Source organism: Nioella sp. MMSF_3534, assembly GCF_030732985.1.
Taxonomy (GTDB): Bacteria; Pseudomonadota; Alphaproteobacteria; order Rhodobacterales; family Rhodobacteraceae; genus Nioella.
The window spans coordinates 1-52,348 of record NZ_JASHJX010000030.1; the positions used below are offsets into that span (position 1 = coordinate 1).

Genomic DNA, 52,348 nt, shown 5'->3' on the forward strand with positions numbered 1-52,348 from the left:
GCTGTCCGCCTCCGTCGCAACAACACACCAGATGCTGAAATCACTGGGGCTGCGGGCCGAAGTCAAGAATTGCGGCCAATTGCTGTCAGGGGCTTACGCCTGACCGGACCGCCTGGATCTCCAACAGGGAGGAGAAGGACCATGACGAGACTTAAGACCTTTCAGGAACTCTTCAAAAGGGACCGCAGACCCGGCGATCTGGTTTTCGCGGTTCTTTTCCTCGGGTTCTGCCTTTTTCTGCTGGCCAACCTGCGCAGTCAGGCGCAGTGGCTGGACAACACGGCAACCGTCGCACAACCCGCTTTCTGGCCCACCGTGGCCGTGATCGGGATGAGCTTTTTCGCAGGTCTGCACCTGATCGGATCCATGGTGTCGCCGCGCATTCCCGGGCGTCTCAAGGAGGGCATCTTCTGGCTGCGCTCGGCCGAATACGCGGTCTATTTCCTGATCTATGTCTGGAGCGTTCCGATTGTCGGCTACCTGCTGTCGACCATCCTCTTCTCGCTCTTCCTGACGATCCGGCTTGGCTATCGAAGCCACACGGCGATCATCATGTCGGTGCTGTTTGGTCTTTCGGTCGTGCTGGTCTTCCGCACCGGGTTGCAGGTGAGAATCCCGCCCGGGCAGATCTATCAGTACCTGCCCGACAGCATCCGCACTTTTGCAATGGTTTATCTGTGAGGGCCTGAACAATGGAAGCACTACTTGGTGGAATTCAAATCCTGATGTCCTGGCAGGTGCTGGTGGCCCTGCTGATCGGATCGGTGGGGGGCGTGATCATCGGCGCGATCCCCGGGGTTGGGGCCGCGGTGGCCATTGCCATCCTTCTTCCCGCAACCTTTGCCTTTGAACCGATTGTCGGGCTGACCGTCCTTCTGGGGATTTACGGCAGCGCGATGTATGGCGGATCGATCCCGGCGATCCTTCTCAATACGCCCGGTACGCCCGTCAACGCGCTGACTACGTATGACGGCTACCCCATGACCAAGCGGGGGCAGGCGCATCGGGCACTGTCCCTTGCCTATTCGGCCAGTTTCTTTGGCGGCGTGTTCGCAATCATCTGTCTGATCCTGTTCGCTCCGGTGCTGGCCTGGGTTGCGCCCAACTTCGGCAGCCGCGAGATCTTCCTGGCGGCGCTTCTGGGCATCATCCTGGTGATCCTCGCGCATCGCGGTCAGATCATGGCGGCGGGTATGATGGCGTTTCTGGGGATATTCCTGAGCACGATCGGGCTGGAACCGGCCCGCTACACGCATCGTTTCACCTTCGGGCAAGGCTGGCTGACCAGCGGCATCAACCTGATCGTGATCGTGCTTGGCCTGTTTGCGATTTCCCAGGCACTGTTGTTGCTGCTGGACAAGGAACGCAAACCGGAATCCGCCCGTGTCGAGGGCAGCCTGTGGGGGGGCTTTGTCGAGCTTCTGGGGCTGAAGCGCGTTGCGGGTGTTGCCTCCAGCCTTGGGGTGATGATGGGGACCATTCCCGGCGTGGGTGAATTTACCGCGCAGTTCCTGAGCTACACCTACGCCCAGAAAACCTCGAAAACCCCCGAAGCCTTCGGTGACGGGTCGCCCGAGGGGCTCGTCGCTTCGGAATGCGCCAATAACGCGGTTCCCGCCGCTGCCATGATCCCGCTTTTGGCGCTTGGTGTCCCAGGGGAGGCCCTGACGGCGATGATGCTGTCGGTGTTCTACGTGCACAACGTCATTCCGGGGCCGCAGCTCTTTCAGAACGAGATGGACTTCGTCATGGCGCTCTACATGGCGATGCTGCTGCTGAACGTGATCGTGATTGTCTTCCTGCTGTCATCGACCAACCTGCTGCTGAAGATCACGCAGATCCCGACGCGGTTCCTTGGGATGATGATCCTCGTTCTCAGCTTCGTGGGGGTCTATTCCCTGCGCAACTCTGCCGTGGATTGTGCCTTGGCCGCCGGGTTCGGTGTCTTCGGGTTGATCCTGAAACGGCTGAACCTGCCGATTGTTCCGATCGTCTTGGGTGTCGTTCTGGGCGCGATCATGGAAGTGAAACTGCGCAGCGCGATTGCCCGGATCAACGAGCCGCTGGACTGGTTCAACCGGCCGATCTCGGTCGTGCTGATCCTGCTGATTCTGTTCGTGGTGGGCAACCATTACCGGGCCGTCCTGCTGGAACACCGGCAGCGGGTTCAGCGCGCGGCAGACGGCGACCTGAAGGACCGGGAAGGGGAGGCGCCGGTCGCTCCCGAAGGGTTCTGAGTGCATAGATGAGTATGTATGCAAATGAAACGGTTAACATATAAAATAAAATATGCTACGCCTGTCCTACGAACAGAAAGTGGATGGCAAAACTCGCAAAACCTGCACGCCACACCACCGGCAGAGAGGAAACCATGATGAAAAAACTACTGACAGCACTTGCGCTCGGAACGAGCATGCTGGGAACCGTAGCAATCGCGGATTACCCCGAACGGCCCGTCGAGTTTGTCGTTCCGTTCCCGCCCGGCGATCTGGAAGACCTGCTGACGCGGATCATCGCCGACGAGTTCCAGGCGACCTACGGCGTTCCCGCGGCGGTCATCAACCGCCCCGGCGGCGGCGGCGGGCCCTTCCCCGGCGCGATCTCGGTGGCCAACGCCCCGGCGGACGGCTACACGATCGGGTCTTTCGTGATCGGCGTGCCCGTTGTCGGACCGACCATCGGCATCCCCGATCTCACCCCCGATCCGTTTGAGCCGATCGGGATCTTCCTGACTTATCCGTTCGTCGTCGCGGCCAGTGCCAACGCGCCCTATTCCACCATGGAAGAACTGGCCGAGTACGCACAGGATAACGACGTTCTCTTCGGGCATTTCGGAGAGCGCAGCATTCCGCGTCGCCATATGATTGCGATGTCACGGCACCTTGGGTTCGAATTCTCCTCCGAAGCCGGCTTCGATGCGCTGGACTGCAATACGCTTGCATCTGGCGACGCGGATGTCATCTCAACCACGGCACAGCTGATCTTCCCATGCATCGACGATTTGAACATTCTTGCCACGGCAACGAATGACCGGATCTCGATCATGCCGGACGTGCCGACCATGGGCGAACTGGCCCCGGAACTCGACCTGTCGACCTGGAACGGGTTGTTCGTTCACCGCGACACCCCGGCCGAGATCCGCGACATGATCGAAGCGGTCGCCATCAGCGCGATGAGCTCTGATGCGGCACTGGAACTGGCGGAAAACACCGGGGCGCTCATCTACTGGATGCCGGCGGAAGAGGCTGCGGCCCAGATCCAAAGCGACATCCAGACGCTTGCCGTTATCGACGCGCTGGTCGAGGGCAACTAAGATCCTTGCCACCGGGTGCTCTGCCCGGTGGCATTTTTCCCGTCATGAGCCGGACCAATGACGACACAGCGAAACATTCTCTGGATCATGTGCGACCAGCTGAGGTTTGATTACCTCAGCTGTTATGGTCATGACCGGCTGCACACACCCAGTATCGACCGTCTCGCCGCACGCGGCGTGCGGTTCAACAATGCCTATGTGCAGGCGACCGTCTGCGGACCGTCCCGCATGTCGGCCTATACCGGGCGTTACATGCGGTCACATGGGTCAACTCAAAACGCCGTTCCGCTCAGGGTAGGGGAGCCGACGCTTGGCGATCACCTGGCTGAGACCGGAACCCGCTGCGTCCTGATCGGCAAAACCCATATGCGGCCCGATCTGGAGGGGATGAAGCGGCTCGGGATTGACCCGGCATCCGAGATCGGGGCGCGGGTGGCCGAAGGCGGGTTTGAGGCGTTCGACCGCGATGACGGGGTTCACCCAACGGGCTATCGCAAGAAGGAACCCGCCTATAACGCCTATCTGCGCCATGCCGGGTTCCAGGCGGAAAACCCGTGGGAATTCTGGGCGAACTCGGCTGAAGGGGCGGACGGCACCAACCAGAGCGGCTGGCTGCTGACCCATGCGGATAAACCTGCGCGTGTTCCTGAAGAGCATTCGGAAACCGCCTATATGACCAACCGCGCCATGGCCTTCATGGAGGCAGCAGAAGCGGACGGGCGACCGTGGTGCGCGCACCTGTCCTATATCAAGCCTCACTGGCCCTATATCGTTCCGGCGCCCTACCATGACATGTACGGCCCCGAGGATGTGAAGCCTGCCGTGCGAAGCGAGGCAGAGCTGGAAAACGCCCATCCCCTGTTCAAGGCCATCACCGAAGAGGTCTATTCGCGCAATTTCTCCCGCGACGAGGTGCGTGAAAAGGTGATCCCGGCCTATATGGGGCTGATCAAACAGATCGACGATCAGCTTGGCCAGCTTTTTGCCTTCATGGACGAACGCGGGCTGACGGACAACACCATGATCGTGTTCACCTCGGATCACGGGGACTATCTGGGCGATCACTGGATGGGCGAAAAATACATGTTCTACCAGCAGGCGGCGAAGGTGCCCCTGATCGTCGTGGATCCTTCAAGTGAGGCGGATGCGACGCGCGGAACGGTGTCGGATGCATTGGTCGAGATGATCGACCTGGCGCCAACCTTCGTGGAGTATACCGGTGGAACCCCTGCCATGCATATCCTTGAAGGACGGTCCCTGATGCCGCTGCTGCGCGACAGCACTGCGGACTGGACGCGAACCCATGTCTTTTCAGAGCTCGACTACTCCAACCTGCCAGCCCGGCTAAAACTGGGGCGCGACGTGCAGGAGTGCTGCGCGACCATGGTGTTTGACGGTCGGTTCAAGATGATCGAGGTGCAGGGAATGCGGCCAATCCTGTTCGATCTGGGGACCGATCCCGATGAGCTGACCGATCTGGGCGACGATCCTGCGCAGGAAGACGTGCGTATGCGGCTGCAATCCGCGCTGGACCAGTGGCACCGTGACACCCGTCAGCGCATCACCAAAAGCGACGCGGCCTACAGGGCCATGGATCCGGTTCTGCGGGAAAGCGACCCCGATCTCTTGGCGGGGGTCATCATCGGCTATTGGGACGAGGAAGAGGTTGAGGCCGAGCGGCGGAAGATCGCGCGGATTCTGTCGCAAGGCAATGACTGACGCACGCCCTTCGGCCGCCACGGTCCATGTTTCCTGCCGACGGTTCAACTTCCATCTTGCTGACCCGGTCTGAAAGCCTCCCTTCCTGATTACCTGGCTGGGAGGAGGGGGGTGGGTCTCTTTTCTGGTCCGACTGGAACATCCTGCATCAATTGGGTTTTCCCGACTTGATTGACTTCATACATTTTATATATAAAATTATGCAAACGCATGGGATTTGATTCTACAGGGATGCCAATGTCGATTGTTCACGCCGAAGTTGCCGCTGTTTCGTCCGAGACACCTGCCATCAAACGGATTCTGCTGACACCGCAGGGGGATGGTTTTGGTGACTGGCAGGCCGGGGCGCATCTGCGGGTGCAGCTGACCGGTGGCGGCAGCCGCGCCTATTCGCTGCTGCGCCTGCCCGATCTGGCCCCTGATCAAGTGGCACTGGGCGTGCTTCTGGAACAGAAAAGCACCGGTGGGTCGAAGTTCATGCATGCGCTGAAACCCGGCGACATGATCAAGGTCTCGCCGCCCGCCAACCAGTTCGCGCTTGGTGATCACGCCGGACATGCGGTGCTGATCGCGGGCGGCATCGGGATCACCCCGATCCTGTCCATGGCCGCGGATCTGGCTGCGGCGGGACGGCCCTTCGAAGTGCATTTCGCCGGCAGGACAGAGGGCGCGCTGGCTTTCGTCCCCGAGATGACTGCCATCTGCAAGGATGCCCTGCATCTGCATTATGACGACCAACCCAGTGCCATGGATATCAGGGCCATTCTGGAAGGCGCGCCTGACGGGTCTCACGTCTATTTCTGCGGGCCCGCTGGCATGACAGAGGCCGTGAAAACCCGCGCCTCAGCCCTGGGATGGGATGACGCTCGCATTCACTACGAGCTGTTCACCACCGATGCGGACGCAAGCGAGAACACCGCCTTCGACGTCGAGATCAGCGACACCGGCCAGATCATCCACGTGCCCGCCGACAAAAGCATTATCGAGGCGCTGGAAGAGGCCGGGCTCGACCCGCTCTACGACTGCCAGCGCGGGGATTGCGGGATTTGCCAGTGCGATGTGATCGACGGCATTCCCGACCACCGCGATGTCATCCTGACCGATGCCGAGAAGGCCTCGAATACCGTCATGCAGATCTGCGTGTCGCGGTCCAAGACCCCCAAACTCGTCCTCGACCTTTAACCAACAGCCAAAGGATACCAGCATGGAACGATACCGTGGAAACCCGAGAGCCGTTGAAAACCTGGTCAAAGGGCACGCCGTGCACCGTGATGTCTATGTCGACCGCGAGATCTTCGATCTGGAGATGGAGCAGCTGTTTCCAAACTCCTGGGTCTATGTCGGGCATGAAAGCCAACTGAAAGACCCTGGCGACTACATCACCAGCAAGATCGGCCATCAGCCCATTCTGGTGTCGCGGCATAAGAACGGCACGATCCACGTGCTGCACAACCGCTGCCCCCACAAGGGCGTCAAGATCGCGTCCGAGCCCTGCGGCAACACCGGCAAGTTCTTCCGCTGCCCCTATCACGCCTGGAGTTTCAAGACCGACGGATCACTTTTGGCCATCCCGCTGAAGAAGGGATACGAAGGCACCGGGTTCGACACTGACAAGGCGTCGAAGGGGCTGCCCCGGGTCGAAAACGTGCAGATCTACCGGGGCTTCATCTTTGCCCGCCTGTCGGACACCGGGCTGAGCTTCGAGGAGTATTTCGGAGACTCCCTCTCGACAATCGACAACATGGTGGATCGGTCGCCCATGGGCGAGGTCGAGATCATCGCCGCGCCGATCCGCTACATGCATAGCTGCAACTGGAAGATGCTGGTCGACAACCAGACCGACACCTGCCACCCAATGGTGGCCCATGAAAGCAGCGCGGGCACCGCCGTCAGCGTATGGGAACGCGAAAAGCACCGCTTCACCGAAACGCCAATGGCAGTGCAGCTTTATGCGCCCTTCATGAGCCCCTACGAGTTCTACGAAGGTGCGGGCATCCGCGTCTGGCCGAACGGGCACGGGCATTCCGGTGTGTCCGGGTCGATCCATCAGGATTATGACGATGTCGAAGGCTATCTAGAGATGATGGTCGAGGCTTACGGCGAAACCCGCGCCCGTGAGATCCTGGGCGATATTCGCCACAACACGCTCTACTTCCCGAACGTGATGGTGAAGGGACCAGTGGGTATCCTGCGCAACTTCATCCCCATAGCGGTCGACAAGACCCTGGTGGAAAGCTGGGCCTTCCGGCTGGTGGGGGCGCCCGACAAAATCTACGAACGCGCGCTGATGTATAACCGCTTCATCAACGCGCCCACTTCCATCGTCGGGCATGACGATCTGGAAATGTACGAACGCGCGCAGGAGGGCCTGCTGTCGGACGCCAATGAGTGGATCAACCTGCGCAGGCTCTACGAGGAGGGGGAGCCTGAGGATGTGACCGAGGTCGTCAACGGCACGTCCGAACGGCAGATGCGCAACACCTTCTATGCGTGGCGGAAATTCATGGTCCAGGGCATGGATCAGAAAGCGGAGGTCGGCGCATGACCCCCGAGAGGTTGATTGATTTCGTCTATGACGAGGCCGCCACGCTGGACGAGATGCGGTGGGAGGACTGGCTGGCGCTGTTCCATGAGGACGGGCGCTACTGGATGCCACTGGAATGGCAGCAGCAGGACCCGGTTTTGCAACCATCGCTCATGTATGAAGACCAGCTTTTGCTGACGGTCCGGGTGGAACGGCTGTCGGGCGAACGCACCTTCAGCCAGAAACCGAAAAGCCGCTGTCATCACCTGATGCAGCGCCCGCGTGTGCTGTCGCTTGGGCAGGAGGATGGCATCTATAGGCTGCGCACCTCATTCATCTACACCGAGACCCGTGGCGACCATCTGGAGCGCTACTCGGGTTGGGTCAGTCATGAACTGGTAGAAGTCGAGGGAACGCTCAAGATCATGCTCAAGCGTGTTGACCTGATCAATTTCGACGCGCCCTTCGGCAATCTTCAGCTGTTCATTTGAGGGGCCTGTCAGAATGAGCACCGTATGTGGCCGCTTCGCTGAAACCGCGAACCGGCGCGGGGACGCGCCTTTCCTGCATGTGCTGGAAGAAACCGCAGCGATCTATGGTATTCCGGCGGGCGACATTTCCTATGCAGAGATGGCCCGGCGTGTTGCCGACTGGGAAGACCGCCTTTCCGCTGCCGGGGTCGGGCATGGGCACCGGGTGGGGCTGCTTTTGCAGAACCGGCCCGTGTTCATCGAAATCTGGCTCGCCCTGAACAGCCTTGGTGCATCGGTTGTTCCGATCAATCCCGATCTGCGGCTGGCGGAACTGGAATACCTGGCAGAACATTCCGAAATGGTGCTGGCCATCGTCCTGCCGGACCGGGTGGCGGAAATGTCGGATGCGGTGACCAATGCGGGGTCGCCTGCGCGGGTGATCACACCCGATGACGCCATTCCCAAGGCCCCCGCCCCGGCAGCGGATACCGAAGAGCTGGGGTCCGGGACCGAATGCGCCCTGCTTTACACATCGGGCACGACGGGACGGCCAAAGGGCTGCATCCTGACCAATGAATACTTCCTGCATTCGGGTGACTGGTACGCCGAGACCGGCGGCCATATCAGCCTGCGCCGCGATACGGAGCGTATGCTGACCCCTCTGCCGCTTTTCCACATGAACGCCATGGCGGTCTCTGTCATGGCGATGATCACCACAGGCGGCTGCCTGACGCTGCTGGACCGGTTTCACCCGCGCAGCTGGTGGGACTCGGTGCGCAAGTCGCGGGCGACGGTCGTGCATTACCTCGGGGTCATGCCGCCGATGCTGATGGGGGCGGCGCCATCGCAAGCCGATCGGGACCACACTGTCCGGTTCGGCTTTGGCGCCGGGGTCGATCCCAAGCTTCATGCCGAGTTCGAAGCCCGCTACGGTTTTCCGCTGATCGAGGCATGGGCCTGCACCGAGACCGGCAGCGGCGGCGTCATCAGCGCTCATGAGGAACCGCGCAAGGTGGGCACGTCCTGTTTCGGGCGACCCTGTGCCGATGTCGAGGTTCGGGTCGTGGACGATGCCGGGCAGGATGCCGTCACCGGAATGCCCGGAGAGCTGCTGGTTCGTCGGGCGGGGGACAACCCTCGGTATGGGTTTTGCGCTGGCTACCTGAAGAACCCGGAAGCCACCGCTGAGCTGTGGAAAGGCGGCTGGCTGAACACCGGTGATGTTGTCTTTCAGGACCAAGACGGTTCGCTGCATTTCGTGGATCGCAAGAAGAACGTCATCCGCCGGTCAGGTGAAAACATCGCCGCCGTGGAGGTTGAAAGCATCCTCAACCGGCATGAAGATATCCGCATTTCCGCAGCGGCCGCCCATCCCGATGAGCTGCGCGGAGACGAGGTTGCGGTCTTCCTGATCCTCGAAAGCGGCGGCGGCAGCCCTCAGAAAGCGCATGAGATTGCCACCTGGGCGCTGGACCAGATGGCCTATTACAAGGTGCCGGGCTGGATCGCCTTCGTGGAAGACCTGCCCCTGACGGCCACCCAGAAAATCCTGCGTGGAAAGCTGAAAGGTCTCTTGGAAGAGACCATCGCACAGGGCGGTTTCATCGACACCCGCCACCTGAAGAAGCGGCAGCGCTGATGGGGCTGCAATCCCCATATGAGGGCGTTGCGATCTGTGCGCCGACGACCGTGCCATATGTCAGGTTCTCGCCCGAATCCGCCCATTGGTGGGCGGGCGCAGCCCTGCAATCCTTGGCACAAACGACGGGCCTTGGACCTGCCGACATCGACGGTTTCTGCTTCGCCAGCTTCTCCGCCGCGCCCGATACGGTCGTGGGCATGGTCCAGCATCTGGGCCTCAGCCCGCGCTGGATGGACCACATCCCGACGGGCGGCGCCAGCGGGGTTATGGCGCTCAGGCGCGCGGCGCGGGCCGTGCAATGCGGCGACGCCGAGGTGGTGGCCTGCGTGGCGGCCGACACCAACCAGATCGACAGCTATCGTCAGACGCTGGCCGGGTTTTCACGGTTCTCTCAGGACGCAACCTATCCCTACGGGTTCGGCGGCCCGAACGCGACCTTTGCGCTGATCACCGGCAATTTCATGCGCCAGTTCGGCGTGACCCGCGAAACCTTCGGCAAGCTCTGCGTGGCGCAGCGGCAGAATGCCCTGTCCAACCCGCTGGCGCTGATGAAAACGCCCCTGACGCTGGACCAATACATGAGCGCCCGGCCCATTTCAGACCCGGTGCATCTGTTCGATTGCGTGATGCCCTGCGCAGGGGCTGAGGCGTTTCTGGTCACGACCCCCGAGAAGGCCGAAGAGCTGGGGCTGTCATCGGCGCGGGTCCTCGCCACCATCGAACGCCACAATGCGTTTACCGAGGACAGTGTGCAATTTCGCGGCGGGTGGGAACGTGATCGCGAGGCACTTTGGCAGCGCGCGGGCTGCGTGCCTGAGGATATGCATTGTGTTCAGGTCTATGACGATTACCCGGTGATCGTCGCCATGCAGCTTGCCGATCTCGGGTTCTGTGAGAAACCGGACTTGACGGATTTCATCGCCGCCAATGACTTCACCATACCGGGCTCCCTGCCGCTCAACACCAATGGCGGGCAGCTTTCTGCCGGGCAGGCCGGGGCCGCTGGCGGGTTTCAGAACCTGACCGAGGGGCTGCGGCAGATCCTGCGATGCCCGCTTGGCGACCAGGTGCCCGAGGCTGCCCGCGCCCTGGTGTCCGGTTTCGGGCTGGTGAATTACGACCGCGGCGTCTGCACCGGGGCTGCGGTGCTGGAAAGGCAGGCCCTGAGATGACCGAGCCGCTTCCCATCCCCAAACGCAAGGACCCGCTGAAGCGCAGCAGGTTCGGCCTTGTGCCGCCCGGTCTGCGCAGCCGTGCAGCGAGCGAGATGGCGACATTTGCCGCGCAGGGGCGTTTCGTTCTGCAAAGCTGTGACCGGTGCCGGTCCATCACCTACCCGCCGCGCGACCGCTGCCCTTCATGCTGGGGAACGCTGACCTGGGCTGATCAGGATAGAGGCGCGCGCATTGAGGCCGTCACCACGATCCGCCACTCCACCGACAATTTCTTTCGCAACCACATGCCCTGGCGGATCGGAACCGCTCGCCTGGACGCGGGACCGGTCGCCATCGTGCATCTTCATGGCGAGGTGCAACAGGGCGACCGGGTTCGCATGACGCTCCGGCTTGATCGGGGCGGCAACCCCGCCCTGTTCGCCGTGCCGCAAAAGGAGACACCGAACATGCAGGACGATCCCCAGCTACGCTGTTTCACGGCTGATCCGAAGCACCGTCGGGTTCTGGTCACGGACGGGCGAACCGCCATCGGGCAGGCGATTGCGCGTGCGCTTCTCAAGGCCGGGGCGCAGACTGTGTTTCTGGGCGATGCCGACCCTCTGATGCGCTATCCCGGCAAGGCGGAGATCGAGGCACAGGAGGGCATCGAGCCGGTCTCCCTGAACCTGACCGACAGCGGCAGCGTTCAGGAGCTTGCCGCACAACTTGGCGGACGCGTGGATATCGTGGTCAACACCGCCGGGTTCGTGCGCCCGGGCGGCGTGGCCTTCGGGGCCAAGCTTTCGGATCTGCAGGCCACGTTTGATCTCGGTGCCGTCGGGCTTGCCCGACTTGCGCAGGGTTTCGCCCCGGCCATGAGCGCGCGTTCCGATGACGGGGTGAATTCAGCCGCCGCCTTCCTGGATATCGTGCCGGTGTCAGGCCTCAGCGGGCAATCCGGCTATGCCGGGGCCGCCGCCAGCGCTGCCGCACGGCTTTCGCTGATGTCCGGATTGCGAGGCGAGATGCAGCAGTCCGGCATTCGTGTGCTGTCGGTCCTGACCGGCCCCGTCGATGACGACTGGCACCAGGACCTGCCGCAACCGAAAGTCGCGCCGGGGCAACTGGCACGGGCGGTGGTTCACGCCCTGACCGAGGGACAGGGCATCACCTGCGCCGGGGATGTTGCGAAAGATCTCTTTGCCCGCTGGCAGGCCAACCCGCTTCTGACCATGAGGGAGGAAAACCGATGACCCGCTCACCCCTGACCTTGCTGGCCGAGGCGCTGGCTGACCGCACCGTCGAATGCATCGACCTGACCAACACGCTCAGCCCCGATTTTCCGGTCATTGTGCTGCCCGCCGAGTTCGGCCAATGCGCCCCGTTCCGGATGGAGAAGGTGTCTCGCTACGACGACAATGGCCCCGCCTGGTACTGGAACAATATCTCGATGAACGAACATACCGGCACCCATTTCGACGCCCCGGCGCATTGGGTGACGGGGAAAGACCTGCCCTCTAACACCGTCGATGCGGTTCCCGCGCAGGATTTCGTGGCCCCTGCCGTGGTGATCGACATCTCGAACGAGGCCGCAGCGGATGCGGATTTCGTGCTGACCCGCGCTTTCCTTGAAGACTGGGAGGCGCAGCACGGAGAAATCCCGAAGCGCCATTGGATCGCGCTGCGCACCGACTGGTACAAGCGCGTCGGCACGCCAGACTATTTGAACCTGAAAGAGGATGGCGCTCATTCGCCCGGCCCTGACGGCAGAGCGATGGAGTTTCTGGTGCATGAGCGGGACTGCGTCGGTCTGGCGGTGGAAACCGTGGGCACCGATGCGGGTCAAGCCTTTCACTTCAACCCGCCGCTTCCGGCGCATTCGATCCTGCATGGCAACGGGCGCTACGGGCTGCAATGCCTGACGAACCTGGACAAACTGCCGACCTTCGGCGCGATGATCATCGCCTGTCCGCTGAAGATCGAGGGCGGGTCGGGCAGCCCGCTAAGGGTCATTGCACTGGTAGAAAGGACACCGGCATGAGCAAGCGCACGACATTGATCACCGGCGGCAATTCCGGCATCGGCGCAGCTATCGGACGGGCGTTGCTGGCCAAGGGAGAGGCTGTCGTATCGCTTGGGCTGGAGATGCCCGACGACAGGCATGATGACCTGTTCGGCTACACCGCCGACCTGACCGACGCGGCGGAAACAGCGGAGGTGGCGGCCCGGATCTGCGCGGCCCACCAGATCGACGCCATTGTGCATAACGCCGGCCTGATCCTGCCCAATCTGCTGGAAGATGCCGACCCGGCCGACGTGCTCAAGCTGGCGCAACTGCATCTGGCCGCCCCCATGGCCCTGACTCAGGCGGCGCTGCCGGGAATGGTCGAACGCGGTAGCGGGCGGGTTGTCTTCGTCAGTTCGCGGTCCTTGCAGGGCATGCCCACCCGGTCCGCCTATTCCGCGACCAAGGCGGGGATAAACGGGCTGGCCCGCACCTGGGCGCTGGAGCTTGCGCCCAAGGGCATCACCGTCAACGTCATCGCCCCCGGCCCTGTGCTGACCGAGAATTTCTGGGCCATCGTGCCCAAGGATGGAGAGCAGCAGAAGAAAATCGCGAACGGCATCCCCGTGCGCCGGATCGGCACCGCAGAGGATATTGCGAACGCGGCCCTGTTCTTTCTGGATGACCGGTCAGGCTTCGTCACCGGGCAGGTGCTCTTCGTCTGTGGAGGAACCAGCCTCGCAGGCCAGATCAGCTAGGGTCAGGTCTTGTCGCCAGTGAATGACGGTTGCTGCGAGCGCGATGGCCGAGTGGAAGACCGTCGCAAGGGGATCGTATCTGGACGCCAAACGCCGCCCGTCATTGAACCTGCCAAACATGATCTCGATCATTGCCCGGCAGGGCATTGTACAATGATCTGCTCTGCTCTGCTCTGAGCCTGCGGCCATGGGTTGGCCCTGTTGCAGCTTTTCCGGGGGTGGTCCCCTTGTCTTCAAGGGCTTCAAGCCGCCAGTCTGCATCCTACACATGGTCCGCCCGAGGTGTTCGGCGGGAGGCAGGCCGTCCGGCAATTCCGACGCGCCGAAACAGTCACGCCGCTGGCCAGCCGTCACATACAGACGCGTGGCCGCTTCCGAGGCGCGTCAATCCGGTCCACAGGCACGGCAGAGCAAAGCGGTTGCGACCTCATGCAATCCGCTGGCCGCCGACCCAGGTTCCGCGAATGGCGCCGCTGGTGCCAAAACGGTGAACCCGAACCACGTCGGCACGTGCGCCGAGTTCCAATCGTCCCCGATCGGCCAGTCCCGTGGCTTCAGCGGGCGTCCGGGTAACCGTCGCGATCCCCCGCGCGAGGTCACCCCAGATTTCACCAAGGATCAGGGCACCGCTCAGCAGCGACGAGGGAACATAATCCGAGGACAGGATTGTCAGCAGGTTGTCATTGGCAAGGTCACGTGCGGCGACGTTGCCGGAATGAGACCCGCCCCGGATCAGGTTCGGTGCCCCCATCATGACGGCGATCCCGTGCTTGGCACAGGTGCGCGCGGCCACGGTCGTGGTCGGGAATTCGGCAATCGTGGCGCCATGGGCGGCAGACTCTGCGACGTGATCCGCCGTTGTGTCATCATGGCTGGCCAATGTGGCGCCCAGATGCTGTGCGGCGGCGACAGCGGCCTGTTCATGAGCGCCGCGCACCCGGTTGCCCAAAGCCGTCTGGATGTCGACATGGGCCAGGAATTCTTCCTCGGTCAGCCCGTATTTGCCGCGCATGTAACGCCGCAGCTGCGCAAGATCGGCAAACTGGCGCTGTCCGGGTGTGTGATCCATCAGGCTTACGATTCCGACGCTGTCTTCCGGCCCGAATTTTTCCAGCTCGGCCGTCAGGGTTTCCGAACAGACCTCGGCCCGCAAGTGGATCAGATGGTTCACACGCAGAACGCCCGCCTTGCGCGCCGCAAGGATCTCGTCGGCCATCTGGCGCGCATATTCCCGCGCGCCCCGATCGCGCGAAACCAGGGACCCGACGCGGAGCGCATCGAAAACCGTCGTGATGCCGACGCTTGCAAGCTCGGCGTCATGGGCGATGATGGCAGGGGTATGGGGCCAGTCGACTCCGGGACGCGGCTGGATATGCCGTTCCAGATTGTCGGTGTGCAGTTCGATCAGGCCGGGGATGACCAGATCGCCCTCGCAATCAATGGCTCCGGCTGGAATCGCGGCGCTGTCGTCTATCCTGCTGATCACACCGTTCTCGAAATGGATCGCACCGTGTTGGGTGCGCTCGGGCAACACGAGCGTTGCATTGGCTAGGATCGTCGTCATGGTCATGCTGCGTCCTGTGGGGTAAGTAATGGCCTGTCGGCCCGCAAATACCGTGGGGATGTCACGAAACCGTGACGCAAACCGCGCGGTGTCGCGCGGTGGAACGCCAGTCTCTTCCTGTCGCCCCGTGGCCCGGTCCGCAGGCCGTGGCGACACGGAAAACGATCCGGTTGAGCGCCATCCGGTTCAACCGGGTCGCGGTCTATGGGCACTCCGGGCGCGGCATGTTCCATCGGCTCGCTCATGGCCCATCGGGCCGAAGCGCCGCGCGCAGCCGTGCGACCCCGTCGTCGATCGTCGTGTCGTTGACAATCTCGATCACCGGCAGCCGCGCCGGAATGGCCTCGACATCCCGCGCCATCCGCGCTTCGATCTGCCCGAGGGTTTCGCGGCCACGCCCTTTCAGCCGCTCGGCCAGGATCTGTGCGGGGGCGGAAATATGTATCACCGCGAGATCCGGAAACACGCTGGCCGCATGGGAAAGCGCGGCACGGGATCCATTGAACAGAACATCCCGCCCCGTATCCAGAAACGCCAGTTCACGGCGCGGGATGCCATAGGCCAGGCCATGGGCATGCCACGTCAGGGCAAAGTCGCCCCGTGCCTCTCGTCGCGCGAATTCCGCATCGGTGATGCCCTCGAAGGGCTCGCCCCCCGCGCTTTCGGGGCGGGTGATCGCGCGCCGGACCCAGTAGGGCCCCGCCGCACCGCAAACCCCGGCAAGCAGCGTATCCTTGCCTGCGCCCGATGGGCCGACCACGGCAAACAAACGTCCGGTCATAGGCCCTCCGAAAAGCCGGTGACATCGACAAGCCGGTCGCACACCTGGTTGCGCGCGTCCTCGTCATGGAAAATTCCCAGGATCGCCGACCCCCGAGACTTGGCCTCGCGGATCAGGTCCAGCACGACGGCCCGGTTTCCGGCGTCGAGACTGGCGGTCGGTTCATCAAGCAGCATCGCCGGCCAGTCGTGAATGAACCCGCGCGCGATGTTCACCCGCTGCTGCTCGCCCCCCGAAAACGTCGTCGGCGACAGGGTCCACAGCCGTTCCGGGATGTTGAGACGGGTCAGAACCGTCTCGGCCCGCGCGCGCGCCGCATCCGGCGCCACCCCGAGCCGCATGAGCGGTTCGGCAACCACCTCGATGGTCGGCACCCGCGGCACCACGCGCAGGAACTGGCTGACATAGCCCAGGGTCCCGCGCCTGAGCGCGATGATCTCGCGCGGTTCTGCCCCTGCGACTTCGGTTTCGCCGACCCTGATCGACCCGCCATCGGTGCGGTAATTGCCCCAGATCATCCGCATGAGCGTCGACTTGCCCGACCCCGAAGCTCCGATCAGCCCCACGCATTCGCCCGCAGCGACGCGCAAAGCCGCGCCTGCCATCACCGGCAACACGGCGCTGCCCTGATTGTGGAGCGTAAAGCTCTTTGACACATTCGCGACCGCAATCATCCTGGATCCTTCATCCTGCTCTCAAGCCTCATGCCCCGCGGGCCATCGGCACCAATGTCAAACCTGTAGAACCGAACTGACCAGCAACTGGGTATAGGCATGTTGCGGGTCGTCCAGCACCTGATCGGTCAGGCCCTGTTCCACAACGCGCCCGTCCTTCATCACCATCAGCCGGTCTGCCAGCAGCCGCACGACCGCAAGGTCATGGGTGACGATCACGGCGCTCAACCCCATCTGCCGCACCAACCCGCGCAACAGGTCCAGAAGCCGAGCCTGTACGCTGACATCGAGACCGCCGGTCGGTTCATCCATGAACACCAGGCGCGGGCCGGTCACGAGGTTCCGGGCGATCTGAAGGCGTTGCTGCATGCCCCCGGAAAACTGACGCGGCCGGTCGTCGATCCGGTCGGACGAGATCTCGACCCTGCCAAGCCAGTCGACTGCCTGTTCGCGGATCGACCCATAGTGTCGCGCCCCGACCGCCATCAGCCGCTCTCCGACATTGCCACCGGCACTGACGCCCATGCGCAATCCGTCACGGGGGTTCTGGTGCACGAAGGCCCAGTCCGTGCGCGCCAGCATGCGGCGCTCGGGTTCGTTCATCGCCAACACGTCGCGGGGGCCGTCAGAACGGGTGTCGAAGATGACGCGGCCGCTGTCCGGGGCCAGATGCCCCGCCATGCAGCTCAGAAGCGTCGATTTGCCCGAGCCGGATTCTCCGACGATGCCCATCACCTCGCCGGGCCAGAGGTCGAAGGACACATCGGCACATCCGATCCGCCCGCCATAGGTCTTGGTGATGTCGGAAACCTGCAAAAGCGGATGTTCGGTCATGCCGCGTCCCCTTGTGTCGACAGCCGTCCGCCATGGCCCTCGGCCTGGCGGCTGGCGCAATGGTCGGTGTCCGAACAGACGAACATGCGCCCGCCCCGATCGTCGGTGATCACCTCGTCGAGATAGCTGCCCTCATCTCCGCACAGATCGCATGGGTGCGGGGCCTTCGTCGCTTCGAACGGGTAGTCCTCGAAATCGAGGCTGACGACCTTTGTAAAGGGCGGGATCGCGTAGATCCGTTGTTCGCGTCCGGCCCCGAAAAGCTGAAGCGCGGGGGTTCCGGACAGTTTCGGATTGTCGAATTTCGGGATCGGCGAGGGATCCATGACATAGCGCCCCTCGACCTTGACCGGATAGGCGTAGCTGGTGGCGATGGCGCCGTTGCGGGCGATGTCTTCGTAGAGTTTTACATGCATCAGGCCATAATCCTCGAGCGCATGCATCCGCCGGGTTTCCGTCTCGCGCGGCTCCAGAAAGCGCAGCGGTTCGGGGATGGGAACCTGATAGACCAGGATCTGGCCCGCGATCAGCGGACGTTCGGGAATCCGGTGGCGGGTCTGGATCAGCGTTGCGGCGCCCGTATGCTCGGTTACCGCAACAGCGGCAGTGCGCTGGAAGAACTTGCGGATGCTGACGGCGTTGGTGGTGTCATCGGCCCCCTGGTCGATGACCTTGAGCCTGTCATCGGGCGTCAGACAGGCAGCCGTGACCTGCACGCCGCCTGTGCCCCAACCGTAGGGCATCGGCATTTCGCGACTGGCGAAAGGCACCTGGTAGCCGGGCACCGCGACCCCCTTGAGGATCGCGCGGCGGATCATCCGCTTGGTCTGCTCGTCGAGATAGGCGAAATTGTAGTCGCTCATGCCGCGTCTCCGGGTTGCTGATCGGCCCGTGCAGGCCCCTTCGCGATGACGGACCGCAGGGATGTGAAGACAGGTCCGGTCATTCCGCCGCCTCCGTCATGCCCGCCCGCAGACGCCGCACCAGTTCCAGCTCGGACTGGAAATCGACGTAGTGGGGCAGCTTGATATGCTCGAGGAATCCGGTCGCCTGAATATTGTCCGCATGCATCAGGACAAATTCCTGGTCCTGAACCGGTGCGCCGGTGTCATCTTCACCCAGTTCCTTCCAGCGCAGCGCCCGATCCACCAAGGACATCGAGATCGCCTTGCGTTCGGTTTGCCCGAACACAAGCCCATAACCGCGGGTGAATTGCGGCGGCTGGGTTTTGGAACCGGTGAACTGGTTCACGGTCTCGCATTCCGTGACGGTGATCTCGCCGATCTCGATGGCGACCCCCAGTTCGGAGATGTCCATCTCGACCGCGACCTCGCCAATGCGCAATTCCCCGACGAAGGGATGGGTGCGCCCAAAGCCACGCTGGCTGGAATAGGCCAGCGACAGGATGAACCCCTCGTCCCCTCGTGTCAGGGCCTGAAGGCGCAAGGCCCGGTCGGCGGGCAGTTCCATCGGTTCGCGTGTCAGGTCACCCGGCGTGGCGTCCGAGGCGGGTTCCTCCTCGATCAGCCCCTCGCGGTCCAGAAAGCCGGTGACGCGCGGCACGTCGCCCAGAGGGGAGGCTTGCGGCGCGGGCGGTGCATCCCCTTCGGCCGCCAGAGCAAAGTCGATCAGACGGTGGGTGTAGTCAAAGGTCGGCCCCAGGATCTGCCCGCCCGGCAAGTCCTTGTAGGTCGCCGAAATCCGCCGCGTCGTGGCCATCTTGCCGGTGTCGACGGGGGTGGAATACCCAAGACGGGGCAGGGTGGTGCGATAGGCACGGATCAGAAAGATCGCCTCGATCAGGTCACCGCGCGCTTGCTTGATCGCCAGCGCCGCAAGATCAGGATCATAGAGCGAGCCCTCGGTCATGACCCGGTTCACGGCCAGCGCCATTTGCTCGCGGATCTGTGCAACTGACAGGTCCGGGACCGCCGGATCGCCGCGACGTTCCTCGGCCAGGAAGGCATGTGCGTTGTCGATGGCCCGTTCGCCACCCTTGACGGCGACATACATTACACATCCTCCACGATGGTGCTGCGCGGCAGGCCTGCCAGCCGATCGCCGCACGCCAGCAGCGTATCGAACCCAAGGGGAAACAACGCGCGATTGACCTTGAAGGCCTGAAGCTCGGGCAGGGACAGGCGCGCAGTCGTTTCGATCCCGGGACCGCGCAGCACCGCTCCGTCGCTGTCCAGCCGGTCCATCTCGACGATCAGGGTCGCGGCGCGGTCGGGATATTCCGGGGTGCCGATGGCGAAGCGCGCCACCGGCAACAACGCATCCCAGCTCCCAAAGGCAAACATCGCATGCTCTGCCTCAACAAGGGGTGCGCCGGTGTGGAAGGTGATCCAGTCGCGCACGGACTGACACGCATGAGGCCCCGCAAGATGGACGGGTGTGGTGCCATCGAGCAGCACCAGCGCCGCCGTACCAGCGGCGGCAGACAGCGGCGCGGGGGGCCGCACGCCTGCAACCGCAACGATTTCGCCGGGCTGCGACAGCGCGCGAAGGATGGCGCGGAATCCGCAGGCGGATTGCACCGGGGCATCGGCGAAACCGCCGGTCATGGCGTCAGGCGTCATCAATCCTCTCCACGAACCATGGTGAAAAACTCGACCTTCGTGGCCGCCGCCTTCGACGCGCGCGCTGTGCGTTGCGCGCTTTCAGCCTCGGCCAGCGGGGCCAGCACCCGGGCGGTCACCTCGCCGATCGCCTCGGTTTGCAGCAGGGCATCCAGCACCGCCGCCCGGCGCGCATGATCCTTGTTGCGTCCCTGAACATAGGCATGCCCGTCCTTGCCGCAGGGAAGGCGCACCGAGCAGCGCGTCAGGGTCATTTCTCCCAGATTGAACGGTGCGCCGGTGCCGCCTTGCCGCCCGCGCACCATGACCGCACCGGTTTCGGGGCCGCGCAGCACGGCATGTTCCGAGATATGGGGATACAGTGCCGCAAGCCGGTCGGCAGGGGCCCGGGCGAGCAACCCCATGGACTGCGCTCGGTCGAAGGTCTGTGGATTGGACATCTTGCTTATTTGTCTACATTACTATACAACTCGACATATCTTAGCAGGCCATATCCAATCCTTCACGTGAAGTTTCTATGACACGCACGGAACACGCCCTTTGGCGTCAGATCGCCGAAACGATCACCCGGGACATCGAAGAGCGTCTTGGTCCGGGCGACAAGCTGCCGACGGAAGCCGAGCTTGCAGCGCGTTTCGGGGTGAACCGGCACACGGTCCGCCGCGCTCTGGCCAGTTTGACCCAGTCGGGACTGATCCATACCCGCCGCGGCGCGGGCGCCTTCGTCACCGCGCGTCCGACCGAATATCCGCTGTCCCGAAGGATGCGGTTTCATCGGGCGGTGTCCGCAACCGGACGGGTTCCCGGCCGGCGCATCCTGGGCACCCTGTCGGCACCAGCCAGCGATACCGAGGCAAAAGCGCTGCAAATCGGCGTCGGGGCCGGCGTGTTGCGGGTCGAAGGATTGACCCTGTCGGATGGCGTGACGATCGGGCATTTCCGGTCCTCCTTTCCCGGCGACCGCCTTGCGGGCATGTCCGACGCCCTGGCCAGGGGGCTGGGGATCACCGATGCCCTGGCGGCCAGCGGGATCGACGACTATCTGCGCGCCTGGACCCGCCTGTCCGCCCGCTCTGCGGATTCGATCCTGGCCGGGCACCTGTCGCTGCGGCCCGGCGATCCGGTGATGCGGGCCGAGGCGCTCAACACCACTCCCGAAGGAACGCCGGTCGAATACGCGGAGGGGCATTTTGCCGGGGAAAGAGTCACTTTGACCGTAACACCCGACTGATCGTCACCAAACTGTCATGGGAACGCGGGATAGAGGGGCAGTTTCTCGGAGCCCATCATGCCCCTGCTTCCCCCTCTCCGCCTGACAGGTGCGCGCATTCTGCGCGATGGCGGTCTTTGCGACGATGCTCTGACGCTGGCCGATGGCATCATCCAGGATTGTCCCGCGCGCGAGCTTGACCTGTCGGGATACCTCGTCCTGCCCGGCATCGTCGATTTGCATGGGGACGGGTTTGAACGGCATCTTTCCCCGCGTCCCGCCGCGCCCTTTGACAAGACCCGTGCCTTGCGTTCGGTCGCGGCGGAACTGGCGGCGAATGGTGTCACCACCGCCTGGTTGGCGCAAAGCTGGAGCTGGGAAGGCGGATTTCGCAGTGCAGACGCGACCGAGGCCCTGCTTGCCGCGCTGGACCATGCCCGACCCGGATTGTTGCCGGATATCCGCGTGCAGATCCGGCTGGAAACCCATGTCCCGGACGAGCACGCGCGCCTGTTGCGGGCGATTGCGCGCCATGGGGTCGACTACGTGGTGTTCAACAACCACCTGCCCGAGGCGCAGCAGATGGCGCAGCACCACCCGCAGCGATTCGCGCAATGGGCTGCACAGCAGGGGCGCAGCCCACGGGAACTGCTGACCATTATCGAGAGGGCCGGGCAGATGGATGACCGGGTGCCGCAGGCCCTGTCTTCCCTGGCCATGACAATGGCCGCGCAGGGCGTTGCAATGGGGTCGCATGACGATGGTGATGCCATGACACGCGGGCGGTTCCGATCCATCGGGGCCCCGATCTGCGAGTTTCCGACCACCGCCGAGGCGGCGCGCGACGCCATCGCGGCGGGTGAGCCGGTGCTGATGGGAGCCCCCAACGTGGTGCGCGGCGGCAGCCAGTCCGGCAATATTGCGGCTGAGGGGCTGATCGCAGACGGGCTCTGCACGGCGCTTGTGTCGGACTACTATTATCCGGCCTTGCCACAGGCGGCGTTCGCACTGGCCGATCGGGGCACGCTGCCCCTGGTGCAGGCCTGGGACCTGCTGTCGGGGGCTCCGGCCCGGGCGATGGGATTGTCTGACCGGGGCGGGCTGGAACCGGGGCAGCGTGCCGATCTCATCGTCGTCGCTCCCGACACATATGCCATCGAGGCCACGATCACCGGTGGACGGCTGGCCCATGCCCATGGCGCGGCAGCGCGCCGGTTGATGGGCGGTGCTGCGATGGCGGCGCAGTAACCGCGATCACCCTCCGGCGCGGTGCTGAAGGGCACGCGCTTGCGCGGGGCTTTTCTACCCGCCGTAGATCTCCAGGAACGCCTCTGCGGGCAGGGCGCGAAAATCATCGAGCGCCGCGCGCAGGCGGTCGTGAGACCAGTCCCACCAGGCCAGTGCCAGCAACCGCTCGATCACCGCTTCGGCGAACCGTGCCCGGACCGGCCGCGCCGGAACCCCGGCGACGATCATGAAGGGCGGCACGTCGCGGGTGACCACCGCACCCGCTGCGGCAATGGCCCCGATGCCCAGTGTCACCTCGGGCATGATGATCGCGCCATGGCCGATCCAGCAGTCATGTCCCAGACTGCAACGGCGCGAGGCGCGATGGTCGAAAAAGGCCGCGTCATTCGTCGCGTCGTCCCAGTAGTCCGCCGACCGATACAGGAAATGATGCTGCGCGGCATTGGCCATCGGGTGATCCGTGGGGCCGATCCGCGTAAGGGCGGCAATATTGGCGAACTTGCCGACGGTGCAATTGGCGATATCCGCATAGCGGTCGCAATAGGCGTAGTCGCCGAATTCCGAGTTCAGGATACGGCTGCCGCGCCCGACCTCGCAAAAGGCTCCGAAGCTGCTGTTGGAAATCTCGCAATCCGGGTGGATATGCGGATCGTTGGCGGTAAGCTTGGTCATTGTCAGAACGCGCGCTGCTGGCCATCGTAGCGAAAGAAATTCCCGGTGTCCTGAAGGGTCAGTCGCTCGGCGAGCGTCAGGATTCCCGCGGCCACGGTCTCTGGGTCCAGATCGGCCTCGGGGCCACCCATGTCGGTCCGCACCCAGCCCGGATCGACCAGCGCCACGGCAATGCCTTCGGGGGAAAGATCGGTCGCAAGCCCCTGCATCACCTTGTTCAGCGCCGCCTTCGACGCGCGGTAGGCGATGCGGTCCGATTTGGCATAGCCCATCCAGGCCATCAGGCTGGACACCGACAGGATGCGCGCTGCCGGTGCTGCGCGCAGATTGGGCAGAAGGGCTTGGGCAACCGCGAGCGGGGCCAGCGTGTTGACCGCCAGTGTCTGCGCAAAGCCCGCGAAATCCATGTCCAGCGTCGATTGCCGCGCGGGACCGATGATGCCGGCATTGTTGATCAGGATATCCACCGGGCCGATTGCGGCGGCAAAATCCGCCAGGGCCGCATGATCGGTCACGTCGATCACCGCCTGTGCCGCGCCCTCGGGCGCGTTGCCGTCGCGGGTTGTCACGGTAACGCGCCAGCCGCGTTCAAGCGCCATTTCAGCCATCTGACGACCGATGCCGCGGCTGCCGCCGGTGATGACGACATGAGTCGCCGGGGAGAGGTTGTTTTCGATCACGCGTCACCCTTGATCAGTTTGCGCCGCAGCCAGCCCGAGAGCTGATCCATGGCGATGACCATAAGCACGATAAGGATGATGTAATAGGTCACCTTTTCCCAATCCGCCGTGGTCTGGATCGCCTGTGTCAGCAACAGCCCGATCCCGCCGCCGACAATGGCCCCGATGATCGTAGCCGAGCGGGTGTTGGATTCGAAGAGATACAGCACCTGGCTCAGCAACACGGGCATCACCTGCGGGATGACACCAAACCGGTAGCCCTGCACCGCGTTCGCACCGGTTGAACGCACACCCTCGATCTGCTTGTCATCGACGTTTTCCAGCGCTTCCGAGAACATCTTGCCGAAACTGCCAGTGTCCGTGGTCAGGATCGCCAGCGCGCCAGTCATCGGGCCGGGGCCGAAGGCGCGGCTCAGGATGATGGTGAAGATCAGCGCATCGACGCCGCGCACGAAGTCGAAGATCCGGCGCACGACGAAGCGCACGGCCCTCGACGGCGCAAAATTCCCCGCCGCCAGGAAGGCCAGCGGTAAAGCCACGATCGCCGCGCCGAAGGTGCCCAGGAACGCCATGAGGATCGTTTCTCCGAGCGCCCAAATCACGTCCCCATGCCGCCATATGCCGTTATACCAGACGTCGTGCACCATCAGCGACAGGTTGCTGCGCGCCGGGTCGATCCGTTCGCCCTGCAGAACCGTCGAAACGACGTCGCCCACGCCCAGGCCCCAGAACGGGCTGGACAGGTCGAAGAAGAACAACTCCCACCCCGGAACATAGCGCAGGGTCTCGGTCCTCGAACGGGTCATCGACAGGCGCCCGGCCTCGGTTGTGATCGACACGCGGGTGTTCGAGGCGTTGATCCAATCGGGCAGGTTGTCGGTCGGCAGCTCCAGCTGGATGCCATCGTCGGACCAGATGCGGATCTGCCCATAGTCCGGGTGATCGTAGGTCACGTTCGGTCCGTCATAGGTCACTGAATGACCCAGAGGCAGCTCGATCCGCGCCGCATCGCCGTCGATCGTGATCCAGTCGGGGCGCTGGTCCTCGCTGAAGACCATGCGGCGCGAGCCTTCGATGGACGCCTCGATGTCGCCGCGCCGGTTGTCACGCGTGACATGGACCCGGTGCGAGACGGCATCGCTAAGCAGGATTGCGGCGTTGTCCAGCCGGGCGCGCGAGGCGATACCGGAAATGTCGAAGGCGAAGAAGATGTAGACGAAATAGGCAAGGATCACGCCCGGAATGACAAATGCCTGAATGCGCTTGCCACGGAAATGCGCGAGAACCTCGTCCCGCATTGCTGCGCTTGCGGCCATGATATCAGCCTCCGTAGGTCAGTCGGTTGCGGATCAGGCTGGACATCTGATCGAAAAAGACGATCGTCGCGAAAAGCACGATGAAGATGCCAGCCGCCTCGTCCAGCTTGCCCTGGCCGAACGTCATGGCGTTCTTGAGCTCATAGCCGATACCACCGGCCCCGACGAAGCCGAGGATTGCCGAGGCGCGGATATTGATCTCGAAGCGCAGCAGCGCATAGCTGAAATAGTTGGGCGCGACCTGCGGGATCACACCCAGCCACATGCGCTGGCCCCAGGTCGCGCCGACCGAGGCGAGGCCTTCGAGCGGTTTCCGGTCGACATTCTCGTTGACCTCGGAAAACAGCTTGCCCATTGCGCCTGCCGTGTGCAGCGCGATGGCGATGGCGGCAGGGACGGGACCGCCCCCCAGGACAAAGATCAGCACCAGTGCCACGACGATCTCGGGCACAGCGCGCAAGATGTCGGACAGCCGCCGAAACACACCGGTCAGGCGCGGCCACGGGGCCAGCCCGCGCGTCGCCAGCAGGGCCAGCATCATCCCGGCCAGCGTGCCGGTCAGGGTGGACACCGCGGCGATATTGACGGTCTCTAGCAGGGCAGGCAGCACATCGACGATATGGCCGGGCAGGTTCGCCGCCTTCTCGATGGCTTCGGACAGGACGGAGGCTGGAAAATCCGGCAGTTGCGGCAGCCCGTCGATGAACCCGCCCGCATTGCGGTCCTGCGCGATCTGGAAGCCCGAAATGAAGAGGACCACGAAGATCAGCAGCATGATCCCGGAATACATCCGCTTGCGGCGGGTCATCGCGAGATAGGACTCGCGGATTGAATCTGTGCCGCGGGGGGCGGAATCGCTGAGGGTCATGGGAAAGCCGGAGATAAGGGGGCCGGGCCCCGCATGGGTGGCGGGGCCCGGCGAGGGATCAGTTCATCTGTGCCTGACGGACGGCAATGATGGTCTCATAGGCTTCGTGGGTGATCGGCTCGAACCCTGCGGTTTCGCCAGCGGCGACGCCATAGGCGCAGTCGGGGTCGACGTCGATCAGGTTGGCCAGCAGCTCGGTCACGGTGTCACGAACGTCCTGCGGCAGCGAGGCGCGCAGCACGATCGGCCCCTCGGGGATCGGGCGCGACCGCCAGATTTCAACCAGATCGTTCATGTCCACCAGACCGGCGTCCACCGCGCGGCGCAGAGCGCCCGAATTGTAGCCGTCTTCCCAGGCGCCCAGGCCGTCGGCCCAGGTCACGCCGCCATCGACGCTGCCATTGTTGACCGCGATGATGGTCTGTTCGTGGCCGCCGGTGAACACGACCTCACCGAAGTAGTCGCCCGAGTCCATCGTGGCACCGGTGATCTGCGGGATCTCCACCGACGGGATCAGGAAGCCAGAGGTGGAGTTCGGATCGCCGAAGCCGAAGATGCGGCCCTGAAGGTCTTCCAGCGAGGTGATGCCGCTGTCGGCGCGGGCAAAGCCGATCGAGTGGTACGAGAACGACCCATCGAGGTTGGTCTTGACCAGAACCGGAATGACCGCTTCCGGATCGGCAAGGTAAGTCGCGGCATAGGACGAAGCGCCGAGCCAAGCGAAGTCCAGCGTGCCGCCAACGAGTCCCTGGATCACGCCATTGTAGTCGGCGGGGGTGAACAGGCGGGTCGGGACGCCGAGGGCTTCTTCGACATAGGCGCGGAAGCACTCGTTATTGGCCAGACGGTCCTGGGCGTTTTCGCCGCCCAGAAGGCCAATGTTGAATTCTGTTATTTCCTGGGCCTGGACCATGCCAGTCAGGATGGTGGTCAGGGCCAGAGCGGCGGCAAGCTTCTTCATCGGGTCTCTCCGTTGCGATGAGCGGCCCCGGACGGGGACCGGGGGTGGTAAACCGGGTTACTGGGCGGCCATGGCCAATTCGCGAACACGGGTCGCGGTCTGGCCGGGAATCGCGGTCGAGGTCGCTTCTTCGTTGAAACTCTCGTCCGCGCCGTAGATTTCACGCGCGGCATCGGTGGTCAGGTCGCTTGGCGGACCGTCGAAAACCAGAATACCGTCGCGCAGGCCGATCACCCGGTCGCAATAGCGGCGCGCGGTGTCCAGCGTGTGCAGGTTGGCGATGACCATCCGGCCATCCTCGGTGTTGATCTTCTTGAGCGTGTCCATCACCACCTGCGCGTTCATCGGGTCAAGGCTGGCAATGGGTTCATCCGCGAGGATGATCTTGGGGTCCTGCATCAGCGCACGGGCGATGGCGACGCGCTGTTGCTGGCCACCCGACAGCGCTTCGGCCCGCTTGGGGGCCTGCTCTGCGATGCCAAGCCGGTCGAGGATATCGAGCGCCTTCAGGATGTCTTCGCGGGACCACAGGTTGAACATCGTCGCCAGTGTCGAGCGGCGATTGAGCTGGCCATGCATAACGTTCGACGCCACGTCCAGCCGCGGAACAAGGTTGAATTGCTGGAAGATCATCGCGCACTGACTTTGCCAGGCGCGCGCCTCGGCCCCCCTGAGCGAGAGGATATCGCGGCCCTCGACAAGGATCTCGCCCGATGAGGCCTGTAGAAGACGATTCATCATGCGCAGGAAGGTCGATTTCCCAGCTCCCGAGCGCCCGATGATGCCTACGAATTGCGGCCGGTCGATGGAGAAACTGACGGCATCCACCGCCTTGCGATTGCCAAACACGCGTGTGACATTGCGGACTTCGAGCACCTGAACCCCCTGTGCGTTTTCGGGGTCCTTCTGTCTGCATGCCGTGACAGTCTCGCGTCATCACATTTACAGTTTTGTAAAATGTGCCCTCTTTCGCCGCATGTGTTCACCGGATTGGGTGCGCGCCAGCAAAGCACGGCACAGGATCGTGGGCGTTAGCGGATGACCTCGTTCCAGATATCCCGCCCCGTCGTGCCGCTGCGCCCTGAGGCGAGACAAATCCACGCGAAGAACGGACCCCGGTTGGATGGGGCGGATCGCTACCCGCTGCCGGCACCGCGCATGATATCCGGCAGTTCGCGGCGCAGGAAGGCGGCGAAGGCGTCGACCTGAGGCGGGTTGCCTCGTCTTTCGTGCATCAGAAGGCTGATTTCCGGCACCCCCGCGGTCCAGTCCGGCAGCAGGCGGCTCAGTCGCCCTGCCGCGACATCCTCGGCGCAGGCATAGGCGGGCAGGGCCACCACGCCGAGTCCTTCTGCGGCCGCTCGTTTGAGGGTGGCCATGTCATCGCTGCGCAGACGCGCGGCATATGGCACCGATGCGGTCCGTCCGTCAGGCCCCTGCAAGGACCAGGAGTTGCCTCCGGGGCGCCAGCCAAGCGCGAGTCCGGGCAGGCCTTCGAGGTCCGAGGGTGTGACCGCAGCCGCAACCTGTTGCGCAAGGCCCGGTGACCCGAACAGGTGCCAAGGGGTTTCCGTGATGCGCCGCTGGATCAGCCCGGAATCGGGCAACAGCCTGGCATGGCCCCGAATGGCGAGGTCGATGCCATCGCCGATCATGTCGGCATAATCGTTCGAGGCCTGTAGCCGCAGGACGACGCGCGGGTTTTCGGCCAGAAAGCGCGGCAGGATCCGGCCAAGCGCGAACTGCGCGACCCCGACCGAACAGGACAGGGTGACGGTGCCCTCCAACGCGTCCCTGTCTTTTCGCACCGCCGCTTCGGCGGCCATCATGCAATCCAGTGCCATCTTCGCATGACGGTAGTAGGCTTCGCCCGCTTCCGTCAGCGACATATGTCTCGAATCCCGGTTGAGCAGGCGCGTTCCAAGGGTTTCCTCAAGGGTTTTCACCTGTCGGCTGATCCGCGACTTTGGGATTCCCAATGCCCGAGCCGCCGCCGAGAAGCCCTGTTTTTCAACGACATGCACGAGGTAGTAGGCTTGGTTGAGGTCCATGGTCCGGCCTTCTCGATTGCGAGGTTCGTTCCAAATACAGAACGAAGGGTTCCAGAATCAACGGATTTTCGACACATCGTTCGGGGAATAGGTTCGTTCTCAGCAAAAGGAGGCGAACATGACTGTTCAACACAACGCTCGGACGACCATGCCCCCGGCCGCGATCACCGCGGTCCAGCACGGGGAGAAGATGAGCCGGGGCAAGGGTTTCAAGGCGCTCAGCTTCATCCATCGTCAGCTGGACGGGCTGATGGACCCGCTGATCATGGTCGACCATTTCACCATGACCGCGCCGACCTTCGCACCCCACGCGCATGCGGGGCTTTCGGCGGTGAGTGTGCTGTTCGAGGACAGCACCGGCAGCTTTCGCAACCGTGACTCGCTTGGCAACGACATCGAGCTGTCGCCCGGCGATCTCTACTGGCTGAAAGCCGCCCGCGGTGCGGTGCATGACGAGGCGCCTACGCCCGGTTCGCACACCCATGCCTTGCAAATCTTCGTCAACCTGCCCGCCGCACAGAAGCTTGACGCACCCGCTTCGCGTCACGTCGCCGCCGCGCAGATGCCGGTGATCGAAGGTCCGGGCCATCGGGTGCGGGTGATGACCGGCCAAAGCAACGGCGTCATTGGCGCGACCCCGCCCGCCTTGCCCCTCACGATCCTCGATATCTCCCTTCAGGCGGGCGGAAACTTCACCCATCGTGCCGATCGCCAAGACGCGGCCTGGCTGCACCTCATCCGCGGCGAGGTCGAGGTCGTGATCGACGGAACCCGCCACCGGCTGAGCGGCGACATGGCGCTGGCCACACATGGCGCCGGGGAGATCCGCCTGCAGAGCGGCGATGGCGGCCAAGCGGTCCTGCTTGGCGGCACCCCCTTGCGCGAACCCTTCGTGCAGAAAGGCCCCTTCGCGATGCGTGACGCGGATCAATTGGAGGCCGTCATCGCCGCCCACGCCGCCGGCGAGCTCGGCACCATCGACTGAGCGCCCCTACCTCCCGAACCGAAACCCCAACCAACCCTTCAAGACAAAAAGGAAAGCCTAATGAATTTCATCAATCCCGAACCGATGACGGCAGACACCACCGCGCTTGTTCTGGTCGACCACCAGGTCGGCCTGATGACCGGCGTGCGCGATTACCCGGTCGCCGAACTCAAGCACAATGTTGTCGGGCTGGCCAAGGCCGCCAAGGCCCTCGGGCTGCCGATTGTCACCACCACCACCTCTGCCAAGACGCTCTGGGGCCCCGCCTTTCCCGAGCTGGCCGCCGCACTGCCCGGACACGACTTCATCGACCGGACCTCGGTCAACGCCTGGGATGACCCGCGCGTCGCCGCGGCGATCGAGGCGACCGGGCGCAAGAACCTGATCTTCGCCGGTGTGTCGCTCGAAGTCTGCGCCGCCTTCCCGGCGATGACCGCGCAACGCAAGGGCTACAACGCCTATGTGGCGATGGATGCCTCGGGCACGTTCAACCAGACCAAGCGAGACACCGGTCTGCTGCGCCTGTCGCAGGCGGGCGTGGTCGTTGCCGACGGGGCCAGTCTGATGGTCGAGATCCTCGCCGACAATGCCCGCCCGGTCGCCCGTGAGGTCTACGGTGCCCTCCACATGGACTGGGCGGTGCTGGTCGGTCAGGTCCGCGACGGCGTGGAACCCGCCGACAGGGCGGCCTGATCTCGGCCAGGGCCACACCCGCTGGCAAGCCCCGGCAGAAAGCACGAGGCGGCGCTTCCCGTCCGTCGGAACCGCAAGGCGGATGCCGCCTCGTGATCGCCCATTTCAATTCAATCCTCCGATCCAGATAGGAGAATACCCATGAAAATCCTGGCTTTCGGTGCAAGTAACCGCAAGACCTCCATCAACAAGGCCTTGGCGCGGTTCACTGCCCAGTTGGTCCCCGATGCCGAGATAGAGGTCCTGGATCTAAGTGACTACGACCTGCCGATCTTCAGCGAGGATCTCGAAAGAGAGATCGGCAAACCCCAACCGGCAAAAGCGTTCTTCAACAAGATCGGGGCCGCTGACGCGGTGATCGTCTCCTTCGCGGAACATAACGGCTCCTATTCCGCCGCCTACAAGAACCTCTTTGATTGGGCGAGCCGGATTGATCAGAAAGTATTTCAGGACAAGCCCGCAGTCTTCCTGTCGACCTCACCGGGGCCCGGTGGCGCGGGCAGCGTGCTGGCGTCCGCGAAAGGCTCTGCCCGGTTCTTCGGGGTGGATCTCAGGGCGGCGGTTTCCGTGGCCAATTTCCACGATGTCTTCGATGCCGAATCCGGGCGCATCACGGAGCCAAACGCATTGGCCGACCTGACCGCCGCGGCCGAGGCCCTGGCCCTGCGGGAGGCCGCTTGACATGATGGATCGTCGGTACCTTCACAGGCTTTCGGGCTCTCTGGTCATGTCGTCTTTCATGTCCATGGCTTTGTCGGGTGTGTTCAGCCTTCTTGAACTCGGGGTCTCATGGTCGTGGCTGCTGGCTTGGGGGCAAAGCATCCTGATCGCCCTGCCGATCGCGTTCTCGCTGGACATGATGTTCGGAGACAAGCTCCGTCTTCTGTCGGGCAAGCTGGCCGACATGGCAGCAAGAGCCTGGCCATGATCGTTCTGGCCCGAGCAGGTGGCACAGGCTTTCCGAGCTTGGTGCAGTCCACAAGGCGTCCCCCGGTCCAGCCAATGGATCGCACCGTCAGAACACGCGTCGAACGGCCAGCGGTCGGGGTCTACCAGCGGGGGTCGTCGATCCCACCTGAGAAACGGCGCGGCATCAGCCCCGCCTGAAACCAGCTGACGAAACTGTAGATCGACCAGACCGGCAGGCCGGTGGCGGCGCGGATATCGGCGGCATAGGGCACCATATTGGTGCATTCCAGCACGATGCCGCCGACGTCCGGGTGTTTGTCTGTCAGCTCGGTCGCGGCGTCGAGCAGGTCGAGCCGGCAGGCCTCGAAATCGATCTCTGGCGCATCGCCGAGGATATCGCGGGTGAAAGCACGCCCGTTTTCGGTGCCCATCACCGGCGTATCCAGCGCCACGCCCGCCGCTTTCAGGTGTTCGGGGCTGAGCGTGCCTGCCGAGACTGTCAATATGCCGACCCTCTTGCCCGGCGGCAGCAGCCGTTCCACCAGCGGCACCTGCATCAGCGACGAGGTCGCCACCGGCACGCCAAGCGCCGCCGCCATGTCACCTTGCAACAGCGACAGGAACCCGCAATTCGTCGTGATCCCGTCGCATCCCATAGCCACCAGATCCTGCGCGGCGGCGATGAAATCCTGCACCCGGTCCAGCGGCGCACCGCGCACGATATTGTCGGGCGTGGCCCCGCGCACCACCCGGAAATGCACCGGGAAGGGCCAGGTCAGCGCGTTGCCGATATCGCCGGGGATGCGGGGGAACTGCGTTTCCAGCATCAATATGCCGACGCTTGCCCCGTAAACCGTCTTGCCGCCGCGTGTGGTCATGTCAGCCTGCCTGAACGTAGATGTGAGAGAATGCCTCGCGCACGGCGCGGGTCGCGTCTTCCTTGCGCAGCTCGATATGGGCGCGCAGGGTGGCCAGCGCACGGCGCTCGTCACGGTCGGCCAGCGCGTCGAGAATGGCGCGGTGTGCCGACATGCGGATGGCCGCGCCGCGTTCCATGTTCAGCCCGATCATCCGCACATAGCGGATGCGTCCGTTGATATTGTCGAGCATATTGGTCAGTTCGGCGTTCCGCGACAGACGGGCGAGGGACATGTGAAAGGCTTCGTCCATGTCGAGCAGCGCGATACGGTCGGTGGCCGAGTTATATAGCGGCTCAGAGCGGTCGAGGTCGTCCCTGAGCGCGCGGATATCGGTGTCCGAGGCGCGGGTCAGGGCCAGCCGCATCGCCTCGCATTCCACCGCCGCGCGGGCCTCGTAGAGGTCTAGGATACGCTCCGGCGTCAGAGATCGGCAGAAGAAGCCCTGACCGCCGGTGAAGGTCAGAAAGCCCTCTGACACCAGCCGGTTCAGCGCCTCGCGTAGCGGAGTACGGCTGACCGAGAGGCGTTTTGCCATCTCGCCTTCGCGAATGCGTTCATCGGGCTTGATCTCGAACTCCGCCGCCATGCGCCGAAGCTGCGCGGTGATGCGGTCGACATTGCTTTCGGGTTTGGGGGCGGGGTCGGTCATTTCAGCGGCTCTTTCCGGCGTTCTGTCGGCACAGTGATATTTCGGGTTGAGTTTTGCAAGATATTTTGAGCTGTATACAGCGTGAAATACGAATCCGGGAGGGTGTGACAGATGACCAACCAGATGAACGGGGCCGAGGCGCTGGTGAAGATGCTGGAGGCGCAGGGGGTGCGGCATGTGTTCGGGCTGTGCGGTGATACGAGCCTGCCTTTCTATGACGCGATGCGCGGCATGGATCACGGTATCACCCATGTGCTGACCCGCGATGAACGCTCCGCGACCTACATGGCCGATGCCTATGCCCGCGTGACGGGGCACCCCGGTGTCTGCGAGGGGCCGTCGGGGGGCGGTGCGACCTATATTCTGCCGGGGCTGATCGAGGCCTCGGAAAGCAGCTATTCGGTTCTGGCGATCACCTCGGATATCTCGGTCGGGACCTACGGGAAATACCCGCTGACCGAGGTCGATCAGGACGCGCTGATGCGGCCCTTGACCAAATGGAACACGGTCATCAAGCAGGCGGTGCATATTCCCCGCATGGTGCGCGGCGCGTTCCGGGCGATGACCACGGGCCGCCCCGGCGCGGCGCATCTGGGGCTGCCCTATGACATCCAGTATGACCCGGTTGATCCCTCCGATATCTGGGCCGATCCTGCCACCCATACCTTCCCCGCCTACCGGCAGGGGCCAGAACCCGGCGCGGCGGAGGCGGCGGTCGACGCGATCCTGTCGGCGAAACAGCCATTGATCGTCTGCGGCGGAGGCGTTGTCATCTCCGGCGCGTGGGAAGAACTGGCGCGGTTGGCGGAACGGCTGGATATTCCGGTGGCGACGTCGATTTCCGGGCAGGGGAGCCTTGCGGACAGCCACCCCAACATGCTCGGTGTCGTCGGGTCGAACGGCGGCACGGATGAGACATGGGAGGCGATGGAAGCTGCCGATCTGGTGGTGTTCATGGGCATCCGGGCCGGGTCCACCACCACGGCCCGGTGGGAAGCGCCGAAACCCGGCACACGCATCGTGCATTTCGACAGCGATCCGATGGTGATCGGGGCGAACTATCCGACCGAGGTGGGCGTCGTGGGCGACCTGCGCCTGTCGCTGGCCGAGGTGAATTCGGTTCTCGACGGGCGTGAAGTGATGGGGTTTGGCGGGGCCTTGGTGGTGGCCGAGCGCAAGGCGCGCAAATTCGCGCGGTTCCGGGCTTTGGCCGAAAGCGATGAGGCCCCAATCCGGCCCGAGCGGGTGATTGCCACCCTGAACCGGCTTTTGCCGCCCGATGCCACCATCGTCTCGGACCCCGGCACCAGCTGCCCCTATATGTCGGCCTATTACCAGCAGGACCTGCCGGGGCGTTTCTTCATCACCAACCGGGCACACGGGGCGCTTGGCTATTCCTTGTCCGCGTCTTTGGGGGCCTGGTACGGGCGGCCCGCGTCCAAGACCGTGGCGCTGATGGGGGACGGGTCTTTCGGCTTCACGGCGGGCGAGCTGGAAACCGTGACGCGCCATCGCGCGCCGATCACCTTCGTGGTCTTCTCCAACGCCAATTTCGGATGGATCAAGGCCAGCCAGATGGCCGACAAGGGCGCGCGCTATTACAACGTGGATTTCGACCGGGTGGATCATGCGGCGGTGGCGGCGGCCTATGGGGTGAAATCCTGGCGGGTGGAAGACCCTGCTGAGCTCGACAAGGTGATGACCGAGGCGATTGCCCATGACGGGCCGACATTGGTCGATGTGGTGGTGCAACCGCTGGAGGAAGCCGCCGCGCCTGTCAGAAGGTGGATGGGCTGAGCCGGGCGGGGGGAAGCGGCTTGCAAGCCGCTTGAAAGGGCCTTGCAAGGCCCTTCCCCCGCGCCCAGATCAGCCGTTTGTGCCGGGGCTGCAATCGTAGGGCTTCAGCTCCTCCAATAGCAGCGCCAGGAACTCCTGCCCGACCGCCGACATGGGCCGGGTGCGCGAGGTGATCACCGCCATGTCCATCAGGATGCGCGGGCGAAAGGGGCGGGTGATGAAGCCGCCCTCGAAGTCGAAATGCAGCGCGAAAGGGTCCAGAACGGCAACCCCCATGCCTTCCTTCACGAAGCTGAGCAGGTTCTTGAACAGGTGTGAGTGGACGCGCGTCCGCAGGGGGATGCCCGCGTTGTGAAACGCTTCCCTCGTGCGCCTGTGGGTCATGTGTTCCGGCCCCATGACGATGAAGGGCGTACCATCCAGAAGTTCCGGCGTCAGCACCTCATGCTCGGCAAGCGGGCTGTCCTCGGGCAGGGCCAGCAGGGTTTCGATCTGCAGGGGATGCACATTCAGTGCGTCATGCAGCAGCGGCAATTCGCAAATCCCGATCTCGAAGAGGCCCGATTGCACCCATTCCTGGATCTTCACCGAATATTGCGACTGGAAGGAAATCGACATGTCGGGCCGGTCCCTGGCGAAACGGGCAATCAGCCGGGGCATGAAGCCGAAGGACATGGAATGCTGCGAGGCGACCTGAAGTTGGCCCGCTTGTTTGTTCTGCAGGTCGACAACCGCCTGGCTGACATGGTCGAGCCCGCGCACCACGGTGTCGACCTCCTGGTAGAGCACTTCCGCTTCGGGCGTCGGCACCAGACGGCCGCGCACCCGTTCGAACAGTTTGAACCGGGTCTGGCGTTCCAGTTGCGACAGGAGGTTCGAAATGCCGGGCTGCGAAATGCCAAGCTGATCGGCGGCGGCGGTGACCGTGCCGGTCTCGACAATGGCGTGAAAGGCCTGAAGCTGGCGGAAGCGGAGGGACATGCCCCACCTCATCATTTTTTCTGATGAAGGATAGATAAATGAATATTGGAAATGATGGAATAGGGGCGGCAGGGTGGACCAAGGGAAATATGGGGACAGCATGTCGACCTGGGACCAGACGATCACGGGAATGGACCTGTGGCATCTCGCGCTGCCGGTGAATGCGCGGCGCGACCATGGCATCGGCTCGGTGGAGCATGTCGTGGATATTGTGGTGCTGCGTCTGGTGACCGAGGGCGGGCTGCAGGGCTGGGGCGAGGCAAGCCCCTGGGTGGTGTTCACCGGCTCTGCCGAGGCGACCTATGCGGCGCTGGACCGCTATTTCCGGCCCCTCGTCGTGGGGCGTAAACTGTCGGACCGGGCGCGGATCATGGCGGACGCTCAGTACGCGGTGGCCCATTGCACCGAGGCCAAGGCGGCGCTGGAAACGGCCCTGCTGGATCTTATGGGTAAGGCGGCGGGGCTGCCGGTGTCGGAGCTGCTTGGCGGCACCTATCGCGCGCGCATTCCGCTGTCCTGTTCGATCGCCGACCCCGATTTCGACCGCGACCTTGTCCTGATGGACCGGCTGCGCGCCGATGGGGTGCGGATCATCAAGCTGAAAACCGGGTTCAAGGATCATGCGTTCGACATGATGCGGCTGGAGCGGTTGCGCGCGGACTATCCGGAGTTCGATATCCGCGTGGACTATAACCAGGGGTTGCATCATGACGTGGCCCTGGCCTGCGTGCGGGATGTGGCGACGTTCCGGCCCACCTTCATCGAACAACCCGTGAAGGCGCATCTGCGGGAGTTGATGGCGCGGATCAGGGGGGAGATCGATGTGCCCCTGCTGGCGGATGAGAGCGTTTTCGGGCCGGAGGACATGGCGCTTGGCCTGTCCATGGGGATTGCTGACGGGGTCTCCATCAAGATCATGAAATCGGGCGGACTGAGCCGCGCGCAGACCGTGGCGCGGATGGCGGCGGCCTCTGGCCTGTCGGCCTATGGCGGCGACATGTTCGAGGCGGGGATCGCCCATCTGGCGGGGGCCCACATGATCGCGGCGACGCCCGAGATCACGCTTGGCTGCGAGTTCTACCAGGCGAGTTACTTCCTCGTTGAGGATGTGCTGGCGACGCCCTTCCCGGTCGAAAATGGAGAAGTGGTGCTGCCGACCGGCCCCGGCCTTGGCATCGACCCGAACCCGGATGTGTTGGAGAAATACCGGCGGAGGGCAAGGGGATGAGCCTAGTAGGTCGTCGCGGCGCGGGCCGCCTGATCGTATTGCCCGGACATGAGGCGCAAAAGCGTGCTCAGCCGCGAAATCTGCTCGGGCTCGAACCCAAGCTCATGCACCGCGCGCAGAAGCAGCGCCTCGCGAATATCCCGGTAGCGTTCGCAGGCCGCCGCCCCCGCCTCGGTCGCCGTCACGGTCTTTTCCTTGCCCTGCCGGCCCTCGCGTACCAGCCCCGCCTTGGCGAGCTTCTTGATCGCGTAGTTCACCGTGTGGGTGTCCTCGATGCCAAGGCCAAGGCAGAGATCGGCCAGCGTCTTGGCGCGGCCCCTGTGGTGGACGGAATGCATCACCTGCACCTCCAGCGCCGACATGTCCGGGTGCCCGGACGCCGCCATCGCACGCATCATCCAGCGCTGGAAGGCGTTGTTGGCCAGGGTCAGCCCATACTCGAATTCCGAGATCTGCGGAAAGCTGCCATCGGCGAGATGGGCAGAGGAAACAACGGGGCCAGGATCAGTGTGTGACATGTCTTCAAACTGCGCCTTTCTGATAAATTGTCAACAAAATGTTGACGTATTATCAATTAGCGGCAAAGCTTACCCTAGGGAATCGCCCGAAACCGGCGATTTTGCCCGAAACCGGATGGGAGGATGTCCCGCATGAGCGGTCGCATCGTTGTCATAGGCGCAGGTATTGTCGGCGTGTCCGCCGCGATCTGGCTGCGCCGGGCCGGGCGCGAGGTGATGCTGGTGGACCGGGGCGATCCGGGGCAGGGGACGTCTTACGGCAATGCCGGGGTGCTGGCGTCTTGTGCCATCGTGCCGGTGACCACGCCGGGGCTGATTGCCAAGGGGCCGGGTTACCTGATGGACCCCAATTTCCCGCTCTTCATGCGCTGGTCCTATGTGCCGCGGATGATCCCCTGGCTGGTGAAATACCTGGGCCACGCCAATGACCGCGATACGCGGCGCATTGCCGGAGGGATCAACGGCGTGATCGGCGACAGTGTCGATCAGCATTTGGCTTTGGCGCGGGGCACGCGGGCCGAGGAATGGGTGGTCGAAAGCGATTACACCTTCGCCTATGCCGACCGCGCGGCGTTCGAGAAGGACAGCTATGTCTGGACCCTGCGCCGCGAAGGCGGCTTCGTGCCCGAGCTGATCGAAGGCGCGGCGGTGCATGAGTATCAGGACTGCTTTTCCGACAAGGTCGGCTGTCTGGCGGTCATGAAGAACCACGGCTTCATCCGCGATCCGGGCGGATACGTGGCGGCGCTGGCCGAGGAGTTCAAGGCGCTCGGTGGCACGTTCCGCAAGGCCGACGTCAAGGATTTCACACTGACCGATGGCAAGGTCAGCGCGGTGCAGACCACGGAAGGTGAGATCGCCTGCGATCAGGTGGTTCTGACCACGGGTGTCTGGTCAAAACCCCTGATGAAAAAGCTTGGCATCACCGTGCCGATTGAAACCGAACGCGGCTATCACATCGTGTTCGAGAACGCGACCGGCGGGCCGACGGTGCCGGTGATGGTCGCCAGCGGAAAATTTGTCGCCACACCAATGGCTCAGGGCGTAAGATGCGCGGGCGTGGTGGAATTTGGCGGGCTGGACGCAGGGCCATCGAAAGCACCGTTCGAGCTGCTGAGACGGCAGGTGGCAGAGACCTTCCCCAAGCTCAAGGCCACGGATGAGATCGAATGGCAGGGCCACCGCCCGGCGCCCACGGACAGCCTGCCGCTGATCGGTGAGGTGCGGGGAACCGGCGTCTTCGCGGGCTTTGGCCACCACCATATCGGCCTGACGGGCGGGCCGAAAACCGGGCGTTGGCTGGCGCAGATGATCACGGGCCAGCGGCCCAATACCGACATGACCCCCTACGACCCACAACGGTTCGCAGGGTGACCCGAGATAACAAGACCAAGAATGCAGCAACCAACAAGGAGACTGACATGAAGACCTTCAAACTGACCCTCGCCGCTGCGGCAACCGTGCTGGCAGGCCCGGCGCTGGCCGATACCTGGGATATGCCGATGGCCTATTCCGGGTCCAACTTCCACTCGGTGACGGGTGCGGAGTTTGCCCAGTGCGTGACCACGGGCACCGGCGGCGAGATCGAGATCGTGACCCATCCGGGTGGCTCGCTTTTCGCGGGTGCGGACATCAAGCGCGCTGTTCAGACCGGGCAGGTGCCGATCGGCGAGCGTCTGCTGTCTGGCCACCAGAACGAAAACGCGCTCTTCGGTGTGGACTCGATCCCCTTCCTCGTCTCCTCTTTCGAAGAGCATGACGTGCTGTGGGAAATCGCAGAGCCCTATATCACCGACCTTCTGGCCGAACAGAACCTCGTGCTGCTCTATTCCGTGCCGTGGCCGCCGCAGGGGCTTTACTTCAACCAGGAAGTGAACTCGGTCGCAGACATGGAAGGCATCCGCTTCCGGTCCTATTCCAACGCCACGAACCGTCTGGCGGAGCTGACCGGCATGTTGCCGGTGACCATCGAAGCGGCTGAAATCAGCCAGGCCTTTGCCACCGGCGTGGCCTCGTCCATGGTGTCCTCGGGCGCGACCGGCTATGACCGCCGTGTGTGGGAAAGCCTGAGCCACTTCTACGAAGTCGACGCATGGCTGCCGCGCAACTATGTCTTCGTGAATGCCGATGTCTGGTCCGACACCTCGGAAGCCAACCAGAACATCGTCCGGGCCTGTGCAGGCATGGCGGAGTATGCGGGTGCATGGCGTGCGCGGGAGTATACCGGTTTCACCCTTGCGGGTCTGGCTGCCGGTGGCATGACCGTGCAGCGCGCGGGCGATCAGCTGGTTGCCGACCTTCAGGAAATCGGTGCCGTGATGACCGAGGAATGGCTGGCCGATGCCGGTGAAGACGGTCAGGCGATCGTCGATGCCTATCGCGCGGCGATGGCTGCACAGCAGTAACGCTGTCTCTCCCGCCTCGGGGGCGCTGTGACCGTGGTCCGGTGCCCCCGAGGGTCTTCCCCTTCCGAATAGAGGCTGATCCATGACCGGAACTCTCGGAGTGCTGCGCAGATTGCTTGACGGGTTATACAAGGGCTCCGGTGTTCTGGCCGCCCTGTGCCTTGTCACCATCCTTCTGCTGATCGTTGCCCAAATGGTGGCCCGCTGGACCGGCGAGCTGTTTCCCGGTGCCCCCAATTACGCGGGCTATGTCATGGCCGCGGCAAGCTTTCTTGCCTTTGCCAGCGCCCTGAATGGCGGCGCGCATATTCGCGTGTCGATCCTGCTGAATGCCGTTCCGGTACGCATCAAATGGCTGCTGGAAATCTGGTGTTTCGGGGTGGCTACGGCCATTTCCGCCTATTTCGTCTACTACGCCTACTGGTTCGTCTACTGGTCGTGGAAGTTCAACGAGGTCAGCCAGGCGCAGGACGCCACGCCGCTGTGGATCCCGCAGTCGGTCATGGTCATTGGCGGGGCCATCCTGACCATCGCCTTCCTCGACAACCTGATTTCGGTCCTCTTCAAGGGCGAAAGCAGGTTGGGCAGCAACATCGTCGATCAAAGCTTCGGGGAGTGATGACATGACCGAACTTCTTGCCATCATCATCTTCCTTGCGGTTCTCTTCTTCCTGCTCGGCACCGGTGTCTGGGTCGGGATCGCCCTGATGGGTGTGGCCTGGGTCGGTATGGAGCTGTTCACCTCGCGCCCCGTGGGCGACACGATGATCACCACGATCTGGGCCTCGTCCTCGAGCTGGACCATCACCGCCCTGCCGCTTTTCATCTGGATGGGCGAAATCCTCTACCGAACGCGGCTGTCAGAGGACATGTTCCGCGGGCTGTCGCCCTGGCTGGCGCGGCTGCCGGGGGGGCTGGTGCATACCAATATCGTGGGCTGCACGGTCTTCGCGGCGGTCTCTGGTTCCTCTGCCGCGACGCTGACCACCGTCGGCAAAATGTCGATCCCGGAACTGCGCGCGCGCAAGTACCCGGAACATATTGTCATCGGCACGCTGGCCGGTGCTGCGACGCTTGGCCTGATGATCCCACCCTCTCTGGCGCTGATCGTCTATGGCGTGGCGGTGAACCAGTCCATTACCGAACTGTTCTTTGCCGGCGTCTTCCCCGGCCTGGTGCTGGCGCTGATGTTCATGGGTTATGTCGCCATTTACTCCTTCATGGCGAAGGGCTGGCAGCCGACCTTGGAAACGGCGATGAGTTTTGCCGAGAAGGTCCGCAATTCCCGGTTCCTCATTCCCGTCATGGTGCTGATCTTCGTGGTGATCGGGTCGATGTATACCGGCACGGCCACCGCGACAGAGGCCGCAGCTATCGGCGTCATCGGGTCACTGGTTCTGGCGGCAAGCCAGGGGTCCTTGAACTGGGACAGCTTCCGCGAAAGCCTGATGGGGGCGACGCGCACCTCGGCCATGATCATGCTGATCCTTGCGGGGGCGGCCTTTCTGAAGCTGTCCATGGGGTTCACCGGGCTGCCGCGTGCGCTGGCCGATGGCATCGCGGCGATGGAGCTGAGCCGGTTCGAACTGCTGATGATGCTGCTGGTCTTCTACATCATCCTCGGCATGTTCCTCGATGGCATTTCATCCGTGGTGCTGACCATGGCGGTTGTGGAACCGATGGTGCTGGAGGCCGGGATCGACCTGATCTGGTTCGGCATCTTCGTCATCGTCGTGGTCGAGATGGCCCAGATCACGCCGCCCATTGGCTTCAACCTCTTCGTGCTGCAGGGCATGACGGGCCATGAAATGAGCTATATCGCCAAGGCCGCGCTGCCGATGTTCGCGATCATGGTTCTGATGTGCTTCGTGCTGATCTGGTTCCCGGAGCTGGCGCTGTGGCTGCCGGAATCGATGCGATCGGTTCCACAGTGATGCAGGCAATCGGGCGGGCGCTGGAGATCTGCGCCCGCCACGGTCGCCTTGTCCTTGTTGCGGGGCTGGTGGCCGGGATTTCCCTTCCCGATCTGGCGCAGGCCATGCGGCCCCATCTGCCCTGGATGGTGGCCGTTCTGCTGTTCTTCTCGGCCTTCCGCATCGGCCCGGCGGAAACGCTTGGCCAGTTGACCCGACTTTGGCGGCCCCTGCGCGACGTGGTGGCGCTGCAACTGCTGATGCCGGTTCTGGGCTTTGCGCTGTTCACGCTGGCAGGCGTCATCGACACGGTGCCCGCGCTGGCGGTGATGCTGATGCTGTCGGCGCCCTCCATCACCGGGGCACCCAATTTCATGGTGCTCGCGGGCAAGGACCCGGCACCCGCGATGCAGATTCTGATCTTCGGCACGGCGCTGTTCCCGCTGACGGTGCTGCCCATCCTGTGGCTGATGCAGGGCGCGATGCCGGGGGCGGGGGACGTGCTGGCCGCTGCGGGGCGGCTGGTGCTGGTCGTGGCGCTGGCGGTGGCGCTTGGCTTTGGCGCGCGGGTGTTGATCTTGCCGCGCCCCGATGCGGGGCAGACCCGTCAACTGGACGGGGTGGGGGTGGTCCTTCTGGCCATTATCGTCATCGGGTTGATGGCGGGGGTCGCGCCGTTGATCGAGACAGGCTGGCAGGCCGTGGGCTTCTGGCTGGCCGTGGTGTTCGCCGCCAATTTCGGGCTGCAACTGGCCGTGTTCCTGGCCCTGCGCGCCCGCACGTCGCAGGAGGTGGCGCTGTCGATCATCGCGGGCAACCGCAACGTGGCGCTGTTCCTCGTGGCACTGCCAGCGGCCACGGTTGACGCGCTTCTGCCCTTCATCGCCTGCTATCAATTCCCGATGTACCTGACACCGCTATTGCTCGGCTGGCTGCACAAGCGGTCAGAGACCTGAGCGCATCGCGCGGCGTGACCTTGCGCGCGTTCTCTGCCAAGCTTGCGCATCATTGGGAAGGGACAGGGGATGACGCGCATGGGGCGGGCAGTTGCGGGGCTGGTGTTTCTGGCCATGGCAGGCTGCGCCGCCGCGCCCATGCCGCCCGATGCGACGCGGGCCGATCCGTCCCGGATTGTTGCCGGATGCTGTCAGGGCGCGGGGCCATACCCGGACTGGATGATCGCGCTGGCCGATGCCAATGTCGGGACACTGCGCCAGCTTGGATTGATCCAGTTCCGGCCCGGCCGCATGACCACGCAGCCAGAGGCCACGGCGTTGCTGCAAGGCGCTCTGCGCCCGATGGATCTGGTGTTCTTTCATTCCGACAACCGGGTTTCGGGCCTGCTGATTCCCGGTCAGTTCACCCATGGCGCGACCTATATCGGCAACGAGGCGCAACTGCGCGCGGCGGGGCTGTGGCATTTGCCTGCGCTGGTGCCGTTTCACGATCAGATCAGGGCAGGGAACCTCTATCTAGAGGCGGTAGACGGGGGCGTTCGGCTGGCCCCCGCCGAGGTGGTGCTGGATACCGATGCGGTGGTGGCCCTGCGCCCGCCCCGGTCCACCCGTGCGACTTCGCTTCGTCGAGGCATGGCGCAGATGGGCACACCGTTTGACATGCGGTTCGACGCGGGCGACCCGTCAGAGCTGTTCTGCGCCGAGTTGATCGCGCTGATGTTCGCCGAGGCCGAGCTGCCCCGCACCCCGGTACCGGGGCGCGAGACGATCCTGATCGACGCGATTGTGGCGGGTGCGTTGACGAGCGATCTGCCCTTCGATCTGGTGGGCTATGTCGAGGCGACGCCGGGGGGAGGGGCTCGCGTTGCGTCGGTCCGGGATCTGGCCTGGGATCTGCGCCGGAACTGGCCAGAGTGAGCCGCGCTTACAGATCGACCTCGATGGCAACACCCTTTTCGACCGCCAGATCGACCAGGGCGGCGGACACCGCCAGATCCTGAAGCCCGACACCGGTGCCGTCAAACAGCGTGATCTCATCCGCCGAGCTGCGTCCCGGATGGCTGCCATTGATCACCGCGCCGATCTGGGAAACATCGGCTTCCGTGATCAGCCCCGCAGCAATCGCGTGCTGGCATTCCCCGATGGAGATCGACTGCGCCACTTCATCCGTGAACAGCGTGGCGCGCGCGACCAGGTCGGCGCTGGCTTCCTGTTTGCCCTTCGTGTCGGTGCCCATGCAGGCGATATGCGTACCGGGGCTGACATGGTGTTCCAGCAGGATCGGGGCGAAGCTGGAGGTGATCGTGATGATCACGTCGGCCTCAACCAGCCCGTCAAGCTCGACCGCCTCGAAGGGCAGCCCCGCCTCTGCGGCGACCTTTTCCAGATTGGCCAGCATCTCGGGGTGATAGTTCCAGCCGATCACCTTCTCGAACGGGCGCTGCTCCAACGCGGCGCGCAGCTGGAAGCTGGCCTGATGACCGGCGCCGACCATGCCCATCACGCGGGCATCCTTGCGGGCCAGATGGTTGATCGACACCGAAGACGCGGCGGCGGTGCGCAGCGCGGTGGAGTAGTTGCCCCCTACCATGGCGCGCACCATGCCGGTATCGGGATCGAACAGAAAAACGGTGGACTGATGGTTGATGATGCCATGCGTGTCGAGATTGTGGGGCCAGTAGCCCCCGGCCTTGAGGCCAAGCGATCCACCAACGCGGTCGAAGCCGCCCTTGAAGCCGTAAAGCGCATCTTCATGGCCGATGGCTTCGCGGATGACAGGGAAGTTGTAGGCATCGCCCGACGCCATGGCGGCAAAGACGTTTTCGACCGCCTTGTAAGAGGCGTCGCGCGTCAGCAAGTCGGGGATTACGCGTTCTGGAACGATGATCATGGCAGGTGCTTTCTGGGGGTTGGGGGGCGGGGCCGGTCGGGCCGACCCCGTCTAAGTCGCTATGGGCAGAGATCAGAACGCCTTGCCACGGGCCGACACGGGCCAGAGCGCTTCGACCTTGCCGTTCCGAACGCCCACATACCAATCATGGACATTGCAGGTCGGGTCGCAATGGCCCGGCACCAGCCGCAGCTTGTCATTGACCTTCAGCGCGCCTTTGGGGTCGCTGACGACGCCATGTTCATCCGAGCATTTGACGTATTCCACATCGTCCCGCCCAAAAACGACCGGCAGCCCGCTATCGACCGATTGCGCCTTGAGGCCAGCATCCACAATCGCCTTGTCGGCCTTGGCATGGCTCATGACAGAGGTCAGAATGAACAGGGCGTTCTCCCACTCACCCCGGTCGATGCGCTGGCCGTTTTCATCGAGGATACGACCGTAATCGGCATCCATGAAGGCGTAGGATCCGCATTGCAGTTCGTTGTAAACCCCTGAATTGCTTTCGAAATAATAGGACCCGGTGCCGCCGCCAGAGACCAGTTCCGGCTCCAGCCCGTTGGCCTTCAACCCCTGAACGGCATCCTCGACCATGGCAATTGCCGCATCCAGCTTGGCCTTGCGGTCCTCAAACTTGTCCATGTGCTGCATGGCGCCCTGATAGGCCTGGATGCCGGTGAATTTCAGCCCCGGCGCGGCGTCAACGGCCTTGGCGATGGTCACCACGTCCTCGGTGCGCGTCACCCCGCAGCGCCCGGCGCCGCAGTCGATCTCGACGAAGACCTCCAGCTCGGTGCCATGCTTTTCCGCCGCCGCCGACAGCTCTGCCACATTGTCCGGATCGTCCACGCAAACGATGATCCGGCTGCCCAGTTTCGGCAGACGCGCCAGACGGTCGATCTTGGCGGGGTCGCGCACCTGGTTCGAGACCAGCACATCCTTGATGCCGCCGCGCACGAAGACCTCGGCCTCGCTGACCTTCTGGCAGCAGACCCCAACGGCCCCGCCCAGGCTTTCCTGCAGCTTCTGCACATCCACGGATTTGTGCATCTTGCCATGGCTGCGATGGCGCATGCCGTGGGCCTTGGCATAGTCGCCCATCTTCTTCACGTTGCGTTCCAGCGCGTCGAGATCGAGGATCAGGCAGGGCGTCTGGATGTCGGCCTCGTTCATGCCGGGCTTGGCGGGGATGTCGAAGCCAACGTCGTAAGCGTCGAGATTGGTCAGGTCTTTCATGATGTACTCCTTCGTTGGATGGGGGCGTAGGGTGGGCTGTTAGCCCACCATCCACGGCAACCGGTCCAGATCGACGTTGCCGCCGGTGATGATGACACCGACGCGGCGGCCGGCATAGATGTCGCGGTTCCTTAAAATCGTGGCCAACGGCACGGCGCTGGAGGGTTCCATCACCACGCGCAGCGTTTTCCAGGTCAGCTTCATCGCGTCGATGATCTCCTGTTCGGATGCGGTCTGCACATCGGTCACGAAGCGCGAAACGAAATGCCAGGTGTTTTCCTTGAGCGGCACTTTCAGCCCGTCGGCGATGGTCTCGGGCGCGTCATCGGCGATGATATGACCGGCGCGGAAGCTGCGGGCGGCGTCGTCGGCCTGTTCCGGTTCGGCGGCGTAAATCGCGGTTTCGGGCGAAAGGTTTGACAGCGTCAGGCAGGTGCCCGAGATCATGCCACCGCCCCCAATCGGGGCCACGACCGCATCGAGCCCGCCGGTCTGCTCCAGCAGTTCCGCCGAACAGGTCGCCTGACCCGCGATCACGCGCGGATCGTTATAGGGATGGACGAACTCGCCCCCCGTGCGCGCCTGAACCTCGGCAAAGACCGCCTCTCGGCTGCTGGTCGAGGGCTCGCATTCGGTGATGATGCCCCCGTAGCGGCGCACAGCGTCTTTCTTGGCCTGCGGCGCGGTGCGGGGCATCACCACATTGCAGGGAATGCCCCGCCGCCCCGCCGCGTAAGACAGCGACAGCGCGTGGTTGCCGGAGCTGTGGGTGCAGACGCCCGCCGCGGCCATCTCCTCAGACAGCCCGAACACCGCGTTACAGGCCCCGCGCACCTTGAAGGCCCCGGCCTCCTGCAAATTCTCGCATTTGAAGAACAGCTCGGCCCCGGTCAACTCGTTCAGGAATTCCGACTGCAAGACGGGTGTGCGACGGATATGCGGCCTGATCCGCTCATGCGCGGCGCGCATGTCGTCGATGGTCAGGGTCTCAACGGCTGTGGTTGCGTCCAGCATCTTGGGCCTCCTCATGCTGCCGATTTCAGGGCGTCGGCGCGGCTGGCGCGGAAGTATTCCTGCGCTGCCGCCACGCCGGAGCCGAGCGTGATCGGATAGTCCAGATCGGCCATGGCCATCTCGATCGTGGCCAGTCCCGACAGCACCATGACATCGGTCAGGCTGCCCAGATGGCCGATGCGGAAGGCCTTGCCGTTCATCTGCCCCAGACCGATGCCGAAGCTGACGCCATAGGCGGTGAAGGCATGATCTGTCAGGGCGTTGCTGTCGAACCCGTCCGGCACGTAGATCGCGCTGACGGTGTCGGAATAGAGGTCCGGCGACTGCGCGACCAGCCTCAATCCCCAGGCATCAATCGCCCGGCGCACGCCTTCGGCCAGCCGGTGGTGGCGGGCGTAGACATTGTCCAACCCTTCCTCGAACAGCATCTTCAGGCTTTCCCGCAGCCCGTAGATCAGTTGCAGGGGCGGGGTGTAAGGGAAGCCGCCCGAGGCATTGGCGGTCATCATGTCGCGGAAGTCGAAGAAGGTGCGGGGCAGGGTGGCCGTTTCCATCGCGGCCAGCGCCTTGGGGCTGACGCAGAGGATCGCCATGCCGGTGGCCAGCATGAAGCCCTTCTGCGACCCGGACACCGCGATATCCACGCCCCAGGCGTCGAAATTGAAGGGCATCGAGGCCAGCGAACTGACGCAATCAACGAAGAGCATCGCGGGATGGCCCGCCGCATCCATCGCCCGGCGCACGGCGGCAATGTCCGAGACGACGCCGGTCGCGGTTTCGTTATGGGTGACCAGAACGGCCTTGATCTGGTGGGCGCTGTCGGCACTCAACGCGGCCTCGAACGCATCGGCAGGCGCCCCTGCGCCCCAATCGCAGTCGATCACCTGAACCTCCAGCCCGTGGCGCTGGCACAGGTCGATCCAGCGATGGCTGAACATGCCGTAACGCGCCACAAGAACCCGGTCGCCGGGCGACAGCGTGTTGGTAACGGATGCCTCCCACCCGCCGGTGCCGCTGGAGGGGAAGGTGATGATTGTGCCCTCTGTGCTGCCGAAAACGCGCTTCGTGTCCTCCAGCACTGGCGCGAAGGTCTCGACGAAATCGGGCGCGCGGTGGTCCTGCGTCTGCACATGCATCGCAAGGCGCAGCCGGTCGGGCATGTTGGTGGGGCCGGGAATGAAGATCGGGTTCTGGGTCGACATGGGGGTTCCTCCGCTATGCCCACAGGATCGGGCAGGGCGCGGGGTTTTGCAATTTTCTCAGAAAAGGTTTTTGAAGGGGGTGAGGAGCACGCAAACCAATTGTATTACAAGGAAAAATATTTATCGCAAAAAACGGAAAATAATTCCATAATGAGTGGATGGGCGCGCAGGCCCCGTTTATCACTCCCGGATTCGCACCCCAGAAAGGCCCCGATATGGCAGATCAGAAACGCGCCCGCGGGCGGCCCAAATCGCAGTTCAGGGAAAGCTCTGCCAGCACATTGAATTCGCTCGACCGGGCGCTCGGGCTGCTGACCACGCTGGCGCAGGCGGAACGGGCGACGCTGACCGATCTGGCGCTGTCGGCGGGTGTGCCCACGGCCACCACGCACCGCATCCTGACCACCCTGCAAAAGCGGGGTTTCGTCAGTTTCGACGAGGACCGGCAGGACTGGATGATCGGGCTGGAGGCCTATCGCACTGGCGTCTCTTACCTGTCCCGCAACGGCATCGTGGAGGCCGGGCAGGTGATCCTGCCGCAGCTGATGCGCGAAACGGCAGAGACCGCGAACCTTGCCGTGCCGGACGGGGCCGAGGTGGTCTTTGTCGGGCAGGTGGAAACCAAGAACCCGGTGCGCGCCTTCTTCCCGCCCGGTGCGCGCACGCCGATGCATGCCTCGGGCACCGGCAAGGCGATTCTGGCGGCGATGGCGGAGGATCAGGCGCAGAAACTGTTGCAGGGGGCGGGGTTGCAGCGGTTCACCGATAACACTCTGTCCACCCCTGCCGCCCTGTTCGACGACCTCGCGCTGACCCGCGCGCGGGGCTTTTCCTTTGATCGGGAGGAACGGTTCGCGGGCATGTCCTGCGTGGGGGCCGCGATCTTTGATGAAAACGGGCTGCCTTGCGCCGGTGTCTCCGTCTCCGGCCCCGATGCGCGGTTCGATGCGGGCAGCGTTGCAGGGTTCGGCGCCGCCGTGGCCCGTGCGGCGCGAGAGATCACCCGGATCAGCGGCGGGCGCATGCCCGGCTGATTATTTGGTCAGCAGCAGCTTGCCCGCCCGCGTCAGGCGCAGGGTATAGACCTGATCCTCCAGCGCGATATAGGCGACGCGGCTGTCGCCGAGCAATTCATCGGCACTGTGGACCGGCGCGGATTGGGCCAGGCTTTGGGGCAGGGGGATCTGGGCGGTCATCTTGGGGCACTCCTGTTTCCGGGCAGCGTGTTCGCTGCATCTGTCGCGGTTCCTGTTGACGTCAGTGGCTGCGGGAGGCTGGCTGGTGACAGGTTTAATCTGATTAAAAGAGTCGGATATGTCAAGCCCGAGGTGGCGCCCGGAAAAACAGGAATGCGCGGGATTCCCGGCCATTCGGGCCATCGGCCCCGGCTTTGGGCTTGCATGCCCGCCCCCGCCACCCTAGAAGGCCACAGATTTTCTTATCCCGTCGCGTCCCCCCGGATGCCACGGGCCCGGCGAACGAGGAAAAACATGCAGGTCAACGAGACCCTGAACGAAGGGCTGAAGCGCGGTTACGAGATCACGATCACCGGGGCCGAGCTGGAAGCCAAAGTCAACGAAAAGCTGGAAGAAGCCCGCCCCGAAGTGGCGATGAAGGGCTTCCGCAAGGGCAAGGTGCCGATGGCGCTGCTGAAAAAGCAGTTCGGCCCCCGCGTCATGGGCGAAGCGATGCAGGAATCCGTCGATGGCGCGATGCAGGCCCATCTGGAGGAATCCGGCGACCGCCCTGCGATGCAGCCCGAAGTGAAGATGGTCAACGAGGACTGGAAAGAGGGCGACGATGTTGTCGTCTCCATGTCCTATGAAAAACTGCCCGAGATCCCGGAAGTCGACTACAAGGCGCTGAGCCTTGAGAAACTGGTCGTCGCCCCGGCAGAGGATGACGTGCAGGACGCGCTGAAAAACCTGGCCGAGTCGGCGCAGAACTTCGCCACCAAGAAGGGCAAGGCCGCCGATGGCGATCAGGTCGTGATCGACTTCGTTGGCAAGGTTGACGGTGAGGCGTTCGAAGGCGGCTCCGCCGAGGATTACCCGCTGGTCCTGGGCTCCAACAGCTTCATCCCCGGTTTCGAGGAGCAGCTGGTTGGCGTGAAGGCCGGTGAAGAAAAGGCCGTCGAGGTGTCCTTCCCCGAGGAATACGGCGCCGAGCATCTGGCCGGTAAGGCCGCTGTCTTCGACTGCACCGTCAAGGAAGTGAAAAAGCCGGTCGCCGCCGAGATCGACGATGAGCTGGCCCAGAAATACGGTGCCGAAGACCTCGCCGCCCTGAAAGGCCAGATCGAAGAGCGTCTGAAGGCCGAATATGCCGGTGCCGCCCGCGCGGTCATGAAGCGCAAGCTTCTCGATCAGCTTGATCAGGCCGTGAAATTCGACCTGCCGCCGTCGCTGGTCGAGGCCGAAGCCAAGCAGATCGCGCATCAGCTGTGGCACGAGGAAAACCCGGACGTTCATGGCCACGATCACCCCGAGATCGAGCCGACCGACGAGCACAACGGCCTGGCCGAACGTCGCGTGCGCCTTGGCCTGCTGCTGGCCGAGCTGGGCCAGAAGAACGAAGTTCAGGTTTCTGACGCCGAGATGACCCAGGCGATCATGAACCAGGCGCGTCAGTACCCGGGCCAGGAACGCCAGTTCTTCGAGTTCATCCAGCAAAACCAGGCCGCTCAGCAGCAGCTGCGCGCGCCGCTTTTTGAAGACAAGGTCGTCGATTTCGTCTTCGAAATGTCCTCCGTGACCGAAAAAGAGGTCACCAAGGACGAGCTTCAGGCGGCTGTCGAGGCGCTGGAAGAAGAATAATCCCGACCCGGTTGGGCCGAAACAGGGGGCTGCGCTACGGCGCGGCCCTTTTCTTGTTGCGATATGATGCGCGCAAAGCCCCGATTGGGAAACAATATTTTTGCCAAATGGTCCGAGTTTTCATTGGCCATGCCGCGCATAACGCGGTTATGCTTTGCTCGAGCCATAATCCTGTGCCATGCTGGTGACGATTTTTTTGAACCTTTAGCGCCGCTTGCGGCACCTACACCCAGATGGGCACGCGTCCCGTCGCACGTCGGAAAGCGGATTCGGCCCGCCATAGGTCTGACCGGTTTCACAGATGAAACGGCCCAAGCGGCCCCCGAATGTGCTGTAGGGAACCAAAGGGAGGAAACGGACATGCGATCGGTTTTGCCGATGAACATGATCCATACGGGACTGTTTCCGGCCATCGCGGCAGGTCTCTTTATCCTTGTTCAGTTCCTCGCCGCCCCCCTGATCCGTCCTGATGCACGACCCGTTCCGGTCCGCGCCACGCGTGATCACCACCCGACCCGGAGGCCGCGATGATCCGGGAATGCCAATCAGTTTTTGCGAATGACAGGGGCGCGCGCCGCCTCTGTTCAACGGTCCTGTCCGAACGGGCAGGGCCGAGCCGGTCGGAAAAGATCATGACCGCCCGGCGCTTTGGGACACATTCTGTTCATGATCATCACCCCCGTATCTTTGGAGGAAAACCCGTGAGATACCTAGCAACGGCCGCATTCGGCCTCATCGCCATGACGACGGCGGCGGCAGCCTGTCCGACATATAGTCAGACCGGCGCCAGCTATACCTATACCGGAGATCAGCTCTACACGCCGCAAAGCTTCGGCGTTGTGGCCGGTGGACAGAACAACATTGCCAACTGTGGCGTTCCGGGCGTGAACCGCACCGGCTGGGTCACCAGCGCCCCTGACTTCAGCTTCTACCTGTCGGGCATGGATCAGTACTATCTGGTGGCCGATGTGGTCAGCCAGTGTGATGCCGTCCTGCTGGTGAACACCGCGAACACCACCTGGATGTTCGACGACGATTCCAACGGCAACCTTGACCCGCGCCTGGAAATCCGTGGCGCCAACAATCTCAATGGCCGTCTTGACGTCTGGGTGGGCACCTATAACGGCACCTATTGCGACGCGACGCTGAACATGGAAACCTGGTACGCGCAGGCCCCCGCACCCGCTCCGGCCCCTGGCGGCGGTG

General features: G+C 63.6%; 54 protein-coding genes. 29 read left to right on the forward strand and 25 right to left on the reverse strand.

The window, feature by feature from the left end; all coding sequences use genetic code 11:
* The first annotated feature begins 141 nt into the window (after positions 1-141).
* From RBB16_RS13160 to RBB16_RS13215, 12 genes are all read left to right on the forward strand, one after another.
* On the forward strand, positions 142-681 hold the full coding sequence (locus tag RBB16_RS13160) for a tripartite tricarboxylate transporter TctB family protein (RefSeq protein ID WP_306046608.1): 540 nt from the start codon (positions 142-144) through the stop codon (positions 679-681).
* 11 nt (positions 682-692) lie between these two features.
* Positions 693-2,237, forward strand: coding sequence for a tripartite tricarboxylate transporter permease (locus RBB16_RS13165; protein ID WP_306046609.1), 1,545 nt, complete (start codon positions 693-695; stop codon positions 2,235-2,237).
* Between the two features lie 137 nt (positions 2,238-2,374).
* On the forward strand, positions 2,375-3,313 hold the full coding sequence (locus tag RBB16_RS13170; protein ID WP_071692023.1) for a tripartite tricarboxylate transporter substrate binding protein: 939 nt from the start codon (positions 2,375-2,377) through the stop codon (positions 3,311-3,313).
* A gap of 57 nt (positions 3,314-3,370) precedes the next feature.
* A complete protein-coding gene (locus RBB16_RS13175; RefSeq protein ID WP_306046610.1) occupies positions 3,371-5,032 on the forward strand; it encodes a sulfatase-like hydrolase/transferase in 1,662 nt (553 codons plus the stop codon).
* Between the two features lie 237 nt (positions 5,033-5,269).
* Positions 5,270-6,214, forward strand: coding sequence for a PDR/VanB family oxidoreductase (locus RBB16_RS13180; RefSeq protein WP_306046611.1), 945 nt, complete (start codon positions 5,270-5,272; stop codon positions 6,212-6,214).
* A 22-nt stretch (positions 6,215-6,236) separates the two neighbouring features.
* Positions 6,237-7,577, forward strand: coding sequence for a Rieske 2Fe-2S domain-containing protein (locus tag RBB16_RS13185; protein WP_306046612.1), 1,341 nt, complete (start codon positions 6,237-6,239; stop codon positions 7,575-7,577).
* The gene (locus tag RBB16_RS13190) at positions 7,574-8,047 is read left to right on the forward strand and encodes an aromatic-ring-hydroxylating dioxygenase subunit beta (protein ID WP_306046613.1); all 474 of its coding nucleotides are present in this window, start codon (positions 7,574-7,576) and stop codon (positions 8,045-8,047) included. Before RBB16_RS13185 ends, RBB16_RS13190 begins: the two co-directional genes overlap by 4 nt.
* A 13-nt stretch (positions 8,048-8,060) precedes the next feature.
* Positions 8,061-9,668, forward strand: a complete 1,608-nt coding sequence (locus RBB16_RS13195; RefSeq protein WP_306046614.1) for an AMP-binding protein — start codon at positions 8,061-8,063, stop codon at positions 9,666-9,668.
* A complete protein-coding gene (locus RBB16_RS13200) occupies positions 9,668-10,843 on the forward strand; it encodes a thiolase family protein (RefSeq protein WP_306046615.1) in 1,176 nt (391 codons plus the stop codon). The genes RBB16_RS13195 and RBB16_RS13200 overlap by 1 nt, the downstream gene beginning before the upstream one ends.
* A complete protein-coding gene (locus RBB16_RS13205) occupies positions 10,840-12,078 on the forward strand; it encodes an SDR family NAD(P)-dependent oxidoreductase (protein WP_306046616.1) in 1,239 nt (412 codons plus the stop codon). Before RBB16_RS13200 ends, RBB16_RS13205 begins: the two co-directional genes overlap by 4 nt.
* Positions 12,075-12,866, forward strand: coding sequence for a cyclase family protein (locus RBB16_RS13210; protein WP_306046617.1), 792 nt, complete (start codon positions 12,075-12,077; stop codon positions 12,864-12,866). Before RBB16_RS13205 ends, RBB16_RS13210 begins: the two co-directional genes overlap by 4 nt.
* Positions 12,863-13,588, forward strand: a complete 726-nt coding sequence (locus RBB16_RS13215) for an SDR family NAD(P)-dependent oxidoreductase (RefSeq protein WP_306046618.1) — start codon at positions 12,863-12,865, stop codon at positions 13,586-13,588. Before RBB16_RS13210 ends, RBB16_RS13215 begins: the two co-directional genes overlap by 4 nt.
* Here RBB16_RS13215 and RBB16_RS20700 read toward each other — a convergent pair.
* The 9 genes from RBB16_RS20700 to phnG form a co-directional block, all read right to left on the reverse strand.
* Positions 13,520-13,858, reverse strand: coding sequence for a transposase (locus tag RBB16_RS20700; protein WP_371931249.1), 339 nt, complete (start codon positions 13,856-13,858; stop codon positions 13,520-13,522). The genes RBB16_RS13215 and RBB16_RS20700 overlap by 69 nt on opposite strands.
* A gap of 157 nt (positions 13,859-14,015) precedes the next feature.
* Positions 14,016-15,158 carry an alpha-D-ribose 1-methylphosphonate 5-triphosphate diphosphatase gene (locus tag RBB16_RS13225; RefSeq protein WP_371931248.1) on the reverse strand — a complete coding sequence of 381 codons (1,143 nt, stop codon included), beginning with the start codon at positions 15,156-15,158 and terminating at the stop codon, positions 14,016-14,018.
* A gap of 235 nt (positions 15,159-15,393) precedes the next feature.
* Entirely contained in the window at positions 15,394-15,933 is a 540-nt protein-coding gene (gene phnN / locus RBB16_RS13230; RefSeq protein ID WP_306046619.1) for a phosphonate metabolism protein/1,5-bisphosphokinase (PRPP-forming) PhnN, read from the reverse strand.
* Positions 15,930-16,607, reverse strand: coding sequence for a phosphonate C-P lyase system protein PhnL (gene phnL / locus RBB16_RS13235; protein ID WP_306046620.1), 678 nt, complete (start codon positions 16,605-16,607; stop codon positions 15,930-15,932). The genes phnN and phnL overlap by 4 nt, the downstream gene beginning before the upstream one ends.
* Positions 16,608-16,664: 57 nt before the next feature.
* Positions 16,665-17,441 carry a phosphonate C-P lyase system protein PhnK gene (gene phnK / locus RBB16_RS13240; RefSeq protein ID WP_306046621.1) on the reverse strand — a complete coding sequence of 259 codons (777 nt, stop codon included), beginning with the start codon at positions 17,439-17,441 and terminating at the stop codon, positions 16,665-16,667.
* Positions 17,438-18,304 carry an alpha-D-ribose 1-methylphosphonate 5-phosphate C-P-lyase PhnJ gene (locus RBB16_RS13245; protein WP_306046622.1) on the reverse strand — a complete coding sequence of 289 codons (867 nt, stop codon included), beginning with the start codon at positions 18,302-18,304 and terminating at the stop codon, positions 17,438-17,440. Before RBB16_RS13245 ends, phnK begins: the two co-directional genes overlap by 4 nt.
* A gap of 79 nt (positions 18,305-18,383) precedes the next feature.
* Positions 18,384-19,454, reverse strand: coding sequence for a carbon-phosphorus lyase complex subunit PhnI (locus tag RBB16_RS13250; protein WP_306046623.1), 1,071 nt, complete (start codon positions 19,452-19,454; stop codon positions 18,384-18,386).
* Positions 19,454-20,023 (reverse strand): phosphonate C-P lyase system protein PhnH, encoded by a 570-nt coding sequence (gene phnH, locus RBB16_RS13255; RefSeq protein ID WP_306046624.1) that lies wholly within the window; start codon positions 20,021-20,023, stop codon positions 19,454-19,456. The genes RBB16_RS13250 and phnH overlap by 1 nt, the downstream gene beginning before the upstream one ends.
* A complete protein-coding gene (phnG, locus tag RBB16_RS13260; protein WP_306046625.1) occupies positions 20,023-20,463 on the reverse strand; it encodes a phosphonate C-P lyase system protein PhnG in 441 nt (146 codons plus the stop codon). Before phnG ends, phnH begins: the two co-directional genes overlap by 1 nt.
* Positions 20,464-20,540: 77 nt before the next feature.
* On the opposite strand from phnG, the gene phnF reads away from it, so the two are divergent.
* Both phnF and RBB16_RS13270 read left to right on the forward strand, forming a co-directional pair.
* Entirely contained in the window at positions 20,541-21,254 is a 714-nt protein-coding gene (gene phnF / locus RBB16_RS13265) for a phosphonate metabolism transcriptional regulator PhnF (RefSeq protein WP_306046626.1), read from the forward strand.
* 57 nt (positions 21,255-21,311) lie between these two features.
* Complete coding sequence (locus RBB16_RS13270; protein WP_306046627.1) at positions 21,312-22,481, forward strand: alpha-D-ribose 1-methylphosphonate 5-triphosphate diphosphatase; 1,170 nt, start codon at positions 21,312-21,314, stop codon at positions 22,479-22,481.
* A 54-nt stretch (positions 22,482-22,535) separates the two neighbouring features.
* On the opposite strand, the gene RBB16_RS13275 is transcribed toward RBB16_RS13270, so the two are convergent.
* The 7 genes from RBB16_RS13275 to RBB16_RS13305 form a co-directional block, all read right to left on the reverse strand.
* A complete protein-coding gene (locus RBB16_RS13275; RefSeq protein WP_306046628.1) occupies positions 22,536-23,153 on the reverse strand; it encodes a chloramphenicol acetyltransferase in 618 nt (205 codons plus the stop codon).
* A gap of 2 nt (positions 23,154-23,155) precedes the next feature.
* Positions 23,156-23,833, reverse strand: coding sequence for an SDR family NAD(P)-dependent oxidoreductase (locus RBB16_RS13280; protein ID WP_306046629.1), 678 nt, complete (start codon positions 23,831-23,833; stop codon positions 23,156-23,158).
* Positions 23,830-25,149 carry a phosphonate ABC transporter, permease protein PhnE gene (phnE, locus tag RBB16_RS13285; RefSeq protein WP_306046630.1) on the reverse strand — a complete coding sequence of 440 codons (1,320 nt, stop codon included), beginning with the start codon at positions 25,147-25,149 and terminating at the stop codon, positions 23,830-23,832. Before phnE (RBB16_RS13285) ends, RBB16_RS13280 begins: the two co-directional genes overlap by 4 nt.
* 4 nt (positions 25,150-25,153) lie before the next feature.
* Positions 25,154-26,017 (reverse strand): phosphonate ABC transporter, permease protein PhnE, encoded by an 864-nt coding sequence (gene phnE, locus RBB16_RS13290; RefSeq protein WP_306046631.1) that lies wholly within the window; start codon positions 26,015-26,017, stop codon positions 25,154-25,156.
* A 58-nt stretch (positions 26,018-26,075) separates the two neighbouring features.
* Positions 26,076-26,978 carry a phosphonate ABC transporter substrate-binding protein gene (gene phnD / locus RBB16_RS13295; protein WP_306046632.1) on the reverse strand — a complete coding sequence of 301 codons (903 nt, stop codon included), beginning with the start codon at positions 26,976-26,978 and terminating at the stop codon, positions 26,076-26,078.
* 57 nt (positions 26,979-27,035) lie between these two features.
* The gene (gene phnC / locus RBB16_RS13300) at positions 27,036-27,854 is read right to left on the reverse strand and encodes a phosphonate ABC transporter ATP-binding protein (RefSeq protein ID WP_306046633.1); all 819 of its coding nucleotides are present in this window, start codon (positions 27,852-27,854) and stop codon (positions 27,036-27,038) included.
* A gap of 260 nt (positions 27,855-28,114) precedes the next feature.
* On the reverse strand, positions 28,115-29,029 hold the full coding sequence (locus RBB16_RS13305; RefSeq protein WP_306046634.1) for a LysR substrate-binding domain-containing protein: 915 nt from the start codon (positions 29,027-29,029) through the stop codon (positions 28,115-28,117).
* Positions 29,030-29,147: 118 nt separating this feature from the next.
* Here RBB16_RS13305 and RBB16_RS13310 point away from each other — a divergent pair, with 118 nt between their 5' ends.
* From RBB16_RS13310 to RBB16_RS13325, 4 genes are all read left to right on the forward strand, one after another.
* Positions 29,148-30,014, forward strand: a complete 867-nt coding sequence (locus RBB16_RS13310) for a pirin family protein (protein ID WP_306046635.1) — start codon at positions 29,148-29,150, stop codon at positions 30,012-30,014.
* Positions 30,015-30,074: 60 nt separating this feature from the next.
* On the forward strand, positions 30,075-30,707 hold the full coding sequence (locus RBB16_RS13315; protein ID WP_306046636.1) for an isochorismatase family protein: 633 nt from the start codon (positions 30,075-30,077) through the stop codon (positions 30,705-30,707).
* Positions 30,708-30,848: 141 nt separating this feature from the next.
* On the forward strand, positions 30,849-31,388 hold the full coding sequence (locus RBB16_RS13320; RefSeq protein WP_306046637.1) for an NAD(P)H-dependent oxidoreductase: 540 nt from the start codon (positions 30,849-30,851) through the stop codon (positions 31,386-31,388).
* A gap of 1 nt (position 31,389) precedes the next feature.
* Complete coding sequence (locus RBB16_RS13325) at positions 31,390-31,635, forward strand: DUF2798 domain-containing protein (protein WP_306046638.1); 246 nt, start codon at positions 31,390-31,392, stop codon at positions 31,633-31,635.
* A gap of 121 nt (positions 31,636-31,756) precedes the next feature.
* Here the strand turns inward: RBB16_RS13325 and RBB16_RS13330 are convergent, their stop codons facing one another.
* Positions 31,757-32,494: an aspartate/glutamate racemase family protein gene (locus RBB16_RS13330; protein ID WP_306046639.1), complete on the reverse strand. Its 738-nt coding sequence runs from the start codon at positions 32,492-32,494 to the stop codon at positions 31,757-31,759.
* A gap of 1 nt (position 32,495) precedes the next feature.
* Positions 32,496-33,185 carry a GntR family transcriptional regulator gene (locus RBB16_RS13335; RefSeq protein ID WP_306046640.1) on the reverse strand — a complete coding sequence of 230 codons (690 nt, stop codon included), beginning with the start codon at positions 33,183-33,185 and terminating at the stop codon, positions 32,496-32,498.
* A 111-nt stretch (positions 33,186-33,296) separates the two neighbouring features.
* On the opposite strand from RBB16_RS13335, the gene RBB16_RS13340 reads away from it, so the two are divergent.
* Positions 33,297-34,982 carry a thiamine pyrophosphate-binding protein gene (locus RBB16_RS13340; RefSeq protein ID WP_306046641.1) on the forward strand — a complete coding sequence of 562 codons (1,686 nt, stop codon included), beginning with the start codon at positions 33,297-33,299 and terminating at the stop codon, positions 34,980-34,982.
* Between the two features lie 69 nt (positions 34,983-35,051).
* Here the strand turns inward: RBB16_RS13340 and RBB16_RS13345 are convergent, their stop codons facing one another.
* The gene (locus RBB16_RS13345) at positions 35,052-35,963 is read right to left on the reverse strand and encodes a LysR family transcriptional regulator (RefSeq protein ID WP_306046642.1); all 912 of its coding nucleotides are present in this window, start codon (positions 35,961-35,963) and stop codon (positions 35,052-35,054) included.
* A 100-nt stretch (positions 35,964-36,063) separates the two neighbouring features.
* On the opposite strand from RBB16_RS13345, the gene RBB16_RS13350 reads away from it, so the two are divergent.
* Positions 36,064-37,191, forward strand: coding sequence for an enolase C-terminal domain-like protein (locus RBB16_RS13350; protein ID WP_306046643.1), 1,128 nt, complete (start codon positions 36,064-36,066; stop codon positions 37,189-37,191).
* A gap of 2 nt (positions 37,192-37,193) precedes the next feature.
* On the opposite strand, the gene RBB16_RS13355 is transcribed toward RBB16_RS13350, so the two are convergent.
* The gene (locus tag RBB16_RS13355) at positions 37,194-37,709 is read right to left on the reverse strand and encodes a winged helix DNA-binding protein (protein WP_306046644.1); all 516 of its coding nucleotides are present in this window, start codon (positions 37,707-37,709) and stop codon (positions 37,194-37,196) included.
* A 132-nt stretch (positions 37,710-37,841) separates the two neighbouring features.
* Between RBB16_RS13355 and RBB16_RS13360 the strand changes: the two genes are divergently transcribed.
* The 6 genes from RBB16_RS13360 (at position 37,842) to RBB16_RS13385 (ending at position 43,901) form a co-directional block, all read left to right on the forward strand.
* Positions 37,842-39,083, forward strand: a complete 1,242-nt coding sequence (locus tag RBB16_RS13360) for an FAD-dependent oxidoreductase (protein WP_306046645.1) — start codon at positions 37,842-37,844, stop codon at positions 39,081-39,083.
* A gap of 47 nt (positions 39,084-39,130) precedes the next feature.
* Complete coding sequence (locus RBB16_RS13365; RefSeq protein WP_306046646.1) at positions 39,131-40,114, forward strand: TRAP transporter substrate-binding protein; 984 nt, start codon at positions 39,131-39,133, stop codon at positions 40,112-40,114.
* 82 nt (positions 40,115-40,196) lie between these two features.
* Positions 40,197-40,733, forward strand: coding sequence for a TRAP transporter small permease (locus RBB16_RS13370; RefSeq protein WP_306046647.1), 537 nt, complete (start codon positions 40,197-40,199; stop codon positions 40,731-40,733).
* 4 nt (positions 40,734-40,737) lie between these two features.
* Positions 40,738-42,048 (forward strand): TRAP transporter large permease subunit, encoded by a 1,311-nt coding sequence (locus RBB16_RS13375; RefSeq protein WP_306046648.1) that lies wholly within the window; start codon positions 40,738-40,740, stop codon positions 42,046-42,048.
* On the forward strand, positions 42,012-42,983 hold the full coding sequence (locus RBB16_RS13380) for a hypothetical protein (RefSeq protein ID WP_306046649.1): 972 nt from the start codon (positions 42,012-42,014) through the stop codon (positions 42,981-42,983). Before RBB16_RS13375 ends, RBB16_RS13380 begins: the two co-directional genes overlap by 37 nt.
* A gap of 78 nt (positions 42,984-43,061) precedes the next feature.
* A complete protein-coding gene (locus RBB16_RS13385) occupies positions 43,062-43,901 on the forward strand; it encodes a YiiX/YebB-like N1pC/P60 family cysteine hydrolase (protein WP_306046650.1) in 840 nt (279 codons plus the stop codon).
* A 7-nt stretch (positions 43,902-43,908) separates the two neighbouring features.
* On the opposite strand, the gene bhcD is transcribed toward RBB16_RS13385, so the two are convergent.
* The 4 genes from bhcD to bhcA form a co-directional block, all read right to left on the reverse strand.
* Positions 43,909-44,874 carry an iminosuccinate reductase BhcD gene (gene bhcD, locus RBB16_RS13390; RefSeq protein ID WP_306046651.1) on the reverse strand — a complete coding sequence of 322 codons (966 nt, stop codon included), beginning with the start codon at positions 44,872-44,874 and terminating at the stop codon, positions 43,909-43,911.
* 72 nt (positions 44,875-44,946) lie between these two features.
* Positions 44,947-46,110, reverse strand: coding sequence for a 3-hydroxy-D-aspartate aldolase BhcC (bhcC, locus tag RBB16_RS13395; RefSeq protein WP_306046652.1), 1,164 nt, complete (start codon positions 46,108-46,110; stop codon positions 44,947-44,949).
* Between the two features lie 39 nt (positions 46,111-46,149).
* Positions 46,150-47,124, reverse strand: coding sequence for a beta-hydroxyaspartate dehydratase BhcB (gene bhcB / locus RBB16_RS13400; RefSeq protein ID WP_306046653.1), 975 nt, complete (start codon positions 47,122-47,124; stop codon positions 46,150-46,152).
* An 11-nt stretch (positions 47,125-47,135) separates the two neighbouring features.
* Positions 47,136-48,326, reverse strand: a complete 1,191-nt coding sequence (gene bhcA, locus RBB16_RS13405; RefSeq protein WP_306046654.1) for an L-aspartate--glyoxylate aminotransferase BhcA — start codon at positions 48,324-48,326, stop codon at positions 47,136-47,138.
* A 215-nt stretch (positions 48,327-48,541) separates the two neighbouring features.
* Here bhcA and RBB16_RS13410 point away from each other — a divergent pair, with 215 nt between their 5' ends.
* The gene (locus RBB16_RS13410) at positions 48,542-49,360 is read left to right on the forward strand and encodes an IclR family transcriptional regulator (protein WP_306046655.1); all 819 of its coding nucleotides are present in this window, start codon (positions 48,542-48,544) and stop codon (positions 49,358-49,360) included.
* Here the strand turns inward: RBB16_RS13410 and hemP are convergent, their stop codons facing one another.
* Positions 49,361-49,522, reverse strand: a complete 162-nt coding sequence (hemP, locus tag RBB16_RS13415; protein WP_306046656.1) for a hemin uptake protein HemP — start codon at positions 49,520-49,522, stop codon at positions 49,361-49,363.
* 294 nt (positions 49,523-49,816) lie between these two features.
* Between hemP and tig the strand changes: the two genes are divergently transcribed.
* Both tig and RBB16_RS13425 read left to right on the forward strand, forming a co-directional pair.
* Complete coding sequence (gene tig / locus RBB16_RS13420) at positions 49,817-51,142, forward strand: trigger factor (protein WP_306046657.1); 1,326 nt, start codon at positions 49,817-49,819, stop codon at positions 51,140-51,142.
* A gap of 701 nt (positions 51,143-51,843) precedes the next feature.
* Positions 51,844-52,348: hypothetical protein (locus tag RBB16_RS13425; protein ID WP_306046658.1), on the forward strand; the 505-nt coding region annotated here is incomplete at its 3' end.

Coding starts and splice junctions, on each gene's coding strand:
- RBB16_RS13325 (WP_306046638.1), top strand. CDS start 31,390: ATGATGGATCGTCGGTACCTTCACAGGCTTTCGGGCTCTCTGGTCATG.
- phnD (WP_306046632.1), bottom strand. CDS start 26,978: ATGAAGAAGCTTGCCGCCGCTCTGGCCCTGACCACCATCCTGACTGGC.
- bhcD (WP_306046651.1), bottom strand. CDS start 44,874: ATGATCATCGTTCCAGAACGCGTAATCCCCGACTTGCTGACGCGCGAC.
- RBB16_RS13175 (WP_306046610.1), top strand. CDS start 3,371: ATGACGACACAGCGAAACATTCTCTGGATCATGTGCGACCAGCTGAGG.
- RBB16_RS13340 (WP_306046641.1), top strand. CDS start 33,297: ATGACCAACCAGATGAACGGGGCCGAGGCGCTGGTGAAGATGCTGGAG.
- tig (WP_306046657.1), top strand. CDS start 49,817: ATGCAGGTCAACGAGACCCTGAACGAAGGGCTGAAGCGCGGTTACGAG.
- phnE (WP_306046630.1), bottom strand. CDS start 25,149: ATGGCCGCAAGCGCAGCAATGCGGGACGAGGTTCTCGCGCATTTCCGT.
- phnE (WP_306046631.1), bottom strand. CDS start 26,017: ATGACCCTCAGCGATTCCGCCCCCCGCGGCACAGATTCAATCCGCGAG.
- RBB16_RS20700 (WP_371931249.1), bottom strand. CDS start 13,858: ATGTGTAGGATGCAGACTGGCGGCTTGAAGCCCTTGAAGACAAGGGGA.
- RBB16_RS13305 (WP_306046634.1), bottom strand. CDS start 29,029: ATGGACCTCAACCAAGCCTACTACCTCGTGCATGTCGTTGAAAAACAG.
- RBB16_RS13345 (WP_306046642.1), bottom strand. CDS start 35,963: ATGTCCCTCCGCTTCCGCCAGCTTCAGGCCTTTCACGCCATTGTCGAG.
- RBB16_RS13190 (WP_306046613.1), top strand. CDS start 7,574: ATGACCCCCGAGAGGTTGATTGATTTCGTCTATGACGAGGCCGCCACG.
- RBB16_RS13210 (WP_306046617.1), top strand. CDS start 12,075: ATGACCCGCTCACCCCTGACCTTGCTGGCCGAGGCGCTGGCTGACCGC.
- RBB16_RS13250 (WP_306046623.1), bottom strand. CDS start 19,454: ATGTATGTCGCCGTCAAGGGTGGCGAACGGGCCATCGACAACGCACAT.
- RBB16_RS13385 (WP_306046650.1), top strand. CDS start 43,062: ATGGGGCGGGCAGTTGCGGGGCTGGTGTTTCTGGCCATGGCAGGCTGC.
- RBB16_RS13375 (WP_306046648.1), top strand. CDS start 40,738: ATGACCGAACTTCTTGCCATCATCATCTTCCTTGCGGTTCTCTTCTTC.
- RBB16_RS13310 (WP_306046635.1), top strand. CDS start 29,148: ATGACTGTTCAACACAACGCTCGGACGACCATGCCCCCGGCCGCGATC.
- RBB16_RS13275 (WP_306046628.1), bottom strand. CDS start 23,153: ATGACCAAGCTTACCGCCAACGATCCGCATATCCACCCGGATTGCGAG.
- phnF (WP_306046626.1), top strand. CDS start 20,541: ATGACACGCACGGAACACGCCCTTTGGCGTCAGATCGCCGAAACGATC.
- RBB16_RS13215 (WP_306046618.1), top strand. CDS start 12,863: ATGAGCAAGCGCACGACATTGATCACCGGCGGCAATTCCGGCATCGGC.
- phnN (WP_306046619.1), bottom strand. CDS start 15,933: ATGACCGGACGTTTGTTTGCCGTGGTCGGCCCATCGGGCGCAGGCAAG.
- phnG (WP_306046625.1), bottom strand. CDS start 20,463: ATGTCCAATCCACAGACCTTCGACCGAGCGCAGTCCATGGGGTTGCTC.
- RBB16_RS13170 (WP_071692023.1), top strand. CDS start 2,375: ATGAAAAAACTACTGACAGCACTTGCGCTCGGAACGAGCATGCTGGGA.
- RBB16_RS13355 (WP_306046644.1), bottom strand. CDS start 37,709: ATGTCACACACTGATCCTGGCCCCGTTGTTTCCTCTGCCCATCTCGCC.
- RBB16_RS13335 (WP_306046640.1), bottom strand. CDS start 33,185: ATGACCGACCCCGCCCCCAAACCCGAAAGCAATGTCGACCGCATCACC.
- hemP (WP_306046656.1), bottom strand. CDS start 49,522: ATGACCGCCCAGATCCCCCTGCCCCAAAGCCTGGCCCAATCCGCGCCG.
- RBB16_RS13360 (WP_306046645.1), top strand. CDS start 37,842: ATGAGCGGTCGCATCGTTGTCATAGGCGCAGGTATTGTCGGCGTGTCC.
- RBB16_RS13185 (WP_306046612.1), top strand. CDS start 6,237: ATGGAACGATACCGTGGAAACCCGAGAGCCGTTGAAAACCTGGTCAAA.
- phnK (WP_306046621.1), bottom strand. CDS start 17,441: ATGACCGAACATCCGCTTTTGCAGGTTTCCGACATCACCAAGACCTAT.
- RBB16_RS13370 (WP_306046647.1), top strand. CDS start 40,197: ATGACCGGAACTCTCGGAGTGCTGCGCAGATTGCTTGACGGGTTATAC.
- RBB16_RS13205 (WP_306046616.1), top strand. CDS start 10,840: ATGACCGAGCCGCTTCCCATCCCCAAACGCAAGGACCCGCTGAAGCGC.
- RBB16_RS13165 (WP_306046609.1), top strand. CDS start 693: ATGGAAGCACTACTTGGTGGAATTCAAATCCTGATGTCCTGGCAGGTG.
- RBB16_RS13245 (WP_306046622.1), bottom strand. CDS start 18,304: ATGAGCGACTACAATTTCGCCTATCTCGACGAGCAGACCAAGCGGATG.
- RBB16_RS13315 (WP_306046636.1), top strand. CDS start 30,075: ATGAATTTCATCAATCCCGAACCGATGACGGCAGACACCACCGCGCTT.
- RBB16_RS13270 (WP_306046627.1), top strand. CDS start 21,312: ATGCCCCTGCTTCCCCCTCTCCGCCTGACAGGTGCGCGCATTCTGCGC.
- RBB16_RS13160 (WP_306046608.1), top strand. CDS start 142: ATGACGAGACTTAAGACCTTTCAGGAACTCTTCAAAAGGGACCGCAGA.
- phnH (WP_306046624.1), bottom strand. CDS start 20,023: ATGACGCCTGACGCCATGACCGGCGGTTTCGCCGATGCCCCGGTGCAA.
- RBB16_RS13330 (WP_306046639.1), bottom strand. CDS start 32,494: ATGACCACACGCGGCGGCAAGACGGTTTACGGGGCAAGCGTCGGCATA.
- RBB16_RS13200 (WP_306046615.1), top strand. CDS start 9,668: ATGGGGCTGCAATCCCCATATGAGGGCGTTGCGATCTGTGCGCCGACG.
- bhcA (WP_306046654.1), bottom strand. CDS start 48,326: ATGTCGACCCAGAACCCGATCTTCATTCCCGGCCCCACCAACATGCCC.
- bhcB (WP_306046653.1), bottom strand. CDS start 47,124: ATGCTGGACGCAACCACAGCCGTTGAGACCCTGACCATCGACGACATG.
- RBB16_RS13195 (WP_306046614.1), top strand. CDS start 8,061: ATGAGCACCGTATGTGGCCGCTTCGCTGAAACCGCGAACCGGCGCGGG.
- RBB16_RS13365 (WP_306046646.1), top strand. CDS start 39,131: ATGAAGACCTTCAAACTGACCCTCGCCGCTGCGGCAACCGTGCTGGCA.
- RBB16_RS13350 (WP_306046643.1), top strand. CDS start 36,064: ATGTCGACCTGGGACCAGACGATCACGGGAATGGACCTGTGGCATCTC.
- phnL (WP_306046620.1), bottom strand. CDS start 16,607: ATGATTGCGGTCGCGAATGTGTCAAAGAGCTTTACGCTCCACAATCAG.
- RBB16_RS13225 (WP_371931248.1), bottom strand. CDS start 15,158: ATGACCATGACGACGATCCTAGCCAATGCAACGCTCGTGTTGCCCGAG.
- RBB16_RS13410 (WP_306046655.1), top strand. CDS start 48,542: ATGGCAGATCAGAAACGCGCCCGCGGGCGGCCCAAATCGCAGTTCAGG.
- RBB16_RS13320 (WP_306046637.1), top strand. CDS start 30,849: ATGAAAATCCTGGCTTTCGGTGCAAGTAACCGCAAGACCTCCATCAAC.
- bhcC (WP_306046652.1), bottom strand. CDS start 46,110: ATGAAAGACCTGACCAATCTCGACGCTTACGACGTTGGCTTCGACATC.
- RBB16_RS13180 (WP_306046611.1), top strand. CDS start 5,270: ATGTCGATTGTTCACGCCGAAGTTGCCGCTGTTTCGTCCGAGACACCT.